Genomic DNA, 56,405 nt, shown 5'->3' with positions numbered 1-56,405 from the left:
CACTTATTCCCTACCTGTAAACCATCTAATCTCCTGTCGTCGTCTCCATGTATTTACCCTGGTGAGGGAGCTGGAGACGGTCAGATGCCAAGTCGCCGCCGTAGAAGCCGGCACCGTCGGCCCCGGAGGCCGCCGGAGTGGCGGACCGGCCACCGCCGCACCCTGTCCGCCCTCTCACCAGGCCCAGCGCGACCTCCGGCAACGGACTCTGGGACTAAGCTGATCAGATGCGAGCGGTTGCGTTTGACGTCTTCGCAGGTGAGCTTGACCTGCGCGAACTACCCGATCCCGGGCCGGCCCCGCACGGAGCGGTGATCAGGGTCGAGGCGACAGGGCTGTGCCGCTCCGACTGGCACGGCTGGCAGGGCCACGACCCGGACATCAAGGCCCTGCCCCACGTGCCGGGACACGAACTGGCCGGCGTGATCGAGGCGGTCGGCTCCGACGTGCGCGGCTGGCGTCCCGGCGCGCGGGTGACCGTGCCGTTCATCTGCGCCTGCGGCTCGTGCCCGTCCTGCGCCACCGGCGACCAGCAGGTGTGCGAGCGGCAGACGCAGCCGGGCTTCACCCACTGGGGCTCCTTCGCCGAGTACGTCGCCATCGACCACGCCGACGTCAACCTGATCGCGATCCCCGAGGACATGGCCTACGTCACGGCGGCCGGGCTCGGCTGCCGCTTCGCGACCGCGTTCCGCGCCGTGGCGCAGGTGGGCGAGGTACGCCCGGGCGAGTGGGTGGCGGTGCACGGCTGCGGCGGCGTGGGCCTGTCCGCCGTGATGATCGCGACGGCCGCCGGCGCCCGCGTGGTGGCCGTCGACATCAGCACCGACGCGCTGCACCTGGCCGAACAGGCCGGCGCCACGCACTTCGTCAACGGCCGGGCCGGCGACGTGGCGGCCCAGGTCAGGGAGCTGACCAGGGGCGGCGCGCACGTGTCCATCGACGCGCTGGGCAGCCCGGGCACGTGCGCTGCCTCCATCGAGAGCCTGCGCCGCAAGGGCAGGCACGTCCAGGTGGGGCTGCTGCCCGGCGGGCCGACGCCGGTGCCGATGGACCGCGTGATCGGCCACGAGCTGCGGCTGCTCGGCAGCCACGGCATGGCCGCGCACGCCTACCCGCAGATGCTGGAGATGATCAGAGGCGGGATCCTGCATCCCGACCAGCTCATCACCCGCAGGATCGGGCTCGCCGACGCCGGCAAGGCGCTGGCCTCGATCGGCTCGGTGCCGGGCGTCACGATGATCACTCCTCGATCGCCACTCTGACGTTCTGGGCATCCGGTAGCCAGGCACCCCGGGGAGCGGGCGTCCTCAGGGACGCATGGGGCGCCGGTTGGCCGGATGGACCGGGTCCTATGGTGGTCGGTATGGATTACATGCGACTTGGTGACACGGGTTTGAAGGTCTCGCGGGTGTGCCTGGGGATGATGAGCTACGGCGACCCGGCCCGCCAGGAGTGGGCGTTGCCGCAGGACCAGGCCGAGCCGATCATCCGCAGGGCGGCCGAGGCGGGCGTGACGTTCTTCGACACCGCCGACGTCTACAGCCTGGGCGAGAGCGAGGTCGTGACCGGCAACGTGCTGCGCGGGATCTTCCCGCGGCGTGAGGACTACGTGCTGGCGACCAAGGTGTATTTCCCGATGGGCGAGGGAGTCAACGACCAGGGCCTGTCGCGCAAGCACATCCTCGCCTCCATCGACGCCTCGCTCGACCGGCTCGGCACCGACTACGTGGACCTTTACCAGATCCACCGGTGGGACGACGAGACGCCCATCGAGGAGACCATGGAGGCGCTGCACGACGTGGTCAAGGCCGGAAAGGCCCGCTACATCGGCGCCTCCAGCATGTGGGCCTGGCAGTTCGCCAAGGCGCAGCAGGTGGCCGAGCGCAACGGGTGGACGAAGTTCGTCTCCATGCAGGACCACTACAACCTGCTCTACCGCGAGGAGGAGCGCGAGATGCTCCCGCTCTGCCTCGACCAGGGCGTGGGCGTGATCCCGTGGAGCCCGCTGGCCCGCGGCGTGCTGGCCAGGGCGGGCACGAACGCCACGACGACCAGGACGGGTTCGGACGCGCGCATCGACGCACTCTACGACCCGGAGAACGACAAGCTGATCCTCGACCGGGTGGCGCAGGTGGCGGCCGAGCGCGGCCTGCCCGCGGCCCAGGTCGCCCTGGCCTGGCTGCTGCACCAGCCCGCCGTCACCGCACCGATCGTCGGGGCCACGAAGGACCGCCATGTCGACGACGCGGTGGCCGCTGTGAGCGTGTCGTTGTCGGAGGAGGAGCTGGCGTTCCTGGCCGAGCCGTACCGGCCGCGCGAGGTGCGCTTCTGACCATCCCGGATTGTCGGGTCCGGCCCCTAGGGTATGGGGCATGCGGGCAAATGAGGAGGCGGCGGCGGCGCTGCAGGAATACGCGGAGCTGTTCGCGCTCTGCGGCGGCGACGCCTTCCGGGTGCGGAGCTACCAGAAGGCGGCCAAGGCGATCGCCGGGTTCCCCGAGGACATCTCGGTCGTCGACGTGCGTGGCGTGCCCGGCGTCGGCGAGGCGATCGCCAAGAAGATGGAGGAGTTCCTGCAGCGCGGGAGCTTCCGGCAGCTCGACGACCTGCGGGGTCGGGTCCCGGAGGGCGTGCGCAGGCTGACGCGGGTGCCGACGCTGGGCCCGAAGACGGCGATCATGCTGTACGAGGACTACGGCATCGACTCCACCGCCGCGCTGAGCGAGGCGATCACCGCCGGACGGCTCGACGGCGTCAAGGGCCTCGGCCCGAAGACGCTGGCCAACCTGCTCAAGGGCATCGAGCAGCTGGAGCAGTCGGGCCGCCGGGTGCACATCGGCGTCGCCATGTCCCTGGCCGAGCAGGTCATGGGGTCGCTGCGGGCGGAGCGGATCGCGTACGCCGGGTCGCTGCGGCGGATGAAGGACACGATCGGCGACATCGACATCCTCGCGGTCGCGCCCGAGTCCATCATGGCGGACTTCCGCGCTCAGCCCTACGTCGCCGAGGTCATCGCGGCGGGCGACAAGAAGACCTCGATCCGCACCACGTCCGGCATCCAGGTGGACCTGCGCGTGGTCCCCGCAGGGTCGTGGGGCGCGGCGATGCAGTATTTCACCGGCTCGAAGGAGCACAACGTCGCCATCAGGGAGATGGCGGTGAAGAAGGGCTGGAAGCTGTCCGAATACGGGCTGTTCGACGGCGAGCGGGTGATCGCCGCCGAGTCCGAGGAGGACATCTACGCCGCGCTCGGCATGCAGTTCGTGCCGCCGCCGATGCGGGAGGACGGCGGAGAGGTCAAGGCGGCGCTGCGGGGTGAGCTGCCCGTGCTCGTGGAGCTGGCTGATCTCAAGGGCGACCTGCACACCCACACCAACCTGACGGACGGCATCGCCTCGCTGGAGGACATGGTGGCGGCCGCGCACGCCCGCGGCTACGCCTACTACGCGGTCACCGACCACGCGCCCGATCTGGCGATGCAGCGGATGACGCTGGACAAGGCGCTGGAGCAGCGCGGGCAGGTGGCCGAGCTCCAACAGAAATATCCCGACATGCACCTCCTGCACGGCACCGAGCTCAACATCGCCCCCGACGGGTCGGTGGACTGGCCCGGGGAGATCCTGCGGGAGTTCGACGTGTGCGTGGCCTCGGTGCATTCCCACTTCGGGATGTCCAGGGACGAGATGACCCGGCGGTTCATCGCCGCCTGCGAAAACCCGTACGTCGACATCATCGGGCATCCGACGACGCGCAAGATCGGCAAGCGGGCGATGGTGGACGCGGACTGGGACGCGATCTTCCGGGCGGCGGCGCGCACGGGGACGGCGATGGAGATCGACTCGTTCCCCGACCGCTCCGACCTGCCGTCGGATCTCGTGCGGCTGGCCAAGCACCACGGGGTGAAGTTCTCGATCGACAGCGACTCACACGCCATCCCGCACCTGGCCAACCAGCGGTACGGGGTCGGGATCGCGCAGCGGGCGTGGTTGACGACGGACGACATCATCAACACCTGGCCATTGGACCGGCTCCTGGCCTTCCTGGGCCGCTAGGGCCGGCCGTCGCGCGCCCAGGGGCGCATTGTCGGCGGGCGCCAGCCGTCGGCGTCGCGTCCGCGAAGGAGCGACGCCGGCCGGGCGCGCGGAAGGCGCGGTCCGTAGGTGTCGGACCGCGCCTTCCGCGCCAAGGTAATAAGGGACCTCGCAGGAGTGCTTCCGGGACGGTCATGCGAGATTTATGCCGCACAAATTCGGACACAACACCCTAAATGGTGGTATTTAGACCACATCTTGACCCCTCTCAGACCTCCCGCTCCACGCTCGGATGCCGAAGTCTGGATCAGCTCAGGGTCAGTTGCCGCAGGTCGCGCAGGGCTTGGTGCGAGGGCGAGCCGGGTTCGGTGGTGTAGAGGACGAGGCGCAGGTCGTCGCGGTCGGGCACCGGCATGACCTGGCAGATCGCGTCGATCGTGCCGACGAGCGGGTGCGTGATCCGCTTGCGCTGCTCCCTGCGGATCTCGACCTCGTGCCTGGCCCACAGCTCGGCGAAATGGGGGCTGAGCCCGAGCATCTCGGCGACGAGGGCCTGGAGCTTCCGGTCGTCGGGGTAGCGGCCGAGCGCGGCGCGCAGGTCGGCGACCGAGGCGCGGGCGAAGCGGCCTTTTTCCTGGTCGTCGAGGTGCTCGGCGATCTCGCAGGACGTGAAGACCCAGCGGATGACGTTCCTGCGGTCGGGCGGCTGGGCGTCCAAGTCGCCCATGATGGCGGAGCCCAAGGGGTTCCAGGCGCGGATGTCGTACCTGGCGTCGAGGACGTAGGCGGGCACCTCCTCCAGGTAGGAGATCAGGTGCAGCACGCTGCCGGGCACGTCCTCCCTGATCCTGGGTGTCTCCAGGACCTGCCCGGCCAGGTCGTACAGGTATATGCGCTCGTCGTGACTCAGCATGAGCGCCCTGGACAACGCGCTGAGGACCTGCCTGGACGGGTGCGGGCCCCGGGCCTGCTCCAGCCGGATGTAGTAGTCGATCGACATGCCCGCGAGCTGGGCGACCTCCTGCCTGCGCAAGCCGGGGGTGCGGCGGCGGTCGCCGACCGGCAGTCCCACCTCGGCCGGGGTGACGCGGGCGCGCCTGCTGCGAAGGAAATCGGCAAGTTCGTCGCGGTTCATGCCTTCATCTTCGCCGATGACCGGCCTGTTGTGGGTGGTACCGCTGATCCCAGCTTCGCCAGGTCTCTCCCGCGCGCTCTCCGGCAGGAGGGATGGTGGAGGCATGACGAAGATCGCGCTCATTACGGGAGCCAACAAGGGAATCGGGTACGAGATCGCGCGGCTGCTGGCCGAGCAGGGCGTCACCGCCATCGTGGGGGCGCGTGACGAGGAGCGCGGGCGGGCCGCCGCGGAGCGGATCGGGCAGCCGTACGTACGGATCGACGTGACCGACGAGGACAGCGTGGCCGCCGCCGCGAAGTGGATCGAGCAGGAGTACGGCACGCTGGACATCCTGGTCAACAATGCCGGGATCACCGGCGGCCACCTCATGTCGGCACCCAGCGAGGCCACGGCTGAGGTGTTCAGGCGGGTCTACGAGACGAACGTGTTCGGCGTCGTCACCGTGACCAACGCGATGCTGCCGCTGCTGCGCAGGTCGGAGGCGGGTCGAATCGTGAACATGTCGAGCGAGCTCGGCTCGCTGGCCATGGCGGTGGATCCGGACAGTCCCTTCGCCGAGGTCAACGTGATCGACTACAACTCCTCCAAGACCGCGCTCAACATGATCACCATTTGCTACGCCAAGGAGCTGAAGGACACCCCGATCAAGGTGAACGCCGCCAACCCCGGCTACTGTGCCACCGACCTCAACGCGCATTCCGGGTTCCGGACGGCCGAGCAGGGCGCGGCGATCGCCGTGCGGCTGGCGACCCTGGACGAGGACGGTCCCACCGGCGCGTATCTGGAGGACGCAGGCGTGGTCCCGTGGTGAGGTGTCAAACCTGGCAATGAGGACATAGGGGGGTGATGGGACGAGATCTGGACAAGGAGCGGTTTACCGAGGCGGAGTACACCCGCTTCGGGGAACGCCTCCAAGAGCAGCTCGGCGTGCTGCGCGAACTGCTCGCAACCCCCGGCTTCGGCCAGGGCCCCACCACGATCGGGGCCGAGCTGGAGCTGTTCCTGGTCGACGAGCGCGGCCGGCCGCTGTCGCGCAACAGCCAGGTGCGGGAGGCTCTCGGCGACCCGCGCGTGGTGCTGGAGCTGGGCCGCTACAACATAGAGGTGAACCTGACGCCGACGCCGCTGGCGGGCCGGCCGTTCGAGGTGCTGAGCGCCGAGGTCCAGGAGACGATCACCAAGGTGGACGGGGCGGTCGAGGGCGGCGGCGCGCTGCCCATCGGCATCCTGCCGACCCTCGACGCCGATGACTTCACGGTGGGCGCGATGAGCGACCAGAACCGCTACCGGGCCATGAGCAGGGGCATCAGGCGGCTGCGGCTGGAACCGTTCCTGGTCAAGATCGACGACCTGGAGCTGTCCGTGGAGGACGTGATCCTCGAGAGCGCCAACACCTCCTGGCAGGTGCACATGCGCACGCCGCCGGAGCGGTTCGCCCGGCTGTTCAACGCCGCCCAGCTCGCCATCGGGCCGGTGCTGGCGGTGTGCGGGAACTCGCCGTTCTTCCTGGGCAGACGGCTGTGGGAGGAGACGCGGATCGCGCTGATGGAGGAGGCCGCCGACGACCGCGACGTGCAGCGGCGCGAGCGCAGGGACGGGCGGGTGACGTTCGGCTCCGACTGGGTGCGCGAAGGGGCCTACGAGCTGTTCGAGCGGTACGTGCGGGATTACGATCCGGTCGTGCCCGACCTGACGGATGACGCGGCGCCGCATGCGGTGCCGGAGCTGCGGCTGCATCAGGGCACGATCTGGCAGTGGAACCGGCCCGTGTACGACCCGGCCGACGGGGGCCATCTGCGGATCGAGATGCGCGCCCTGCCTGCCGGGCCCTCGTGCGCGGACATGGCGGCGAACACGGCTTTCCTGCTCGGGCTGACGTTGTCGCAGGCCGAGCGGGATCTGACCGGCTACCGGTTCGCGCAGGCGTACCAGAACTTCTACCACGCGGCCATGCACGGGCTGGATGCCAAGCTCTCCTGGCCGGGGACCGACGGCGAGTTCGAGGCCGCCGACCTGGTGCTCCGCCTGCTGCCGGAGGCGCGGCAAGGGCTGCTCGGCGCGGGGGTGACGCCCAGCGACGCCGATCGCGCGCTGGGCGTGATCGAGCAGCGCACCCGGCTGCGGCGCACGGGGGCGGTGTGGCAGCGGGAGGCGCTGGAGCGGTTCGGCGGCGACCGGGAACAGCTCGTGCGGAGCTATCGCGAGCTGGCCCTGTCGGGACTTCCGGTGCATTTGTGGCGTTAGGCGGCAACCATTGATCGCCTGCTTCCGTCAGACTAGGCAAACGGACGGGGAAGTGGGGGAGATATGGCCGGGATGGTGTCCACCGACAAGGCGCCTTACGCCATGAACCGGGCAACGGGTGACCTGGCCGAGGGGGCCGCCAAGCTCGCGCAGGAGATCGGCGGCACCGCCGTCGAAGCGCTGCTGGCGCAGGCCAACAGGACCGCCGTGCGCAAGGGGGCCGCGGGCGCGCTGGGCTCGATGAAGCCCAGGCCGGCCGAGTGGTACGCCTTCGACGCCAAGGACCAGGACACCGCCGACTGGTATCCCCAGGGCCTGACCTGCGGCGCGGAGTCCGGCGCCATCGGGGTGCCGGTCTTCGTGGCGACCTGGTACTTCAAGCCGAACACCGGCGAGCGGGGGATCAGGGTCTCCTTCCTGAGCCCGAGCACGCTGAAATACCAGCACGCGCTGCTGGTGGTGGCCAAGCCGGACGGCTCGTACGGGCCGATCAACATCCACGCGGGCGGCATCGCCTGCGACGGTGACCTGCTCTACGTGGCCGACACCAAGAGGGGATTGCGCGTCTTCGACCTCAACAACCTGCTCGACCTGCGTACGGCACAGAACGACCTGGGCGAGGCCACGCGGATCGGGCGGCATGCCGGCAAGTTCCACGCGTTCGGCTACCGCTATGTGATCCCGCAGACAGATTTCTGGCGGATCGCGAAGGACGGGCCGCACTTCTCGTTCGTGTCGATCGACCGCAGCGGCGGCACTCCGCAGCTGATCACAGGCGAATACCGGGAGAACGACCCCGGCGGGTGGGTGGCGCACTGGGACCTCGGCTTCTCCGGCGGCGAGCCCAACAACGCCTACGTGATGGGCCACCCCAAGATCCAGGGGGCCGTCTCGTGGAACGGCGCCTGGTATCTGAGCCAGGCCGCCAACGCCACCACCAACGGCAAGCTGCTGGTCTACCGCGACGGCAAGCTGGACACCCGGCCGTTCCCGATCGGGCCAGAGGACCTGACCGTGCAGGACGGCAAGGTGTGGAGCGTCACCGAGTTCAGGAACAAGCGGGTGATCTTCGGGGTCAGTCTCTGAGGTGCTGGAACAGGACCTCGCGGTAGCGGGCGTCGAAGTCGTCGTAGCGGGCCCGCAGCTCCGTGCCCGGCCAGTCGGCCGGCAGCAGCTCCTCCGGCAGCAGCGGGTCGGCCAGCAGGTGGCGCAGCACCGCGGCCGACACCAGGAAGCCCTCGGCCAGCCCGTCCGCCGGAGCTCGACGTTCCAGCGCCCGCTCCAGCCGGCGCGCCTCGGCAGCCCAGCCGTCGAGGTCCCATAGCAGGGGAGTGGGATCGCCGTGCGGGCGCCCGTCGATCAGCGTGCACTGCGCCGTGACGATCTCCGGCCACGCGCGCACCAGGTTGGCGGGCCGTAGCCAGGTGCCCTCGCGCAGCTCGGCCAGGCGCAGCGCGGCCATGGTGTGCCGGAACGCGGCCCGGTCGGCGGGCGCACGGCGCTCGGCCGTGACGACGGCGACCTCCCACGTGCCGTCCCACGGCTTGGTGTGCGGATCGCGGCTCTCGTCCTGCCTGGCCTGGCGCTCGATCAGCCGCTCAGACAGCGTGTAGAAGCGGTCCTGCTGGATCAGGTCGCCGGCCGCCACCATGCGCGACAACGCCACCCGCACCGTGCCCTCGGCGATGCCGAACAGCGCGCCGACGCGCACCAGCTGGCGGGCCGGCAGGCGCGGCGGGTGGCTGCCCAGCAGCACGCTCAGCACGGCTGATCTGGCACTCAGATTATTACGCTCTTCCATCGCGTGTCGAGTATATGTAACACTCCGAGTATGGGGCGATATCTCGTAGAACCTTTCGATGGCAGCGACCGTTACGCCACCGAGCGTTACCAGGGCGCCGCCGGGCGCAACTGGTGGACCTGTGATCCCACGCTGCACCTGCTCATGCGGCGGCACCTGGGCGACGGCTTCGCCTGGGCGCAGCCGCACCTGGACAGGCTCGGGGCGCTGATGGGCGGCCTGGTCGCCGAGTGCGCCGAGGAGACCGACCGCAACCCGCCGCGGCTGGAGAAGTACGACAAGTGGGGCAGGGACCTCAGCGAGGTCGTCATGCCGCGGTCATTCCAGGCCGCCCGGCAGGCGCTCATGGACGACAACTTCACCTCCCCGTCGTTCGCGGAAGAGGCCCGCGCTCATGGGGCTGACCCGGACGCGCTTGCCGCGGCGTGGACGTACCTGCTCAACCAGGCCGACATCGGGATGGGGTGCGCGCTCGGCACGGGCGGTGACCAGGTGGTCGAGCTTGCCGAGAAGCACGCGCCTCCGGACGTACGCGAGCGGGTGCGGGAGATCTTCGCCAACGGCCACTACTCCGGCGAGGCCGCTCAGATGTTCACCGAGCGGACCGGCGGCTCGGACCTGGCGGCGTTGGAGGCGACGGCCGTACCCGCTGGGGATTCGTGGCTCCTGTCGGGGTTCAAGTGGTTCGCCTCGAACGCCAACGGGTCCGCGTTCGTGGTGCTCGCGCGGCTCCCCGAAGGGGCGGTGGCGCCGTTCCTGGTGCTGTGGGAGCGGCGCGACGGCACCCGCAACGGGGTGCGGATCAGGCGGCTCAAGGACAAGCTCGGCACCAGGTCCGTCGCCTCCGGCGAGGTCGAGTTCGCTGACGCGGAGGCGTTCCTGCTGGCCGAGCCGGGATCCGGGTCCCAGCTCGGGACCATGATGAAGCTCACCAACGCCTCCAGGCTCGTCGTGGCCATGATGGGTCTCAGTGCGGCCCGGCGCGCGCTGGTGGAGTCGATCTGCTACGCCCGCGCCCGCGAGGCCTTCGGCCGCCCGCTCATCGAGCAGCCGCTGATGCGCCGCAAGCTGAGCGAGCTGATCGTCGAGGTCGAGGCCGCGCAGGCGCTCGTCTTCGACGGCCACCTCGGCCCGCGGCTGCGGCTCGCGCCCGCCCTGATCAAGCTGCGCGCGGCCCGGCTCGGCGTGACGGCCGCAAGCGACGCCATCGAGGTGCACGGCGGCAACGGCTACATCGAGCAGTGGCCGGTGGCCAGGCTCCTGCGCGACGCCCAGGTCAACCCGATCTGGGAGGGCGGCGACAACATCCTCTGCCTCGACGTACGCCGCGCGATGCTGCGCGAGCAGGCCCACGAGCCGTTCCTCGACCGCCTGGAGTCCGCCCTGAGCCAGGCGCCCCCCGGCGAATCGGCCACGGTGACCCTCGTCGGGGAGCGCATCGCCGACCTCCGCAAGGCGATCACCGCCTGGTCGGCCCTGGAACCGTCGCTCGCGGAGGCCCGGCTGTATCCCTTGGCCCAGTTCATGGCCGACGTCTACGCGGCGGCCGTGCTGCTGGAGCAGGCGGGCTGGGAGCACCGCGAGCTCGGCACCGACCGCAAAAGCCTGGTGGCACGCCTCTACGTGGACGCCCACCTCGTCGATCACGGCCCGCTGCGCGGCATCGACCGCTCGGCCGAGAGCCTGGACCGCTTCGACGATCTCCTCACCGGAGCCGTCAGCCTGTGATCTGGCGGGTGATGGAGGGATCGGCGATCGCGGTGTCGGCGGCCAGGAGGAACGCCTTGGACAGGATGATCGACAGCATGCCGCCATCCTCCTCGAACGGCAGGAAGACCTGGTCGCCGGTGCTGCGGGGGACGATGCACAGGTAGGCGTCGTTGGGTTCCATCAGGATGTTGCCCGAGCCCAGGTGGATCTTGTACGTCCGCAGGTCGCCGCGGACGAGCAGGAAGCGGTCGGTCAGCGTGCACCGGCCGGCGATGGCGAGGCGGGGCAGCAGCCGGGTCAGGGCGTCGCGGCGGACCTGGGCGGTCTCGGTGAGGTCGCCGAAGCCGTACGACTGCCAATACTCGCCGTGGCCCTCCGGGTCCAGGCCGGTGGAGGTGACGCCGACGGCCAGGTCGGCGTCGCGCAGCGTCTCCGACAACGTCAGCGCCGGCACCTCGGCCAGCGGCACCCGGCCCCCCGTGTCGTCGGTGACGTGGATGACGCCGCTGAGGCAGATGGAGGCGGTGCCGAAGCCGTCTCGTTCAGCGGATTCCGGGTCGAGGTGGAAATCCCAGTGCGCGGTCAGGCCGCCGGGGAGGTCCTTGGTGGCCTCGGACTGGCCGGAGCCGTACACCCAGCCCCAGTGACCCAGCGACAGGCCGGTCCAGCCGCGACCGGTCAGCAGCGCCTTGGCCTGGCCGTAGCGCAGCAGGTGGCCGGTGAAGCGGCGCGAGTGGTGGCGGGTCTCCTCCTCGGCCGGGGTGAGCAGGTAGACCTCGCGGAAGGCCTGCTTGAACGGCTGGCGCAGGCCGGTCTCGATCAGATGGTCGCGCCAGGCGCGTACCTCGTCCGCCGCGTGCCCGATCGGATGCCACAGGAGAACGGGCGTGTCCGGGCGGGGCTGGATGCGGCGGCCGGCCGGGTCGGTCAGCTCCCAAGCGCCGTCGACCTGGACCGGGATCCCGGCGGGACCCTGGAGGATCTCCCAGATCAGCATGCGGCCGAAGGAGCCGGTCACCGGGTGGTCGAGGTAGAACTCGCACACCTCGTGCCAGCGCCAGATCCGCTCGGTGGCCAGGGCGCGCTCGATGCGGAAGCGCTCGGCGGGCAGCGCCTTCTTCAGCTCTTTCGCGGTGGCCTTGAACTCGGCGAGCAGTTCCCGGTCGACGCTCCTGGGGATGGTCTTGCGGCCTTCGTAGGTGACGGCGCCGTCCAGGGACAGGCTCAAGCCCTGCTCGGTACGGGTGCCGTCGCGGCCGAGGCCGAACGCCGGGACGGTGCGGTCCAGCAACCGCTCGGGCGAGAGCCCGGTTCGCTCGGCGACCGCCTCCAGCGTGCGGTTCACCCCGGCCAAGATGGTCTTCTTGCGTACCTTCGCCTGCACGCGTGCCAGCTGGGCGACCACGTCCAGGCCGCCGCGCCGGGCCAGCACCCCGATCGCCGCGTTGGCCAGCATCTCGCTGCGGGCGTTGGCGCCCGACCCGCCGATGCCGGTGCCGCAGGTCACGGCGACGTCGCCGAGCAACGCGGTCACCCACGGCGCGTCGATCAGCTCGCACGTCCAGATCATGCCGCGAAGCGGCACGGCGGTCCGCTCGTGCAGGAAGACGACGCTCGTCCACGCCTCGTCGCGGTGCGGCGGCCGGAACGTCACCTCGCGATGGGCGGCCAGTTGCCGGAGGACGTCCCTGATCACCTCGACGGCCGGCTCGTTCAGCAGGCCGGCGGTCCGCTTGAGCCACGCGGGGCTGGGCTTGGAGGCGGTGGCGGCGGCACAGTGCCGCAGCAGCGGCAGCACTTCGGGCGAGGCGAGCCGGGCGGCGAAATCGGTGGCCAGCCGGATCGCGAAGGGGTCTTCCTCCCACATGACGTTGCGGACGGCCGCGCCGGGATCGCCGGTCTCTGGCTCGGTCAGCAGCTCCGTCACCGGCCCGCGCAGGATCTTCCACTCCGAGTAGCGATACTTGCTGAACATGTCAGGCACGTATTCCAGTGCGATACGCCGCTCGGGGTGGGAGAGCGAGGCGGTGGCGGCGAGCGGCACGAGGTAGAGATCAGTGTCGTCCTGGGGCCACGCCCTCGTCGCCCCGTGGACCATGCTCCACAGCCCGGAAACCGTGGTCCTGGACCAGGCCGGCACGTCGTCGACGACCTGCCGGAGCATCTCGCGGCGGCGCGGGTCGGCCGGGTCGGCACAGAACCGGTCGAGCACCCACACACCGAAGGTCTCGCCGTGCTCACCGGTCATCGGCTCTCCGGTCTCGAAGGTCCGGTCCAGCCGCGCGAACTCCTCCTCGTCGGCCTGGCTCAGGCGACCCCACGCGTCCACGTCAGCCTCCGACCAGGGGAACGAGCTTGACGAACGACACCACCGGATCGACGGTCAGATCGATCTCCTCGCCGAGGTCCTCGATCTGCCGGTCGCCGACCAGCAGCAGGAAGCCGTTGCGGGCGAACGCCGCCTCGGCGGCGTCGGCCTGCCTCTCCCAGTTCAGCCTGCGGGCCGTGCGCATCCGGTAGCCGTTCAGCTCGGCCTCGGCGTCGGTCGGCTTGACCAGGCCGCGGAAGTGCAGGGAGGGGGCGGCGTTGTGGCGGGCCACCTCCTCACGGACCCGGAGCCGTACGAGCTCGCGGGCCGAGATCCGCTCGGGAAGGTCCGGGAGGGAGAACTCCTCTAACGCCCGGCCCGTCGCCGTCTCATCGCGAAACACTACTGATGCCATCGAATGCCCTGTCCTGTGAAATGTCAGACGATGGCGCAAGCTATAGCAGCGCCGAACGACAAAACGTCGGCCGCGCCCGGCACACGTGATCAACGATGTCATCTGCTGGACGGTGATCCAGCCGGTACTGGGCAGCGGCATCTACTCGTGATGGCTCGGGCTGAGGCAGCGTGAGAGGCCGGGTTCGGGCTCGATGAGGGCGCCGCGGCCGGCCATGCGTTTGAGCTTGGCGCGCAGGCTCTAGGTGCCTGGGCTCCAGCCCAATCGTCTCGCGGGTGACATGCAGATGGGACAGCACCTGCTTGGCGGCCAGTGCAGCATCAGCGTGATCTGGCCGCAGTAGGCGTCACATTCCGCGGGGACGCCGGCCTTGGACCTCATGTCGCCTCCCGGCCTGAGAGCGCACCTCGAGCCGGCGACCGGTCGGGTGCCGGTCAGCCGCCGACGGCACAGGCGTCTCCGTTGAGGGAGAATCGGCTCGGCAGGGACGCGTCACCCGTGTGGCTGGCCAGGTAGCCCATAGTGACGCTATGGCCAGGGGCGATGGAGCCGTTGTGCGTGGCGTTGACCGCGGTGACGATGTCACCGCCCTGGGTGAGGTTGGTGTTCCAGTCCGAGATGATGGTCTGGCCCCGGGACAAGGGGAAGGTCAGTGTCCAGCCGTCGATGGGTGTGGTGCCAGTGTTGGTGATGGTGAGATCGACGGTCATGCCGCCGCCCCAGGTCCGCGTGGTGTGCTCGATCCGGCAGGTCGGCTCCTCCCGCTCGAACGACACGCGGTGCAGCCCGCCGGGAAGGTCGTTGACGACGTAGAACTCGCCCTCTGGGGTGCTGCCGAACGCGGTGACCTGCGTGGGCATTTCACCGATCTCGGCCTGGAAGTAGCCGCCCCCGCCGTCCTCGCGCAGCGCCCATACGGTGGAGGAGCAGTAGTCGGTGGCGATGTAGGTGCCCCCGACCAGGTCGGCGAACTCCTCACCGCGGTATACCTCTCCGCCGATGACCGCGCAGCCGCCGGTGTACGGTGAGTAGGTGAAGACCGGCTTGGTGTACTCGGCGTCGGACCGGCACCGGGTCTCGTCGAACACCTCCAGCCCCTCGTAGCAGGACCAGCCGAGATTCGCGCCTGCCTGCTGTCCGGCCTTGATGTGGTCAATCTCCTCCCACCTGCCCTGGCCGACGTCGCCGATCCACATCGAGCCGTCCGCGTGGTCGATGGAGAAGCGCCAGGGGTTGCGCCCGCCGTACATCCATATCTCCTCGCGGGCGCCCTCGACGCCGACGAACGGGTTGTCCTCGGGAACGCAGTAGGCCAGGTCGCCGCAGCTCCGGTTCACGTCGACGCGCAGGATCTTGCCCAGCAGGGTGTCCAGGCGCTGCCCGGCGTCGAAGGGGTCTCCGGAGCCGCCGCCATCGCCGATGCTCCAGTACAGGTAGCCGTCGGTGCCGAAGGCGAGTTGGCCGCCGTTGTGGTTGCTGTACTCGGCGTGCTCCTGGGAGAGCAGAGGCTCGAGGCTCGCGTCGTCCAGCCTGTATCGGGCGAGGGTCACCGCGCCGTTCGGCAGCGCGGTGTACGCCAGGTACAGGTCCTGGCTCTCGGCGAAGTCGGGCCTGAGGGCGATGCCGAGCAGTCCCCGCTCGTTGCCAGATTCGTCCACCGACGCCGTGATGTCGATGATCGGGGTCTGTTCGAGGCCGGTGTCCGGGTGGTAGACACGCACGGTGCCGCGCTTCTCGGTGATGAACAGCCTGTTCGTCCCGTCGTCGGGTGCGGCGATGGCGGTGGGGCGTCGCAACCCGAACGCGACCTGGGTGGCGGTCGCGTTGATCTCTTCCAGCGGCACTCCGGAGGCCTGCGGTCGCCGCGCGCCGCTGTCCGCGACGGACGAATACGCGGCCAGGACGGATGAGGATGTCACCGCGGCGGCCGGTGGGGTGAGTGCGGTCACGGGGGCGAGCAGTGGGAGGGACAAGGCGAGCAAGGCGGGGGCTGCCCAGCGTCTTCCTGGCATGTCGGGCTCCAGAGGCGCGGCTTCGTCGGGGTCCGGAGGACAGAGGTTCCCCGGGACCGGAGCGCGTCCGGGCTCGCAACACGCCTGGCCCGGTCGTATCCCGCCTCGAAGCGAGCAGAGTACGACGCCGACCAGACAGGTTCCGTGCTCGGACGTGCCCGACCGGACGGTATCGGCTCGCCCGCCGTCACAACCAGGCCCGCAACCGCGACTTCCGTCCTGGGAGGTGACGCCAGGCCGTTGTGGCCACTCTCTTCCTCTCTGACCAGGGGCGATACGAGAGCCCTTCGGCAAGGCCCGCCACCGGCATCATGAAACGTACATCGCCACGGACGGGCCGGCCGAGCACCCCCGTGTCCGACCGGAGGGCGCAAATGGGGGACCAGCGTGCCCAGCACCGTTCGGGGCGCGCGGCTGAGCAACTCCTGCGCAGTCCCTGGGAACGGTGGAGTGAGGGACCAGAAATACGCCGTCGATTGGCGTTGACGCCGCCATGCTTGGAGCTCCTGGCGCACGCGACCGACGGAAACGAGGGCCAGAGCTTCACTGCAGGGACTGACGATCGATCGAGAGATCAGCAGAGGTCGACGTCGATGTACTTGCGGGCCACCTTGTAGATCTTCTCGTCCGTGGTGACCAGGGTGCAGTTCAGCGCTTCGGCCAGGGCGACGTAGGTGGCGTCGTAACCGTTGAAGTTGGCGCGCAGGTCCCAGGCTCGATCGGCGGTCACGTCGTCGGCGTGACGGGTGAAAGGCAGGCCCGCCTTGACCAGTCGCGCTCCCTCGGCGCGGGCCTCGCTGATCTTCCCGCCGAGGAGCAGGCCGCGCATGGCGTTGCGGAACTCGTAGTCGAGCAGGTAAGGGATGTGGAGCCGGTTCTCGGCGACGCGCGCGAGCAGTTCGTCTGCAGGGGCGTCTCCGGCCAGGGCCTCGACGAGCGCCGAACTGTCGATGACGATCACGACTCGCGGATCTTCCGTATCTCCGTTACGACGTCGTCGTGACTCGCCCCGCCGCCGAGCGACCGGAGCGCCTCCAGCCGTTCTCTGATCGTGTCCGGGGCGGGAGTGGCGGCGACCTCGGTGAGGATGTCGGCCACATACGCCGACAGCGACATGCGCTTACGCGCGGCCCGCGCCTTCAGCTCGGCGACCACTTCCGCGTCCAGCCCTCTGACCTGCAAGGTGGCATCCATGATGCAAGCATAATGCTTTTCATACATGTGACATATGCACGACAACATCGGCCATGGCATCGCCTTGCGACGTGGACCACCGGCGTCCGGTGACCGAAGCCTTGCGGAGCCGCATGGCAGGCGGCGAGCCCCGCTCCACGTCCTCTCCGAGCGGATAGCCCCATCTTGAGCACATGGGTCGCTGAGATCACCTCAATGTTCGCGCGGCGCCGGGGTGTTGGTGAACACGGCGATGTCGCGGTCAAAACAGACGATGACGTGTCCGTCTACGCTGATTGCCACCTCTGTTACAGGTTTGGGGAAGTGCAAGTCGGGGCCGATTTGCCTGCGGGTGGTGAGCTTCCACACGCGTACCGTCTGATAGCTGGCGGTCACAGCGATGGGTTGACCGTCCACTGTGGCGGCGGCGACCGCTCCGGTGGCTTTGGTGGGAAGTTCGCCGAGGGCGTCGCCCGTGGCCAGGTCCCATATCTTCACGGGGTCAGAGCTGTTGCCGCCGGCGATGATCGCGGCCGGCCGATCGCCAATGGTGGTGACGGCGAGGTTCTGCGCGGATCCGCCGTGCCGATCGGCGGGGGAGGTGGTGGCCGACCGGTCGGTGGTGAGGTCGAGTACCCGGAGAGTGCCGTCTTGGGTGACGGTCAGGGCGACTGGTCGGCCGTTGAGGGTGGTGGCGCCGGCTGCGCCCATCCAGCGCCGCCGGCCGGCGCGGGAGGCATCGATCTCTTCGCCTGTGTTCAGGTTCCACATGCGGATCGTTTCGTCGTAGCTGCCGGTCACGGCCACTGACTGCCCATCGAACTCCACTACAGCAGCCATACAGACAGCGTCGGTATGACCGGTGAACGGCCCGCCTATCTGTGTCCCCGAGCTGAGATCCCATACTCGGACGGCCTTGTCGAAGCTGCCGGTGACCGCCGCCGGTTGGCCGCCAACAAGCGCGGTAGCAACCGCGGTAACCGTGTCGGTGTGACCGGTGAGCGGATCATTGACCTGCTCGCCGGTAGGCAAATCCCACACCCGGACGGTCTTGTCGTTGCTGCCGGTCACGGCAACAGAACGTCCGTCAAGCACCGTGGTGGCGACGGCAGAGACATAGCCGGTGTGGCGATTGGGGGACTCATCAACTCGCCGCCCTGACGACAGGTCCCACATCCGTACCGTGTAATCGTCGCCGGCGGAGACGGCCACCGGTCGCCCATCCACCACCGTCGTCGCAATCGCCCGAACGTGATCGGTGTGCCCGGTGAGCGGCTTGCCGATTTGCTGGCGTGACCTCAGATCCCAGATCCGTACGGTTCCGTCGATGCCGCCGGAAACAGCCACTGGCCGCCCGTCGAGAACCGTGGTCGCCACCGCCTTCACAAAGCCGGTGTCGCCACTGAACGGCTCGCCCATCTGCTGGCGTGACCTCAGATCCCACAAGCGTAAGGTTCCGTCGTCCTTACCGCTGGAAATCGCCACCGGCTGCCCGTCCAGGACCGTGGTCACAACCAACTCCACGTAGTACGTGTGGCCCCTCAGCGGTTTACCGATCCGCCGGCCCGACTTCAGATCCCACAAACGCAAGGTACGGTCGACGCCGCCGGAGATGGCCACCGGCCGTCCGTCCACCACCGTGGTCGCAACCCCTGTGACCCAACCGGTGTGACCTCTGAACGGCTCGCCGATCTGCTCGCCTGACCTCAGATCCCACATGCGTACAGTTTTGTCGTGGCCGCCGGAAACTCCCACCGGCCGCCCGTCCACCACCGTGGTCGCAACCGCTTTGACCCAATCGGTGTGACCTCTGAACGGCTCGCCGACTTGCTGACCGGACATCAGATCACACACTCGTACGATTCCGTTGTTGCCACCGGCGAAGACCGCCACCGGCCGCCCGTCCAGGACCGTGGTCGCAAGCGACTCCACGTAGTCGTAGTCGCCGCGACCGGTGAACGGCTGACCGATCTGCTGACCTGACGTCAGGTCCCACAGGCGTAGGGTCCGATCGCGACCGCCGGAGACCGTCACCGGCCGCCCGTCCACGACCGCGGTCGCGATCGCCCACACCCGATCGGTGTGGCCGGTTCGTGGCACCCCGACCGGCTCGCCGAACGCCAGGTCACTCGCCGGCCGACTGGTCCACGCCAAAGTCCACCGGGCATTCTTGGTGAACGGAATCCGGGCGGCGCCCGGTCGAGAAGAAGACATGGCGGGCATGCTAGCCGCCACACCTGACAAAGATCAGCGGAGGAAGCGCCATCGACCCCGGCATCTCCACTTCCATGAGATCGGGCGACGATGGCGACGATTCCGCGTCGAGACCATGCACGCAGACGCAGGTGAGCAGCCTGGAGAAGGTGACCTTCGTCGCCCCGGGTAGTGCTCGGTTGCCCAGCACGCCGCCTTTGGGCCCGCCCTCAGCTGGGCTAACTACCGGCCCTTACACCCGGCGGAGTGCGAGTGTCCCAGCGGACGCGTCAAGTATCAATGGTCTGCGCCACTTGCTAAAGCTTGTCCAAGTATCACCAAAATGCCAGGTAAGGGGCTTGCTGCGGCTGACCGGAGCTGTCGCCCATGGGGTGCGGAACGCGGCGCTGTGCGTATCGGCGCCCCACCGGCGATCGCTTCGGCCTGTCGCTGGCCCGAACCCCGGAGCGACGCGTACGCTCGGCACGTTCCCCGAGGAGAATCCGCACGTTCCCCCGAGGAGGGTCGCATGACCGTACGCGTGGAGCGCCAGGGTCCCGTGATGACCGTGGTGATCAGCAGGCCGGAGGTGCGCAACGCCGTCGATCGCAAGACCGCCGACGCGCTGTCGGACGCGTTCCGTGACTTCGAGGAATCCGACTCCGCCGTCGCGGTGCTGTGGGGTGAGGGCGGCACGTTCTGCGCCGGCGCCGACCTCAAGTCGCTCGACAACCATGTCGGCGAGGAGGGTGACGGGCCGATGGGGCCGACCAGGATGCGCCTGGCCAAGCCTGTCATCGCGGCCGTCGCCGGGCATGCCGTCGCGGGCGGGCTGGAGCTCGCGCTCTGGTGCGACCTGCGGGTGGCCGAGGAAGGGGCGGTGTTCGGGGTGTTCTGCCGCCGGTGGGGCGTGCCGCTGATCGACGGCGGCACCGTACGGCTGCCGCGCCTGATCGGGGCGTCCCGGGCCATGGACATGATCCTCACCGGGCGGCCGGTCGGCGGGCGGGAGGCGTACGAGATGGGGCTGGCCAACCGGCTCGTCCCCACGGGTACGGCGCGGCGGCACGCCGAGAAGCTGGCCAGGGAGATCGCCCGGTTCCCGCAGACCTGCCTGCGGGGCGACCGGTTGTCGCTCCTGGAGCAGGACGGGCTGGGGGAGGCGGAGGCGATGCGCAACGAGCTGCGCCACGGCCTGGTCTCGCTGCCGGACGCGGTCGGCGGGGCGGCCAGGTTCGCCGAGGGCGCCGGGCGCCACGGCGACTTCGGTTGATCACCCCGGCTGAAGAACATCGGCTGGAGCTCGTGGCGGCGGCTCGCCGATCGGCTCGGACTCGACGGCGACGGGCTGCTCGCCAGGATCGAGAAGCTTGCGGCGGCATTGCCCGACGCGCTGTCGGACGCGGCGGCCGATCCGGCCGTACGGTCCCTGGCGCGACCGCTGCCCGCCATACTTGTGGACGCCGTCGCACGGCGCGTGGCCACTCTGCTGCGCCTGCCGCGGGGCACCGGGGAATGTCGGGACGCCCGCGTATCGTGACCCTATGCCTGACATCGAGGTCGCCGGGCGCGAGGTCCGCGTCACCAATCCGGACAAGGTCATCTTCCCGAAGACCGGGCACACCAAGCTCGACCTGATCCGGTTCTACCAGGCCGTGGGCGAGGGGGCGCTGCGGGGCGTGCACGGGCGGCCGATGGTGCTCAAGCGGTTCGTGCACGGCATCGAGCAGGAGGCGTTCTTCCAGAAGCGGGCCCCGGCCAAACGGCCCGACTGGATCGAGGTGGCCGAGCTGAAATACCGGTCCGGGCTCAGCGCGGAAGAGGTGGTGTGCACCGACCTGGCGCAGCTGCTGTGGGTGGTCAACCTCGGCTGCGTCGATCTCAACCCGCATCCGGTGCGCTCCGACGACCTCTCCAGGCCGGACGAGCTGCGCATCGACCTCGACCCCGTGCCGGGCGTCGAGTGGGCCGACGTGCTGCAGACCGCGCAGGTGGCGCGGGAGGTGCTGGCCGATCACGGGCTGGTCGCGTGGCCGAAGACGTCCGGGTCGCGCGGCTTCCACGTGTATGCGCGGATCGAGCGGCGCTGGCCGTTCGCGAAGGTGCGCAAGGCGGCCGAGACGGTGGCGCGGGAGGTCGAGCGGCGGGCGCCCGACCTGGCCACCAGCCGGTGGTGGAAGGAGGAGCGGCACGGGGTGTTCGTGGACTTCAACCAGAACGCCTACGACCGCACGGTGGCCTCGGCCTATTCCGTCCGGGCCGTGCCCGACGCCCGCGTGTCGACGCCGCTGACGTGGGACGAGGTTCCGGGGTGCCGGCCGGAGCTCTTCACGATCGAAACCGTGCCCGGGAGGCTGGCCGAGGCCGGTGATCCCTGGGAGGACATGGACCTCCACGCGGGGTCCCTGGACGGGCTGCTGGAGCTGGCCGAGGAGCTCGGGCCCGCGCCCAAGCCGCCTAAGGGGAGCGGGCGCCGGCAGCAGACCATGCCGGTCATCGAGATCGCCAGGGCGGAGCACAAGGACGAGGCGATGGCGGGGTTCGAGCGCTGGAAGGCCCGCCATCCCGAGGTCGCGGCCCGGCTGGAGGCGGCGGATGTGCTGGTGGACGGCATGCGGGGGCGCAGCAGCGTGTGGTATCGGATCAGGGTCAACCTGCAGCACGTGCCCGAGGAGGAGCGGCCGGGGCAGGAGCCGCTGGAGGTCGACTACGACCCCTGGGGCGGCGGCGGTCCGGGCCCGCGCGGCTGAGCGCGCAGGTCACGCCGGTCACGCCGCGCCAACTGCCGCGGTCACGCGAGTCACGCCAGTCAGCCGCGGGTCGGGCGCTCGTAGCCCTCGTCCCCGCCGTAGACATGCAGGTCAGGGTCCTGTTCCGGCTGGTTGGCCGGGCTGGTGGGGGAGGCGGTGTGTTCGGAGGCGAAGTCGTCGGACGGGTCGGGCGCAGGCGGGTTGAGGTAGTCGTGCCAGGTGATCTCGCCCTTGGGCGTCGCGTCGGTGATCAGGTCTCCGGCGCGCTGGGCCGCGTACAACCTGCCGGGGAAGCGGACGGGCAGGCAGGCGCGGCGCAGGTGCCGGGCGCGCAGCCAGGTGCGGGCGAGCTCTTCGGTGTTGAGCACCTCCGGGCCGCCATAATCGATCTCCGTGCTCTGCGGGCCCGCGGCGAGCAGGGCGGCCGCGCGCGCGGCGACCTCGCCCGTGTGGACCGGCTGCCAGGGCACCGTCGGATCCACCGGCAGCACCGGGAGTGAGACGGCGTCGCGTAGCCGCTGGTCGAGCCATTGGTGGAACGGGGTGGCGCGGAGGATCGTCCAGCCCAGTCCGCTCTCGGCGACCAGGCGCTCGGCCTCCAGCTTGTACCTGAGATAGCCGGCGGGGACCCGGTCGGCGCCGACCACCGAGGTGAGCAGCAGGTGCCTGACCCCGGCGTCGCGGGCGGCGATGATCAGCAGGCGGGTGCCCGGGATGTCCACCGCGCCGCGGCCCTTGCGGCCGCTCGTGGCCAGGTGGGCGACCGCGTCGGCGCCGTGGACGGCCTCCGCGAGGCCGTTGCCCGAGATGAGGTCGCCCCAGGCCCACTCGACGTTCCCGCGGCTCTCCCGTTTGGCACGGCTGAGCGCCCGCACCTGGTGACCCGCTTTGACCAGCGCGGGCACCAGGGCGCTGCCCAGCATGCCGGTGGCTCCCGTGACCAGAATCCGCATGGGGGTCCCCTACCCTCGAATCCCCGCACTTGACAAGGAATTTCACGCCGGGGTCTGGGGGCGGCAGAGCGGGGTAGTGCCGCTCACATGTCTCGAATCGCATCGGAATCCTTGATCGAACGGCTCGCGGAGTGGGGCGTCGACACCGTCTTCGGCATGCCGGGCGACGGCATCAACGGCATCATGGAAGGGCTGCGGCGGCACCGCGACCGGATCCGCTTCGTCCTTGTGCACCACGAGGAGGCCGCGGCCTTCATGGCCACCGGCTACGCCAAGGCCACCGGCAAGATCGGGGTCTGCCTGGCCACGTCGGGGCCCGGCGGGATCCACCTGCTCAACGGGCTCTACGACGCCAAACTCGACCACGTCCCGGTGCTGGCGATCACCGGCATGCAGGAGACGTCCGTGCTCGGCACCGGCTACCAGCAGGAGGTCCACCTGGACAAGCTGTTCGCCGACGTCGCCGAGTACAACATGATGGTCTCCAACCCGGCGCAGCTGCCGTCGCTGGTGGATCTGGCCGTGAGGACCGCGTACGCGCGGCGCGGGGTCGCCCATCTCACCGTGCCCAACGACATCCAGGTGGCCGAGGCGGGAGCGGATCCGTACCGGCAGGTGGCGCCGGTGAGGCCGCCGCAGACCTCGCCCGTCTACCTGCAGCCGTCCGGCATTCCCCGGCAGGAGGACCTGGAGTGGGCGGCCGAGGTGCTCAACCACGCCGAGCGTCCGGCCATGCTGGTCGGGCAGGGCGCGCTGCACGCCCGCCAGGAGGTGCTGGCCGTGGCCGAGGCTCTCGGGGCGCCCGTGGTCAAGACGCTGCCCGGCAAGGCCGTGATCCCGGACGACTCGCCGTACACGACCGGCGGGATCGGGCTGCTCGGCACCCGGCCGAGCGAGGAGCTGATGGACGACGCCGACGTGCTCTTCATGGTCGGCACGAACTTCCCGTACTCGAAGTTCCTGCCGGAGCCCGGCAAGGCGCGGGTGGTGCAGTTCGAGGCGGAGCCGACCAGGGCGGGGGCGCGCGTCCCGACGGCCGTGCCGGTGGTGTGCGATGCGAAGGAGGGGCTGGCGGCGCTGCTGCCGCTGCTGTCCCGCCGGGATGGGAAAGCCCATCTGGAGAAATATCAGCAGATGATGGCCAAGTGGCGGACCGACATGCAGGCCCTGGAGAACCCCGAGCGGGACCCCATCGCACCCCAGTACGCCATCTCGATCCTGGACGAGCTCGCGACCGGCGACGCCATCCTGACCTGCGACAGCGGCACCATCGCGACCTGGGCGGCCAGGCACTGGACGATCCGCGGCGGGCGCGAGTTCTACCTGTCGGGGACGCTGGCCTCGATGGGGCCGGGGCTCCCGTACGCCATCGCCATGCAGCACGCCTTCCCGGACCGGCAGGTCATCGCGTACGTCGGCGACGGCGGTTTCGCGATGCTCATGGCCGAGTTCCTCACCGCTGCCCAGCACCGGCTGCCGGTCAAGGTGATCATCAACAACAACAACTCGCTCGGCCAGATCCTGTGGGAACAGATGGTGCTCGGCTATCCCGAGCACGGGGTGCGCTACCCCGAGCCCGAGGCCGACTTCTCCGCCTGGGCCCGGTCGTGTGGCGGGTTCGGGGCCAAGGTCAGCAAGTCGGACGACGTGGTCCAGGCGATCGGGCAGGCCCTCGCGTACGACGGTCCGGCGCTGGTGGACGTGGACGTGAATCCGGACGAGCCGCCCATGCCCGGCAAGGTCACCTACGAGCAGGCCAAGAGCTTCGCCCAGTCGTTCCTCAAGGGCCAGCCGCGCCGGGCGGCCATCGCGACCACGCTGTTCAAGGACCGGATCCAGCGGCTGGGGGACTGACGTAAGCCCTGGCGATCCCGTCGGCGGCGGCCCGCAGCGGCTCCAGCAGCCGGGGCAGCTCGCGGGCCCGCCGCGAGGACACCACGATGCCCAGGGCCGCCATGGCCCGCCCGTCCGCGAGGATCGGCGCCGCCGCCGAGCACGAGCCGAGCGTCATCTCCTCGTAGGTCAGCGCGTACCCCTGGGCCCGGACCACCGCCAGCTCCCTGGCCAGGCGTCCCGGCTCGGTGATCGTGTGCGGGGTGGGCCGTTCGAGCTTGCGGGCCAGGTAGGACTTGACGAACCAGTCCGGCTCGTACGCCAGCAGCGCCTTGCCCACGCCCGTCGGGTGCATCGGCAGCCGGCCGCCGGTCCTGGAGACGATCGGGACCGCGCGCCGGCCGTACACCTTGTCCACGTACAGCACCTCGAGACCGTCGCGGACGGCCAGGTGGACGTTCTCGCCGGTGCTGACGAACAGCTCCTGCAACCACGGATGCGCCACGCTCTGCAGCCGGCCCGGCGCGAGCTGGCCCAGCTCCCACAGCCGCAGCCCCACCCGCAGCCGCCCGTCGGGGGCGCGGCTCAGCGCCTGCCAGCCCTCCAGCTCGGCCACCAGCCGGTGCGCCGTGCTCAGCGGCACCCCGCTCCGCCTGGCCAGGTCGGTCAGGGTGAGCTGCGGATGGGTCGCGTCGAACGCGCCGAGGATGGCCAGCACCTTCGACGTCACGGAGCGGCCTGGCTCGCCGGACCCACCTGCCATGCCGGCAATCCTGCACCATCCTTCCACTCAGCGGAAGAGGTCTCTCGGCTAATACCTGGTCGAGGCAGGATGCTTCCCTCATGCGAACTCAGGTCGGGATCATCGGCGCGGGGCCCGCGGGCCTGCTGCTCTCTCACTTGCTCCACTTGCGCGGCATCTCCTCCGTGGTGCTGGAAAAGCGCAGCCGCGACTACGTGGAGCGGCGCGTCCGCGCCGGTGTGCTTGAGCAGGGGACGGTCGACACGCTGGTCGAGGCGGGGGTCGGCGAGCGGATGCGGCGCGAAGGGCTGCCGCACCACGGCATCGAGCTCCGGTACGGCGGCGCAGGCCACCGCATCCCGTTCGAGAAACTCGTCCCCGGCAGGTCCATCACCGTGTACGGGCAGCAGGAAGTGGTCAAGGACCTGATCGCGGCCCGGCTGGCGGCGGGCGGCGACGTGCGGTTCGAGGTCGAGGACGTGGCCGTGCACTCGCTGGAGTCGCAGCCGTACGTGACGTTCGGCGGCGAGCGGCTCGACTGCGACGTGATCGCCGGCTGCGACGGCTTCCACGGCGTGTCCAGGCCGGCCGTCCCCGAGGGCGTCCTGACCGTTTTCGAGCGCGAATATCCCTTCGCCTGGCTGGGCATCCTGGCCCGGGTCAAGCCGTCGTCGGAGGAGCTGATCTACGCCAGGACCGATCGCGGCTTCGCGCTGCACAGCATGCGCTCGCCCACCGTCAGCCGCTTCTACCTGCAGGTCCCGGCGGACACGCGGGTGGAGGAGTGGCCGGACGAGCGGATCTGGGCCGAGCTGCGGGCCCGCCTGGAGAGCGTGCCCGGCTTCACGCTGGCCACCGGCGAGATCATCGAGAAGGGCGTCACGCCGATGCGGTCGTTCGTCGTCGAGCCCATGCAGTACGGGCGGCTCTACCTGGCCGGGGACGCCGCCCACATCGTGCCGCCCACCGGCGCCAAGGGGCTCAACCTGGCCGTGGCCGACGTCCGCGTGCTGACCGAGGCGCTGGCCGCCTTCTTCGAGCACGGCTCGACGGAGCTGCTGGACGGCTACTCCGACGCGTGCCTGAAGCGGGTGTGGCGAGCGCAACACTTCTCGTGGTGGATGACGACGCTGCTGCACACCTTCGAGGACGACGACCCGTACGGACGGCGGCTCCAGCTGTCCTACCTCGACTACGTCACCTCGTCGGAGGCCGCCGCCACGACCTTGGCGGAGAATTACGTCGGGCTGCCTTACGGCAGCTGACCTTGGAAGATGCTTTAAGGTTGGCTGGTGTTCTTCGAGGATGGATGGGCGGCTTCGCCCCTGAGGTGGTTGATGGGCGAGCTGGGCGACGACCAGCTCGCCAGGATGGAACGCGACCCCGCCCTGGTGGCCGCGGTGGACCAGCACGCGGCGGTGCTGCGTGACGCGATCCCGCTGGATCGCGAAACCCTGGGCGACTACCTGCTGGGTTTTCTCGACGAGCTGCGCCACCGCGGCTGGGCCTTCAACGGCGAGCCGGACGCGGCGGCGCTGCGGCTGACGGCGGTGTGCTGGCTGGCCCGCGAACTCGGCTACCTGAGCGACGGCCTGCCCGCCTGACCCGCCATGTCTCCCCGCCGGGGGCCTGACCTCTGACGGGGCCTGACCTCTGATGGCGCCGGCCGCCCGGCAAAACGCACCGCCACCGGCGCGGGACGCCGGTGGCGGTGGTCGAACACGGTGATGCCGCTCGGCCCGGTCCGATCCTGCCGGAGCGGGACGTGCGATGCCGGGCTCACTCCGGGGGCATGTCCGAGCGAGGCGGCATGTCGCGAGGCGGCATGCCCGAGCGAGGCGGCGTCGGTGGCATGTCCGAGCGCGGCGGCTGGCCGCCCTGCGGCGTGGTACGGATGGGCGCCGTCTGGTCGCTCATCGACGCGGCGTCCTGACGCCCCCGCTGGTACGCCTCCGCGTGCGCCCTGGCCTGCGGGCCCTCCTCCTCGATGCGGCCCAGCCAGCGCTCCCAGCGCTGCTGCATCGGCCGTACGAGCCCGCCGCCGACCCCGATGGCCGCGATCGCGCCCGCGGTGGCGAGCACAGTGATCAGCACCGGAGTGGTGACGGTGGTGGCCACGCCGATCTGGTTGAGCGCGGCGATGATGCCCAGCGCCCAGATGAAGACCGCCGCGGCGGTCGCCACCCAGCGGCCGTACGACAGCCCACCCAGCGCGCCGCGCAGGATGTCGCTGACGCCCTTGGCAAGGGCCCCGGCCACCACGATGATCACGACGGCGACCGCGGCAGCGGGCAGCCATGCCACCACGCCGTTCAGCAGCGCCGAGATCGGGTTCGGCCCGAAGACGCTGAAGGCGATCTGCAGGGTGATCAGGATGATCGCGTAGAAGACGAGCTTGGCCAGCAGGCTGCTGGCGTCGTACTTGCTCCTGTCCAGCCAGCGGCGCACGCCGCTGCGCTCCACGGCCCGATCGAACCCGACCCGTTCGAGGATCTTGTCGACGATTTTCTCGAGCAGCTTGGCCACGATCCAGCCGATGATGAGTATCACCAGGAACGCGACCAGCCTTGGGACGAATGTCGCTATCATCCGCCAGGCATCCTGGATGCCTTGACCTAGGTTGATGTCCACGGTTCCCTCCTCCGAGGAGCCATGCAACGGCGGCTACCCCGACCACATAGGTGTATGCACGCATTGCCACCTAAACTTCGCACTCGGCGACATTTCGCGAACCCCGCTATGGTGGTCGGCGTGCATCGCAGCCGCGTCTACGCCGTCCTGATCGACACCCCCGTGGAGGAGGCCGCTCAAGCGGCGGCCTTCTGGGCGGCGGCGCTCGGGGCCACCGCCCGCCCCGTCCCGGACGAAAAGCAGTTCACCTCGCTCCACGAGGCCATCCCCGGGCTCGTCACGGCCGTCCAGGCGGTCGACGACGCGCCCCGCGTGCACCTCGACATCGAGACCGACGACGTCGAGGCCGAGACCGCGCGCCTGCTGGCCCTCGGCGCGACCCAGGTGTCGCAGTGGCTGGAGTGCCGGACCCTGCGCGCCCCCGGCGGGCACCTGGTGTGCGTGGTGCCCGTGGCGAGCGACCGGGCGGCGTTCGAGGCGACGGCCGGCACCTGGCCGTAGTTTCCCGCGGAAACCGGGGGGCCACGCCGGTGCTGCGCAGCCACCACTCAGCGGATCGCGGCCGTCTCCCTGACCCAGGGCAGCAGCAGGCGCTCGGCCAGCACCAAGGCGTAGAACAGCCCGACGCTCATGATCCCGAGCAGCCCGATGGCCGCGAACGCCAGCGCCGTGTCGGCACTCCCCCCCGCCTGCACGATCACGAACCCGAGCCCGGCGTCCCCGGCGCTGAACTCGCCGATCACCGCGCCGATCGACGCCAGCGGCATGGCGACCTTCAGCCCGACGAAGATCTGCGGCAGCGCGCCGGGGAACCGGATCTTGACGAACGTCTGCCACCGGGGCGTGTCCAGCGACTTGGCCAGCTCCACGAGCTCCGGCGGCGTCGAGGTCAGCCCGCCGGCCACCGACAGCACGATGGGGAAGAAGCACACCAGCAGCGCCATGACCACCTTGGGCTGCTGCCCGAAGCCCATCCACACGACCAGCAGCGGCGCCAGAGCCACTTTGGGGACCGCGTTGAAGGCCACCAGCAGCGGATAGAACATCAGCTCCGCCACCCGCCAGGCCGCGATCACCACGCCGATCACGACGCCGCAGCACACCGAGAGGGCGAAGCCCAGCGCGGTCTCGCCCAGCGTGATGGCGGCCTGCGCCAGCAGATAGCCGGGGATCCGCTGGAAGGCGGCGACCACGTCGGCCGGTGCCGGCAAGATGATCTCCGGGATCTCGAACGCCGACGCCGCCAGCGCCCACGCGCCGACCGCGACGGCCAGGCCCAGCGCCGACCATCCGGCCGCGCTCGCCGACCCCCGGCCCCGCGCCCCCATGTCCACGGCCGTCAGCCCCTCCGCCTCAGGCCGTCCATGGCCGTCAACCTCTCCGCCTCTTCGCCTGGAGGCCGTCGACGGCCGTCAGCCCTCTCGCCTCGGGCACTCCGCGGCCCGTCAGCTCTTCGGCGTCACGTCGAACGACACCACCGACTCCGGCGCCACGTCGTTGGTGAACGCCCCGGCCTCCCGCAGCACGGAGATCGCCCGCGCCACCCGCTCCCGGTCCATGGCTCCGATCGGCGTGCCGCTCCCGGACGCGCGGACGTACGGCGCCATCAGCGTCAACTCCGCGGCGGCCGCGTCCACGTTCTGGGTGGGATGGTGCTTCACCAGCAGCTCCGCCGCCTCGCGCGGATTGTCCGCCGCGTACGCCAGCCCCTTGAGCAGCGCGCCGGTGAACCGCTTGACCAGGTCCGGCTTCTGGGCCACGAGCGCGGACGTGGTCGACAGGCCCAAGCCGTACAGGTCGGTGATGACGTCGCCGAACGGCAGGACGGTGACCTCCTTGCCCTTGGCGGCGTTCTGCACGGTGGGCCGGCCCACCACGTATTGGCCGATGGCGTCGACCTGGCCCGAGGCGAGGTTGGCCCCCAGCTGCGCGGGCTCCAGGCTGACCATCTTGACCTTCGCCGGGTCCACTCCGGTGAGCTTGGCGTACGTCGGGAACATGGCGGTGATCACCGAGCCCGGCGCGTCCCCGAAGGTCTTGCCCTCGAGGTCTTCGGGCTTGCTGATGCCGCTGCCGGAGAGCGACATGATCGCGGCCAGCGTCTGCTGGTGGATCGCCGCCACGGTGGTGACGCCGGCCGTCTTGCCGCCGGCCGCGCTGATCAGCGTGTAGGTGAAGTCGATGGGCGCGAAGTGGGCCCGGCCGCCGGCGAGTGCGGCCAGGTTCTTGCCGCTGCCCTGGCCCGGCTGAACGGTGACCGAGATCCCGGCCTCGCGGAAGTAGCCCTTCTCGAGGGCGACGTAGACGTACGCTTCGCGGCCGAAGGCGCCGAACGCGGTCAGGTACGTGACCTGATCCGTCCCGGGCCGGGCCTGCGGCGGCTCCTGCTGCCCCGAACCGCAGGACATCGTCAGCAGGATGGCCGTGAGCGTGATGACGCGAGGAAGGATCCTCATGACCCCGATCATGACGGGTGAGGCAGATCGGTCAATATGTCGTCTGACGGAATCTGCTTCTAGCATCGAGGTCGGGCCCCGGCAGAGAGGTCGCCAGGTGATCAGGCTGCGTGGAGTGTCCCGGGTGTTCGGCGGGCGCCGGGGGATGGTGGAGGCGTTGCGCGACGTTGATCTCGACGTGGCCGACGGGGAGTTCGTGGCGGTCGTGGGGCGTTCGGGGTGCGGCAAGTCCACTCTGCTGCGGCTGATCGCGGGGCTGGCGGCGGCCTCGTCGGGGGAGGTGCGCGTCGGCGGGGAGCCGGTGACCAAGCCGCGCCGCGACGTCGCGATCATGTTCCAGCGCCCGGCCCTGCTGCCCTGGCGCAGCGTGCTCGACAACGTGCTGCTGCCGGTCGAGGTGTTCGGCTGGCCGCGGGCCGAATATCGCGTCCGGGCGCTGGAGCTGCTGGAGATGGTCGGCCTCGACGGGTTCCACCGGCGCCTGCCGCACGAGCTGTCGGGCGGGATGCAGCAGCGGGTGGCTCTGTGCCGGGCGCTCATCCAGCGGCCACGGGTGATGCTGATGGACGAGCCGTTCTCCGCGCTCGACGCGCTGACCCGCGAGGAGCTGTCGATCGAGCTGCAGCACATTCACATGGAGCACGCGGCCACGGTCGTGCTGGTCACCCACTCGATCGAGGAGGCGGTCCTGCTCGCCGACCGGGTCGTGGTGCTCACTCCGCGCCCGGGGCGGATCCTCACCGTCGTGGACGTCGGCATCCCGCGCCCGCGCACGCTGGGGCGGGGCGCGCACACGGCGGACGCGGCCCGCTGCTCAGCCGAGCTGCATGAGCTGCTCGGCGCCACGTCCGGCACCAGGGAGGCGGCTTCGCCCGGCGCATCTCGGACAACAAAAAGCCCCAACTCTCGGCAAATGCCGGGAACTGGGGGCTTTTGAAGGGGGTGGACGATACTGGGATTGAACCAGTGACCTCTTCCGTGTCAGGGAAGCGCTCTCCCGCTGAGCTAATCGTCCGTATTGAGTTGGAAACTCAGAGCGGAAGACGGGATTCGAACCCGCGACCCTCACCTTGGCAAGGTGATGCTCTACCACTGAGCCACTTCCGCATGGCGTTGTACTTACTTTAGCGGATCCCGCGGGGTCCGCCGGCCGCAGAGGTGGAGACGGGATTTGAACCCGTGTAGACGGCTTTGCAGGCCGCTGCCTCGCCTCTCGGCCACTCCACCAGGAGTTTTGCTCCGAGCGGAAGACGGGATTCGAACCCGCGACCCTCACCTTGGCAAGGTGATGCTCTACCACTGAGCCACTTCCGCGTGAACCCCAGGCGACGTGCCCCAGGCCACGGGAAAACCATATCGTCTCCGCGGAGTGTCCGTGCGCACTGAGCGCTCCGCGGGGCCGAAATCAGCGGATCAGGCGTACGTCCTTCGCCATGACGAACATCACCCGGTGGCCGAGCTGGATCTGGTAGTAGCGGGTCCGGCCCGTGGTGGTGACGTGTTCGGCGGGATCGAAGGCGTCCGCGGCGTAGTAGGAGCCCGTGATCGTGTCGCCCACCGTGTACGTCTGCCCGGGGCCGATCTTGTACTGGAGCGGGGTCAGCGGCTGATACGACGCCTGCTTGTAGGCGGATTTTTCGGGGTACGCGCGGCCGTACACGTTGGTGTTGGGCCTCAGGGGTGTGACCAGCGGGCCCTTGGCGGGGACGGCGGTGGGATCCGAGGGCGGGTTGTGGAACCAGGCTTTCTGCCCCAGATACCAGATGGCCGTCCAGTCGCCCCGCCGCTCCGCGACCGCGTACCGCTGGCCGGTCGAGGCGCGGGCGGCGTGGTCGTACACGCTGTACGAGCTCGGCCGGCTTCCGTGCTTGCCCACGTCCGTGACCAGCGGGGCGGTCATGCTCGGCGCCTTGTGCAGCCACACGCTGGCGGCGCCGTGCGGCGGGCACGCCCTGGCGGGCTTGGCGGTCACGCAGCCGGTGAAGCGGGGGCGGTTGGCGTTGTACGACGGGCGGATCATGACGGAGTCACCGTCCTCCGCCGCTGTGAGCGGTGTCTTCAGCAGCTCGAAATAGTGGGCCCAGTCCCAGTACGGGCCGGGGTCGTCGTGCATGCCGGCGACCGTCTTGGGTGTCGTGCCCGGTACGTTGTCGTGGCCCAGGATGTGGGCGCGGTTGAGCGGGATGTCGTACGTGCCGGCCAGATACCGCACGAGCTTGGCCGACGCGCGGTACATCGCCTCCGTGTACCAGGTGCCGCCCTTGGCCAGGTAACCCTCGTGCTCGATGCCGATCGAACGGGTGTTGACGTCCCAGTTGCCCGCATGCCAGGCGATGTTTTTCGTCGCCACATGCTGGGCGACATGCCCGTCGCGGGAGCGGATCGTGTAGTGCCAGCTCACGTACTGCGGATTGCGGATCATCGAGGGGACGCCCTGGTACGTGCCCTCCATGTCATGGATGACGATGTAGTCGACGGAGCGGGCCCGGAGCAGGCGGTCGTGGTTGCCGTAGTCCTTGTTCTTCTTGCCGAAGCGTTTGTAGGCGGCGGGCATCCATTCGCAGGCGAGGGAAGTGGGGCACTCCACGTGCCCGGCTGACGGCGCGGGCGGGCGGGCCTGCGCGATCTCCCCGGCCCCGGCATCCGCGGCCTGAGACAGTGCGCCGGTGTCGGTTTGCGGGCCGGTGTTCGTCTGTGGGCCGGTGTCGGTTTGCGGGCCGGTGTTCGTCTGTGGGCCGGTGCCGGATGGCGGCTCGGGGTTCGGCCGTGTGTTGGTTTCCGCCTGTTCGGCCGTGATGGCGTGCCCGGGCGTACCGGCGCCGTCGGCGGGCGCCCCCGTGTCCGCGTGCCCACCGGTGCCGGTCTGGGCAGCGGCGGCGGTCTGCTCGTCGGGAACCGCCTGCCCGGTGGCCGTCTGATCGGTCGCGGTCTTCGGGGCGGTGCCCGGAGCAGGCAGGTCCGGTACGGGGTCGAGCCGTACCAGATGGCCGTCGTCCGTACGGCGTTCCATCCCCTCGCGCATCACCGCGAACACCTCGTCGGCGAACTGCCGTGCGGCCACCCGATCGTTCGACCCCGAGAAGCGCGCGATCGCCTCGTACCAGCCGGCGGGGTGGGCGCGGGGGTGCTTCTGATAGGAGGCGAGGAGCGCGGCGCCGGCCCTGATGTTCGCAGCCGGATCCGCCCGCAGCCGGGCGGGCTCCACGCCGATCAGGCGCCCGGCCTCGGGCAGCGTCGTCCGCTGAGGCGCCGCCATCCGCAGCGCGGACGTCGGGGGAGGGGTGGCGTGGGTTCGGGTCATCGGGCGGGCAGTGTCGCCCCGGGCGTCCCCGAGGGCGTCGCCGGGTGCCTGCTTCTCGACGGGGACCGCGTCCACCAGGTGCATGGGCCCGTAGCCGCCCGCCGTGCTCGGCCGCCCCTCGTTAGCGTCCCAACGGGACCCCAGGTACGCGACCCCGAGCAACACGCTCACCGGCACCCCGAACTCCCGCGCGGCAGCGGCGAAATCGGCCTGCCGCCCCGAGGTGACCGCCGCGCCGGAATCGACGCGTTCGCCAGGGGCGAGGGGAGCGGCGGCCGATGCGAGATCGTCGCCCGGCGCGGTGAGCGCGCCGGCGGTCAGGATGGCGGCGAGCCAGATCTGCATGAACATCACCCCGAAGAAACGTCACGATGCGACTACAGGACGTAACCATTCCCCGGTGAGGGATGTGTCAGACGGGTCGGATGATACGGATGAGACCACGAGATCGGCCGCGAACTCGGCATCCCGGTCATCGGCCGCGAGCTGTCCGGGTCGGCAGGAGCGCGGCGGTACGGGGGTGGTCAAGGGTCAGCGTTAATTCCTGCCCGATATCGGGCAGGATGTTGGCATGTCTCGTTCCAGATGCGTAGTGTCCTCCTCTGTGTCTGCGGCACGGCATCCCTACGAAGATCTCATCGCTCACCTCACCAGGACGAGCCCGCTCGGTCCCGGCGAGGCGGCACGCGTGGTCGCCGACGTGCTGGCGTACTTCTCCGAGACCGTCGAGGAGTTCGTCCGCCGCCGCCATGGCGAGCTGAAGGCACGCGGCTACACCAACGACGAGATCTTCCCCCGGATCGCCGCGGAATTACGCGGTCGCCGGGTGGCCGCGCCAGAGCTGTCCCTGCGGCAGCTCCGCAGGATCGTCTACGGATAATCGGATAAGGAGACCTCGATGTGCGGAATCGTGGCCTACGTCGGCCCCAAGGACGCCGCCCCCATCCTGCTGGAGGGCTTGCAGCGGCTTGAATACCGGGGCTACGACTCGGCCGGGGTAGTGGTGTCCAACAAGGGGCTCAAGCTCCGCAAGGTCAAGGGCCGGGTGGCGGATCTGGCCAAGGTCGTGCCGGCCAGGTTCAAGGGCGGTCTCGGCATTGGGCACACCCGGTGGGCCACGCACGGCGTGCCGAGCGATGAGAACGCCCATCCGCACCTGTCGGCCGACCAGCGCATCGCGGTCGTGCACAACGGCATCATCGAGAACGCCGGCGAGCTGCGCGCCAAGCTGGAGGCCGACGGCGTCGAGTTCGCCTCCGAGACCGACACCGAGGTGCTCGCCCACATGATCGCCCACGCGGTCGACGAGAACGACACGCTCGAGGAGGCGGTGAGGAAGACGCTCAAGAGCATCGTCGGCACGTACGGCATCGCGGTCATCGACGCCGAGCGGCCCGGCGAGGTGGTCGTGGCGCGCAACGGCAGCCCGATCGTGGTCGGCATCGGCGAGAAGGAGATGTTCGCCGCGTCCGACGTGGCCGCCCTGGTCCGCTACACCCGCCAGGTCGTGCACCTGGAGGACGGCGAGCTGGCCGTGCTCAAGGCCGACGGCTTCCACACCTTCGCCAGCGACGCGCGCGAGACGGCCAAGGAGCCGCTGACCGTCGACTGGGACGCCGGACACTACGACACCGGCGGCTACGAGCACTACCTGCTCAAGGAGATCTCCGAGCAGCCCGAGACGATCACCCGCACCATGAGCGGCCGCCTCGACGAGCGTTTCCACGTCGCGCACCTCGGCGGGCTCAACATGGACGCCCGTGAGACCCGCTCGTTCCGCCGGGTGAAGATCATCGGGTGCGGGTCCGCGTACTACTCGGGGCAGATCGGGGCGCAGCTCATCGAGGAGCTGGCGCGCATCCCGTCCGACGCCGAGCCGGCCAGCGAGTTCCGCTACCGCAACCCGGTGGTCGACCCCCACACGCTCTACGTCGCGATCAGCCAGTCGGGGGAGACGTACGACACGCTCGCCGCGGTTCAGGAGCTCAAGCGCAAGGGCGGCCGGGTCATCGGCATCGTCAACGCCGTGGGCAGCGCCATCGCCCGCGAGGTCGACGGCGGCATCTACCTGCACGCGGGTCCGGAGGTCTCGGTCGCCTCGACGAAGGCGTTCACCTCGACCTCGGTGGCGTTCGCGCTGCTCGCGCTGCATCTGGGACGGGTACGCGACCTGTCTCCGGCCGACGGGCGGCGCATCGTGGAGGGCCTGCGCCGGTTGCCCGGGCAGATCGAGGAAATCCTCACCCAGAGCGACAAGATCGCCGAGTTGGCGCAGAAGTACGCCACGCACGCGAGCATGATGTTCGTCGGCCGCGTCCGCGGCTACCCCGTGGCCCGGGAGGGCGCGCAGAAGCTCAAGGAGATCTCGTACGTCCACGCGGAGGCGTACCCGGCCAGCGAGCTCAAGCACGGCCCGCTCGCGCTGATCGGCCCCGAGATCCCGACGGTCGCGATCGTCCCCGACGACGAACTGCTCGACAAGAACCTCACCACGCTCGGCGAGATCCGCGCCCGCGGCGGCCAGGTCCTCATGGTGGGCCACCGCGAGCCGGAGGCCAAGCTGGCCGACGACGCGATCGTGATCCCCAAGAACGAGATCGAGCTCGACCCGATCCTGCTGACGATCCCGCTTCAGCTGCTGGCCTACCACGCGGCGGTCGCGCTCGACCGCGACGTGGACAAGCCACGCAATCTCGCCAAGAGCGTCACGGTGGAGTAATAGACGCCAATTCAGCCTCAAACCTCGTTATCCGGCTGCGGACCACATAAATTCGAACTGTGCGGCAATTCGACCATCAGCGGCCCAATCCCGCACGCATGTACGACTACATGCTCGGCGGGAAGGACAACTTCGCGGTCGATCGCCAGGCCATCGACCAGCTCGCGGAGCTGATCCCGGAGGCGGTCCCGCTGGCCCGCGCCAACCGGGCCTTCCTGCAGCGCGCCGTGCGCTACGTCGCCGCCGCCGGAGTGCGCCAGTTCATCGACCTCGGCAGCGGGCTGCCCACCCAGGGCAGCGCGCACGAGGTCGCCCCCCACGCCAGGGTGGTCTACGTCGATCACGATCCGGTCGTCGCCGCACACGCCAGGGCCCTGCTCGCACGGTCGGACAGGGCCGTCGTCGTCGAAGCCGACCTGCTCGACACCGACGAGGTGCTGGCCGGGGCCGGGGCCTTCCTCGACCTGGACCAGCCGGTCGGGGTGCTACTGGTGTCGATTCTGCACTTCCTGCCCGACTCCGCCGAACCGCAGCAGGCGGTGGCCGTGTTGCGCGAGCGGGTGGCGCCGGGCAGCCATCTGGTGATCAGCCACGCCACCACGATGGAGCGGGTCCGCCGCGGTCCGACGGCCGGCGGCGGCGCCGACCGCACCCCCGCCGAGATCCGCGCGTTCTTCGGCGACTTCGCACTGGATCCGCCGGGGCTCGTGCAGGCCGTGGACTGGCGTCCCGACCGGCCCAAGCTGGTGGGCGACTGGACGCTGCCGTCGTCGCTCATGGCGGGAGTGGCGCGAAAGAGATAACTATGTGTATCTCTCCGTAATGTGTCAATAACTTCGGGTAATGGGATTCCCGGAGGGAGAGGCACATGCGCCGTCGGCGGTTCTTCGCATGGGGGCTGGGTGTGGCCGCATGCGCGGCCGGCTGCGGAACGGAGCACGGCGGCGCGGGGGGACTGCGTACCTCGTTTTCGATCAGCTCCGGCGGCCGCCGCTGGGACCGGGTCGGGCAGGCGTTCGTCAGCGCGGCCCGCGCGGCCGGGTACGAGACGGGCGCCGGGACGAAGATCACCCTGACCGGCCTGCCCGCGCTGGCCGGCGCCGTGCTCAACAACGGCCCCCCGCTCCTCGACTCCGCCATCCCGCTGTCCAGGCTCGCCGGAGACGTCGAGGTCGTGGTCGTGCCCGCGGACTCGCACTTCAAGGACTTCGACGAGTTCGGCGCCCACCTGCTCACCCAGCCGGGACAGACGCTGCTGGCCGGCGGCCCGCAGGGCGAGCCCGACCACCTGCTGTTCGGCCTGATCGCCAAGGGGCTCGGCGCCGACACCAGACAGGTCGACTACACCGGCTACCCCAGCAGCCGGGAGGCCGTCACGGCGCTGCTGTCCGGCAAGGCCGCAGCCGCCGCCGGGCTGCTGGCCGACTGGCGCGCGAGCATCTCCACGGGCCGGGTGCGGCCGCTCGCGGTGTCCTCGGCCGCCCGGGTGCCCAACCTGGACGTGCCGACGCTGCTGGAGTCCGGGGTACGCGTCGACTTCGCCGACTGGAGCGCCGCCTTCGGGCCCCGAGACATGCCGCACGACAGCCGCGAGGCGGCCATCCGCATGTGCGAGGAGGTGACCGGCTCGCCGCGCTGGCGGGCGGCCTGCCGCGCGGCCGGCTGGATCTCGATCCCGCTCGGCGGCGACGACTTCGCCCTGTGGCTCGGCTCCGAGGTCGCGCGCACCCGCGCGCTGCTGCGGGACCTCGGACTCCTCGACTCCACCAAAGCCACAACATGCTGGGGTAGTTGCGGGAACGGCCACTAGATGTAGGATCCTGGTCGTCGCTGGTTCGCCTCTCCGGAGGCGAGGCAAGAGGGAACCCGGTGCGAATCCGGGGCTGCCCCGCAGCGGTGAGCGGGAACGACCGCCGTCATGTGCACTGGAGCGATCTGGGAAGCGACGGCCAGTAGGAGCGTTTGAACGCGCGCCCGCGAGCCCGAAGACCTGCCGGCGACATGTCGGGTCACCGCCCGGCATGAAGTGTCCATGGCCTCGAGGGAGGGTCAGGGAGCCACGCGGCCGGTCACCCCTGCCGCGGTGCTCTCGCGCGCCCTCACGGGGGATGAGCTCGCGAGGAGAGAGCACGTGACGCAGGTCATTGAGATCGACCGCCGGCTGGCCATCGATGAGGCCGCCGCCCGGGTGATCACCGACCCGGCCAACTCCCGGGTCGCAGCCCGGCTGCTGGCCGAGGAGATCGCCGACGAGACCGCCGGGCACGGGGTGCGGTCGTTCTCGGAGTCCATCGCCGCCACCCACGCGGCCGGGCTGATCCAGGACGGGCTCGCGGAGTTCGTCGCCGCGCACGCCGCCGAGCTGGACGCGCTGGCCGCCGAGGAGGCGGACGGCAGGTTCGAGTATTTCGGGCTGCGCACCGTCTACGACCGCTACCTGCTGCGCCACCCCGAGACGCGGGCGGTGCTGGAGCGGCCGCAGCACTTCTTCCTGCGCGTGGCGTGCGGCCTGTCCGAGTCGGTCGAGGAGGCCGCCGAGCTGTACGCGCTGATGTCCACGCTGTCCTACCTGCCCAGCTCGCCCACGCTGTTCAACTCGGGCGCGCGCCGGCCGCAGCTGTCGTCGTGCTTCCTGCTCGACTCGCCGCGCGACGAGCTGGAGGCGATCTACGACCGGTACGGGCAGGTGGCCCGGTTGTCCAAGTACGCCGGCGGCATCGGCGTCTCCTGGACCCGGGTGCGCTCGCGCGGCTCCCTGATCCGGGGGACGAACGGGCACTCCAACGGCATCGTCCCGTGGCTGCGTACGCTCGACTCCTCGGTCGCGGCGGTCAACCAGGGCGGCCGGCGCAAGGGCGCGGCCTGCGTCTACCTGGAGACCTGGCACGCCGACATCGAGGAGTTCCTGGAGCTGCGCGACAACACCGGCGAGGACGCCCGCCGCACCCACAACCTCAACCTGGCCAACTGGGTGCCCGACGAGTTCATGCGCCGGGTGGAGGCGGACGAGGTCTGGTCGCTGTTCGACCCGAAGGAGGTGCCCGACCTCACGGACCTGTACGGGGAGGCGTTCACGGCCGCGTACCGGGCGTACGAGGCCGCCGGGCGATATGTCCGGCAAATGCCCGCGCGGACCCTGTACGGCCGCATGATGCGCACCCTCGCCCAGACCGGCAACGGCTGGATGACGTTCAAGGACGCCGCCAACCGCACCTCCAACCAGACCGCCCGCCCCGAGAACGTCATCCACCTGTCGAATCTGTGCACCGAGATCCTCGAGGTCACCAGCGACGCCGAGACGGCGGTGTGCAACCTCGGCTCGGTCAACCTGGCCGCCCACCTCGCCGGCGGTGACGTCGACTGGGAGCGGCTGCGCGGCACCGTCCGCACGGCCGTGCGCTTCCTGGACCGCACCATCGACCTCGGCTTCTACCCGACGCCCGAGGCCGAGGCGGCCAACAAGCGGTGGCGGCCGATCGGGCTCGGCGTGATGGGCCTGGCCGACGTGTTCTTCACGCTGCGGCTGCCGTTCGACTCGCCGCAGGCGCTGGAGCTGTCCACGCGGATCGCCGAGGAGATCGCGCTGGCCGCGTACGACACCTCGGCCGACCTGGCCGCCGAGCGCGGCCGGCACCCGTCGTACGCCGATACTCGCGCCGCCGGGGGAGTGCTGCACCCCGACCACTACGGCGCGGCCGGCACCGCGCGCTGGGACGCGCTGCGGGAGAAGATCGCGGCCACCGGCCTGCGTAACTCCCTCATGATCGCCATCGCGCCGACCGCCACGATCGCCTCCATCGCCGGCTGCTACGAGTGCATCGAGCCGCAGGTGTCCAACGTGTTCAAGCGCGAGACCCTGTCCGGAGAGTTCCTGCAGGTCAACCGCTACCTGGTGGCCGATCTGCAGGCGCGCGGGCTGTGGACGCAGCGGATGCGCGACGACATCAAGCGGGCCGACGGCTCGGTCCAGGCGATCCCCGGCATCCCCGACGACCTGAAGACGCTCTACCGGACGGCCTGGGAGCTGCCGCAGAAGGCGCTGATCGACCTGGCCGCGGCGCGCCAGCCGTACATCGACCAGTCGCAGTCCCTCAACCTCTTCATGGCCAGCCCGACCATCGGCAAGCTTTCGTCGATGTACGCCTACGCCTGGAAGCAGGGCCTGAAGACCACCTACTACCTGCGCTCCCGCCCCGCCACCCGGATCGCCCAGACCACGGTGGCCGCGGCCGAGGAGGAGGCCGTGGCCTGCTCGCTGGAGAACCCCGAGGTCTGCGAAGCCTGCCAGTGACCGGTTCACCGAAGAACGCGGCCCACGATGCGCTCGTAACGGCGCGCACCCCGTGAGCCTTCACGACCGGCCATGACGGACGCCCGCCCCGTGCGGTGCGTGCGGGTTCGTTGGCCGGCCGTAACGAAGAAGTTTGGTTTTGAGGAGGAAGCGTGCTGCTCGACCCCGGAATGGACCTCACACTCCGCCCGATGCGTTACCCGGACTTCTACGAGCGCTACCGCGCCGCGATCCGGAACACGTGGACGGTCGAAGAGGTGGACCTGCACACCGACCTGGCCGACCTGGCCAAGATGACGCCGCAGGAGCGGCACCTGATCAACCGGCTGGTCGCGTTCTTCGCCACCGGCGACTCCATCGTGGCCAACAACCTGGTGCTCAACCTCTACCAGCACGTCAACGCCCCGGAAGCGCGCCTCTACCTCAGCAGGCAGCTGTTCGAGGAGGCCGTGCACGTGCAGTTCTACCTGACGCTGCTGGACACGTACCTGCCGGATCCCGACGAGCGGGTCAAGGCCTTCGCCGCGATCGAGCACATCCCGTCCATCAGGGACAAGGCCGAGTTCTGCTTCAAGTGGATCGACTCGATCAACGGGCTGCAGCGGCTGGAGACCGCGGACCAGCGCCGCCAGTTCCTGCTCAACCTGATTTGCTTCGCCGCCTGCATCGAGGGCCTGTTCTTCTACGGCGCGTTCGCCTATGTGTACTGGTTCCGCTCTCGCGGCCTGCTCGGTGGCCTGGCCACTGGGACGAACTGGGTGTTCAGGGACGAGTCCATGCACATGGAGTTCGCCTTCAGCGTGGTGGACACGGTCCGGGCCGAGGAGCCGTCGCTGTTCGATGACGAGCTGAGCAAGCAGGTCACCGCCATGCTGGAGGAGGCCGTGGCCGCCGAGCTGGCCTTCGCCGAGGACCTGTGCGGCGACGGCATGCGGGGGATGGGTGTCGCGCCCATGCGCCAATACCTGGAGTACGTCGCCGACCAGCGCCTGAGCAGGCTCGGCCTGCCCCGGCGGTACGGCTCGGCGAACCCGTTCGCGTTCATGGAGTTGCAGGATGTCCAGGAGCTGGCCAATTTCTTCGAAAGGCGGGTCTCTGCTTACCAAGTGGCAGTTGAGGGCAATGTGACCTTTGACGAAACTTTCTAGACATTGGGGGCATAGGCGTGCAGTCTCCAGCGGACTGGCCGATTCTCGCCATCTCGGTGGTCGGCTCGATCCTCCTGGTTGAACTGGTCCGGCGGATGCTGAACCGGGTGGGGCGCAAGTTCGCGCTGGCCCGGCATCTAGTGGAGCACTGCACGTGGGCCGCGTTCGCGGTGGCCGCCGTGGTGGCGTTCAACCTGGTGTTCGGCCCGGGCATGTTCGGCGGCTCGCCGAGCGAGCGGGCCGTCGCGGGCACGATCGAGCGGGTGCTCGGGCTGGTCACGATCGCCGCGGTCACCTGGCTGATCGTGCAGGCCACGTACGCGCTGACGGACGTCGTACTCGACCGGCTGGTCCGGGTCGAAGGGGAGCGAAACCGGCGGGCGCGGCGGATCATGACGCAGATCGCGCTGGTCCGCCGCATCGCCGCCGCCGTCATCATCGTGATCGCGGTCGGCGCGATGCTCTTCTCCTTCCCCCAAGTACGCGCGCTCGGCGCCGGCCTGCTCGCCTCGGCCGGCATCGCGGGCGCCATCGTCGGCATCGCCGCCCAGCCCACCATCGGCAACGTGGTGGCCGGGCTCCAGCTGGCCTTCAGCGACGCGCTGCGCCTCGACGACGTGGTCGTGGTCGAGGACGAATGGGGCAGGATCGAGGAGGTCACCCTCACCTACGTCGTGGTGCGCCTGTGGGACGAACGGCGGCTGGTCCTGCCGGTCAGCTATTTCACCCAGACCCCGTTCGAGAACTGGACCAGGCACGGCAGCCGGGTGCTCGCCGTGGTGTTCCTGCGCGTGGACTGGTCGGTGCCCGTGGCGAAACTACGCGAGGCGCTGTACGAGTCCCTGCAGGGCAACCCGCTCTGGGACCAGAAGGACTGGACGCTGCAGGTCACCGACGTGCTGCCCAACGGGCTGGTCGAGTTGCGCGCCCTGATGAGCGCCGCCGACTCGCCGTCCGCGTGGGACCTCAAGTGCGACGTACGCGAGTTCCTCGTCGACTACGTCAGGGACAACTTCCCGGACGCCCTGCCTCGCTTCCGCGTCGAGACTCCGGAGACCCGCGTCGGCGTGAGCTGGCCGGAGTTCCCGGGCGCCTGAGCCGCCACGCGGTCAGGCCCGCCAGCACGAGGAAGCCGCCCCCGACCAGCCACAGGTCCGGCAGCCGGACGCCGGCCGCCACCTCCTCCAGCCCCGCCTCGGGCACCGGCAGCCCGGCCGTGCCGTCGGAGACCAGGAACAGCACCCCCAGTCCCGCGAACACCACTCCGGACAGCAGCGACGAGGTGTGCACCCGCAGTGGCCCGATCCTGAACCCCCGTCCCCGCAACCACCCGCGCCGCCCGAGGTCGTAGCGCTGCCACAGGCCCGCGAGCAGCAGCAGCGGCGCCGCCATGCCCGCAGCGTAGACGGCCAGCAGCAGGGCTCCACGCAGGCCGTCCCCCGAAACGGCGGCGACCGTCAGCACCGCGCCCAGCACCGGTCCCGCGCAGAACCCCGCCAGCCCCGACACCGCGCCCAGGACCAGCACGGCCGCCGCCGAGTCCCCGCTGACGTGCGCCCTGAGCCGCACCACCGGCCGCAAGCCCCATCCGGCCCCGGCCGCCTGCAGCACCCCCAGCCCGATCAGCGTCCACCCCGCGACCGCGACCAGCAGCTCCTGCCGGCCGTAGAAGAGCCTGCTGACCTGCGCGGACCCCATGCCCAGCGGCACCAGCACCGCGCACAGGCCCGCGTAGAACAGCAGCGTCCTGCCCACCAGCTCCTTCCGCCCGGGAAAGGCGTAGGCGAAGAACGCCGGGAGCAACAGCGCCCCGCACGGGCTGACCAGTGAGAACAACCCGCCGAGGAAGGCCGCCGCATAGGTGACGTCCGTCACGAGGGGGACGGGGGGCGTCATTGCCCGCGCCGGGCCTTCTCGATGGCCCGCTCGAACGTCGCCGCCGACTGCGCGCCGAACAGCAGCTCCCCATTGATCAGGAACGCGGGCGTACCGGGCAGGCCGAGCTGCAACGCGAAGTTCTGGTCGGCGGCGACGGCCTCCCGTACCGCCCTGTCACGCCGATCGGCGTCGAACCTGGCCACATCCAGCCCCGCCCGCCGCGCCGCCTCCCGCAGCCCGTCCTCGTCGAGCCGCGCCTTCCCCGAGAAGAGCACGTCATGGAACTCCCAGAACCTGCCCTGCCGGGAAGCGGCCCGCGCGGCGACGGCGGCGGCCTCGGACTCCCGTCCCCGAATCGGATAGTCCCGCCAGAACACCCGGACGACCCCCGAGTCCACATATTTCCGCCACAGCGCGGGCCCGATGCTCCGCGCGAACCGCGTGCAGTTCGGGCACTTGAAATCACCGAACTCCACGACGATGACCGGCGCCTGCGCCGACCCCTTCGCCAGCCGCATGTCGACCGGCGGCGGCGTAGGCCCCTCCCACACCGGCGGCCCGGACGACGCGACCCCGGTGGGGGTGCTGCTCGCCGCCGCCGGCCGCGGACTGACCGCGCCCTTGTCCTCACCGTCATCCCGCACCGCGCCGTCATCCCGCACCGCGGCGAGGCCGAGCGCACCCAGCACCACCGCGCCCGCCAGCGCCCCCGCCACGACCCGCCACCGTTCCTTCCACACCCGCCCATTGTCCCCCAGAACAAATAAATACGTGGCACGCGCGCCGATCACCGGTTTACCGTAGACATCGTCCAGCAGGAACAAATACGGAGAAGGGAGCCGGCAGGTGCGCGAACTGAGCATCCTCCGACCGCTCGCGACCCTCCCCGAGCTGCCGCGAAGGCTTTCCGGATAATCCTTTACAGGATTGCCAGGAAAGCCGTCTCGAACATATCCGAGGCGGCTTGTTTCATATTTACGACCGAGTGTGGGGCAGTTTGGTCAGCCCGCCTGCCTTGGGAGCAGGAGCACCGCAGGTTCGAATCCTGCCACTCGGACGACGGCCCTGAAAGGAAAGGGCCGCGGGCACGGCCTGGCCGACGGGAATGGCGCCCCCCGGCCGGACCAAGCCCTCACCCCGGGCCGGCCCACGCCAGCCAAGCCCGGGGTCCAATCGCTCCAGCCCAACACTCAAGACCGCAGGGGGCACAAAACGGGTATCGACCGACACATCGCACGCCTGGGACTCGACATCTCGCACTACAAGGGGCAGGGATGGTCCAAGGGCGCAGCGGAGCGTCCCGAGGAATTCCAGGGAGACATTTGGATCAAGGCGAGGCTGAAGCGCACCCGGTGCGAGGAGTGCGCGCTGACTGCCGCATGTTGACGGAGAGGTGGGGGCGAAAGAACGGCCGACGTAGGCCGGTACAGGCGCTTGTGGCGGAACTTCGGTAGACGCGCCGGACCCAGGATCCGGTGCTCCGTAAGGAGCGTGGGGGTTCGACTCCCCCCGAGCGCACGCACGAAGGAGGCGGAGGTCCAGGGTTCGAATCCCTGGGGCGGCACACAGCCATAGGGGAACTTTCGCGTTGCCGCGCTGGAACGACACGGCGACGTGCGGGCCTTCTGGATCGGCCGCCCTTTCGCCTGAACACCATGTGGACGCTGTCGTACGTGTGGCGCGGGCAGGAGCACCTCACCGTGGAGGCGGACCGTTTCGTCCTATGCGGCGGCGCCTGCGGCAGCCCGGAGGTGTGCCCGCCTGCGCGCGCGACGCGTTCCTCCACCCCATGCCTGTCCACTTCGCCGGCCACGCGAACTACCTCCGTACCGACCCGGCCTCCAGCCACTTCCTCCTGTCCTGACGCCGGAGGGCAGAAGGTGAGCGGCCCGGTCACCGCCGTTCGATCGGCACCAGGCCACCGGCCGGCCGTCCCGCGCTCGGGGGCGAAGGTGCCCCACGCTCAGCCCTTCGGATGAGGACATTCCTCCAGCCGGGTTACTGGGGCAGGGCGCTTATTCGAGACCTGTGGTATTCCTCACCGGCGCTATGTCCTCCCTCCGGGCGACACGCAGGACGGCGGCCATGAAGATCAGGCCCACGGCGATGCCCAAGGCGTGCTGAATGACTGCGACCATCGTGTATTCAGCGGTCACGAAACCTCCGGGCTGCAGGATCACCATCGGCAGCTTCCAACCGCTCCACGCGAACAGCGAGCCTGAAGCCCCGAAGGCCAGCGTCATCGGGATCCACCGCCGAAGCCGGGCAGGCCGGCAGCGCGTGAGCGCCCAGATGCTCCAGGCTCCGAGCAGGACCCACAGTCCCGAACTCGCGTTCAGCAGTCGCCCGTTGAGATCCCAGCGGTCGCGATGAGCCGGGTCGAGGCCCAGCGTCCCGCCCAGCGCCCAGTAGGACCAGGCCAGTCCCAGCCCGGAAGCCACCGCCATCGCCATCGTGGCCAGGGTCCATGAGCGGGCAGGGCCGTCCCCGACGCGGCCGAGGAAGGCCCTCGGCCATCTCTCCCTCAGATAGATCGGCAAGGCCACGGCCAGCCCCACGGCCATCCCGGCGAAGCCGATGGTGAGGAAGACCGTCTCCCCTCGCGGAGCCGAGGCGGAGTCCTCGCCGCCACCCAGATCGATCCCGAGTGCGCCGAGGACACCTTTGATCACCGAGTAGGGAAGCATCGGGACCAGGAAGCCCGCACCCACCCAGGAAAAGAAGATCACCGGCACGGCCGGCAGCCGGCGGCCCCATCGCTGGGCCAGCGCCAGCCCCAGCGCGATCCCGGTCATCGCCATCACCACGGTAACGACGTTCAGCAGCACCCAGTCGGCGGTGCCGTAGTCGTCCGGACCTTGCCCGAGCAGCGCCGCGGCGACCCAGATGAGCTTGACCGCCAGGTAGAGCGACATGCTGAGTGCCGCGGCGTAACCCGCGAGCCTGCGCACCACGCTCCATCGCGCGCGCACACCCATCTCGGCGGGAAACTCACCCGAACCTTGTGTCACCTGAACCCGACCCCCCAAGCGTGCCGATCTCGACGCGCTCGAGTCTTGCGGGGCGTCGACCGGGCGGGATCCCCCCACGGTGTGGAACGCCGGCGCTTCCTTCCCCCGTACGGGGGAAGGATCACCCTCGGGGCGCCTGACTTCCGAGCCCTGGTCATGTCGCGGTTCTGCTCCCATGATCCGGTGCTCGACCGATCCGGTTCGTTCGTTCGGCCGTCCCGTCTGTGGACTCCCACCTGGTCTGCTGGGCCGCCTGGAGTTCGAACGAGACAACCTCTGCTGGGCTCAGTGGTCAACTGGCCGTCCTTGCGACCAGCGCGGCCAGGCCGTCGCGGCAGGAGGGGTAGCGGGCGTCCAGCCCAGCTCGTCGGTGGCGCGCCGGTTGGACAGGCGGATGTGGGTGGCGACCATCAGGGCGCGCAGGTACGGCAGGGCGGTGAGGAGGTGGCTGGGCACCCGCCGGGGAGGAGGTGCCCCCGCGGCTTGTGCGACGGCGCGGAAGTAGGCCTCGAAGGTGACCGGCTGGTCATCCACGATGTTGTACGGCTGGCCGGGGCGCCCCCGGTGCAGTGCGGCGACAGTGGCCGAGGCGGCGTCGTGGATGTGGATGAGCGAGACGGTACCGCTGGGGCGCGGGGCGGGCAGCCGCCGTCGCCGGGCGAGGTGGATCAGCCGCCGGGTGGCGGGCTCCGGACCGTAGAACATGCCATAACGCAGGGCGACGCCGTCGATGCCCGGGGTGCCGAGGACCTGGTCCTCGTTGCTGCGCAGGGAGATCATGTGCCGGTCGAAGCCTCGGTGGCCGGTGCGGACGGCGAAGGGGTGGTCCTCGTCCAGCAACTGCTCGCCGTGGTCGCAATAGCCGTACCCGAGGAAGAACGACTGGGTGAGGAAGCGACGGGCACCGAGCTCGGCCGCGGCGCGCAGCAGGTGGGCCGTGCCGCGCTCGCGCAGTGCGTCGGTGGCGTACAGATGTCGGTGCAGGAACGGCACACCGGTGATGGCGGTCGCCTGGTGGATCACCGCGTCGGCCCGCCGGCCCCCCAGGGCGGCCAGCAACTCCTCGATGTTCATGATGTCGGCTCGCACCGGCTGCGCGCCCAGCGCGGCCAGCTGGGCAGCGCCGGCGGCGGACCTGGTCAGGCCGAGCATGTGATGTCCCTCGGCCAGCAGCATGGGGATCACGGCGGAGCCGAGTGCGCCGGTCGCGCCGGCCAGCAGGACCCTCATGACCCCGCCTCCGCCCGGCCGCGCAGCTGCCGGATCCGTACGATCCATGCCGCCAGCGCCACTGCGGAGACCGCCAGCAACGTCCACGGGTCGGAGGCGTTGCCGCCCAGCGGCAGGTCGAGAGCGTGGTTGACGGCGTGGAAGGTGTTGGTGAACACAAAACCGGCCAAGACCACGGCCAGTACGTCGCGCCAGCGCAGAGCGCACAGCATCATCAACCCGATCCCGATCTGGAACACGCCCGCGTCGTGCAGGAAGTGCACGTGATTGGGCCAGTTGGCGAAGCGGGCGAAGCTTGCTGGATCCAGCCGGGCCCAGCATCCGGTGCTCAGCATGGTCAACGCCGCCAGCACCGGCAGCGACCTCAAGATCGACGGTCACACCTGGAACGCCGTAGACCCGGCTCGCGCCAATGCGGCAGCACCGCAGCGGCTGGGTCGTAGGCGGGGCGGTCAGGATGGGAAGGTCGCGTCGAGGGCGGCGCGGAGGTCGGCGATGAGATCGTCTGCGTCCTCCAGGCCGACGGACAGCCGTAGGTGCCCGTATTTCCTGAAGGGTTCGGGGTAGTGCTCGATGCCGCCCCGTCCGGTGGTGCCGACGTGCACGATCAGGGATTCGTCGTGGCCGAGGGACACGGCGGAGGTGATGACGCGCAGGCCGTCGACGAATCGGTTCTGGGCGTCCGGGTCACCGTTCACGGCGAAGGCCATCATGGCGCCGTATCCGGCGCCGGTGAATTGGCGGCGGGCGAGCTGGTGCTGCGGGTGCGAGGTGAGGCCCGGGTAGGCGACGAACGCGACCCGCGGGTCGGCCTCGAGGAACGCGGCGATCTTCTCGGCCGAGGCGAAGTGCTGCCGCAGCCGCAGCGGCAGGGTGACGGATCCGCGCACGATCAGCCAGGCGTTGAACGGCGAGATCACTCCGCCGACCTCGACCATGGCGTCACTGCGGATCGGCCCTACGAGATCGCCGGCCCCGATGACGACACCGCCCATCGCGTCGCCGTGGCCGTTGATGTATTTCGTCAGCGAATGCACGACGAGATCGGCGCCATCCTGCAGGGGGCGGTAGAACGGCGGAGGGGTGAAGGTGGAATCGACCGACAGCAAGGCATCGGCAGCATGCGCGATGTCGGCGAGCGCTGCGATGTCCGCGACCTTCGTCGTCGGATTGGCGATGGTCTCCGCGTGCACGAGCTTCGTGTTCGGGCGCACGGCGCGGCGGACTGCGTCGAGGTCGCCGACGTCGACGAACGTCGCCTCGATGCCGTACTTCTCCGGAAGCAGTTTGCTGAAGAGCCGCCAGACGGCCTCGTACGTCACGTCCGAGACCACCACATGGTCACCCGACTTCAGATGGGTGAAGAACACACCGTGCAGGGCGGCCACGCCCGTGGCGAATACGACTGCGTCCTCGCCGCCCTCCAGTGCTGCGAGCTTTGTCTGGAGACCGACTTGGTTGGCGCCGGAGTTGCGGGTGTAGACCAGTCCTTCGGCCGAGGACCAGTCCATTGTGGACGGGTCGTCCGGCAGCAGGTACGAGTTGGCCATCACCAGCGGTGTCCGCACTGCGCCGGTTCCCTTGTCGACGGTATTGCCGGCGTGCACGGACTGTGTGGCGAACGCGAGAGTGGACGGGTCGTGCTTATCGGGTCGAGGGGTGCGCGAAGTGTGGGGTGCTGTGCTCATGATCAGTGGTTCCTCGAGGACAAAGAAAGTGATGGGCAGGAGCCCGGCGCGCCACCGGGGCCGGGCGGATGGGGTTCCCAACGGTGTCGGGTTCGCCGAGCGGGGTGAAGGACTCGGTGCCGTCCGCGTGGCGGGCGCCGAGGCAGTCGGCGCACCCGTAGGCGAGTGAGCTGCCCAGGGGCAGCAGAGCAATCACAGGACATCCCTTGCTAGTCGTTGGAACGACCAGACAGTACATTAGAACGACCGGCGAGTGCTAATCAAACGACCGCACGGTACATTCAACTGGTCCAGTTGTGAGGATGGTGATCAGATGGCTGAGACAGCCGCAGCCCTGCGGACAGTCGCGCACAACGTCCGGGCGGCCCGCAACCGCGCGGGCCTGTCCCTGGACGAACTCAGCCGGCGCGCCCAGATCAGCAAGGGTGCCCTTGTGGCCCTGGAGAAAGCCCAGGGCAACCCCAACCTGGCCACCCTGGTCCGACTGGCCGACACTCTCGGCATTCCCGTGTCCGCCCTGATGCAAGGACCGCCCGAAGGCCGCGTCCGCGTCGTGACCGCCGACGCCGTCGCACCACTGTGGACCGGAGAACGAGGCAGCCAGGCCCGGCTCATGCTGACAACCTCAGGCCCGGCCCCTGTCGAGGTCTGGCGCTGGCAACTGGAACCGGACGAGGAATACCCCAGCCACCCCCACCACGCCGGAGTCGTGGAAACCGTCAACGTCACCTCCGGCCGGATGATCCTGGTCGTCGACGGCACCGAGTACGCCATCGAAGCCGGGCAGACCGCCACGTTCAACGGCGACGCCCCTCACACCTACCGCGGCTCGGGCGCCGAAACCTGCAACCTGATCATGACCGTCCACCTGCCGCCCGGCCCCGCTTCCGCAACCTGACCCAGTCCCCGTCGGGGACAGGTCCGCTCCATCCGGCCCGAGGGTGTCGACGCCGTCCTAGGCCTGATCACCGCTCCCGGCGGCGACATCGACGTCCTGGCCGCCCGCGGGATCCGCGGCTGCGGGCGGATTCGTGGCCTTCCCGGGTCCGGTCGCGAATGTACCCGCGTTCCATGCCGGACAGGGCGGTCAGCACGGTGAACACGATCCCGGAGGGGGTCGTGCGAGCTTTGCGGCTCCCCGGTGAGGAACTCCAGGCCGATGCCTGCGACCTTCAGTTGCTCGCTCCGTCCTCTGGAGGACATGGTGCGGTCAGAGCAGCTTGTCCAGGGTGATCGGCAGGTCGTAGACGCGCTTGCCGGTGGCGTGGTAGACGGCGTTGGCGAGCGCGGCGGCCACGCCGGTGACGCCGATCTCGCCGAGGCCGAGCAGCCCGAGCGGCATGGTCGGGTCGGGCTCGTCCAGGTAGTGGATGTCGATCGGCGGGATGTCGGCGTGCACGGGGACGTGGTACTCGGCCAGGCTCGGGTTCATGATCCGCCCGGTGCGCGGATCCACCAGGGTCTCCTCCGAGAGCGCCATGCCGATGCCCATGACGATGCCGCCCCGGAGCTGGCTGGCCGCCGTCTTGGCGTTGATCACCCTGCCGACGTCGAACACGCCGAGCCAGCGCGACACCCGCACCTCGCCGGTGTCGGGGTCGACCCGCACCTCGCAGAACTGCGCCCCGCATCCCGCCTTCACCCAGCGCCGGTGGTCGCGCAGGAACCTCGCGATGAACTTCGCCTGCCCGGTCAACGTGCCGAGCCGCGTCTCGGATCCGACCGCCGCCTCGATGTGGTCCTTTCCCGCCCGGGTGAGGATCTCCGCGTAGGACCCGCTTCCGCCTAGTGCGCGCACCTTGCGCTTCAGCTTGTCGCAGGCGGCCAGCAGGCTCGCGGCGACGCTCACGGTCTGCGCGGAGGCGCCCGCGCCGGGCCCGGTGGGCAGCGTGGAGTCGCCGTACTCCACCCGCACCGCATCGAACGGCACGCCGAGCGCGTCGGCCGCGATCTGTGCCTGGGCGGTTGCCGCGCCCATGCCCATCTCCTGCAGGCCGCACCGCACCAGCACGCTTCCGTCCGCCGACAGCCTCACCGTGACGTTGGCGATGAACCGCATCGTCCCGTGATGGGCGGTGGCGACGCCCATGCCGACCAGCCACCGGCCGTCCCGCATGGAGCCCGGCTCGGGAGTGCGGTCCGCCCAGCCGAACCGCTGCGCGCCGTAGGCGTACGCCTCGCGTAGCAGCCGGTGGGAGAAGCGCTTGCCGTCGATCGGGTTCGTCTCCGGCTCGTTGCGCATCCGCAGCGCGATCGGGTCCATGCCCAGCTTGTACGCGAGCTCGTCCATCGCCGCCTCCAGGGCGAACGTGCCGGGCGCCTCACCGGGGGCGCGCATGAAGGTGTTGGGGAGCAGGTCGAGCTCGACGAGGCTGTGCCGGAGGAGGATGTTCGGTGCGGCGTACAGGTGCCCGGACGGCGAGGTGACCGCTTCGGGCAGGCCGCCGACCCGCCCGGTGCTGGTCACGCCGGTGTGGATGAGCGAGGTAAGCCCGCCGTCCGCCGTCGCGCCGAGCGCCACTCGCTGGATGGACGGCGAGCGCCCGCCGACCGTGCGGTAGACGCCCTCGCGGGTGAGCATCATCCGCACCGGCCGCCCGGTCGCGCGGGCCGCCAGCACGGTGAGCAGCGTGCCGGCCCACACCGGGCCCTTGCCGCCGAACGCGCCGCCGACGAACGGCGAGATCACCCGCACGGACGCCTCGGGTACGCCGAACCTGGCCGCGAGATGGGCGCGGAGCCAGGCGATGCCCTGCGTCCCTTCGTGCACGGTCAGCCGGTCGCCGTCCCACACGGCGGTGGTGGCATGCGGCTCGATCGCGTTGTGGTTGAGCGGGGGAGTGGTGAACCGCAGGTCCACCGACACGGGGGTGGCCCTGAGCGCGGCCTGTGCGTCGCCCTTCTTGGCGCTTCCGGGCTGGAGCGGGTTGCCTTTCAGCGGGACGGCGTGCTTCTCCTCGGCGGGGAAGTCGACGGTGGCCGGGAACTGCCGGTAGGTGACCCTGACCAGTCCCGCTGCCTCGAGCGCCGCCTCCAGGGTCTCGGCGACGACGACCGCGACGGGCTGGCCGTTCCAGTGCACCTCGTCGGTGTTGAGGTAGTTGACCGTGGTCCCGGTGACGATCATGCCGCCGTTCGTCAGGGTCGCCCGGGGCGGCGGCTTCATGCGGGGCGCGTTCTCGTGCGTGAGGACGGTCAGCACGCCCGGCACGGCGGCGGCCTCGGCCACGTCGAATCCGGTGACGCGGCCGCGCGCGATCGTCGCGTGTACCAGCGCGGCGTAGGCGAGGCGCGGGTACGGGTACTCGGCCGCGAAGCGCGCCTGCCCGCTCGTCTTGGCCCGGCCGTCCACCCTGTCGATCGGCTTGCCCACCACCGGCCCCGCCGCGGTCTGTGGCCTCGGCGGGCTCTCCATCTGGGTCATGAGCTGGTTCTGGTTCGCGGCGTCGCGCGGCCCCGTCATGCCGCGCCTCCTTCCGTGAGCACCTGGCGCAGGGTCGCGACGATCGTGCGCCGGGCGAGCTCGATCTTGAATGCGTTTCCCGGGAGCCTTTCGGCGGGCGCGAGCTCGATCTCGGCGGCGCGCCGGAAGGACTCCTCGGTGGCGGGCGTGCCGAGCAGGGCCTGCTCGGCCTTCGAGGCCCGCCACGGCTTGGCGGCGACCCCGCCGAGGGCGAGCCGCGCGCCGGTGACCGCGCCGTGCCGGACCTCCAGCGCGGCGGCGACCGAGACCAGGGCGAACGCGTATGAGGCGCGGTCGCGCACCTTGCGGTAGCGCGAGTGCGCGGCGATCGGCAGGGCGGGCAGCTCGATGGCGGTGATCAGCTCGTCGGCGGCCAGCTCGGTCTCGATGTGCGGGGTGTCGCCGGGCAGCCGGTGGAAGCCGGCCAGCGGGACACGGCGGACGCCGCGTACGCTTTCCGCCTCGACCACGGCGTCCAGCGCGGCGAGCGCGACGCACATGTCGGACGGATGAGTGGCGACGCAGGCCGGGCTCGCGCCGAGGATCGCGCCGCCCCGGTGGAACCCGTCGCGCGCGGCGCAGCCGGCCCCCGGCTCGCGCTTGTTGCAGGCGGCCGCGCCGTCGTAGAAGTACAGGCAGCGGGTGCGCTGCAGCAGGTTGCCCCCGACCGTCGCCATGTTCCTGAGCTGCGCCGACGCGCCCGACAGGATCGCCTGGGCCAGCATCGGGTACCGGGTGCGGATCAGCCGGTGCGCGGCGAGGCGGCTGTTGCGGACCAGCGCGCCGATGCGCACGCCCCCGCCGGGCAACTCCTCGATCTCCTCCAGTGGCAGTCCGGTGACGTCGACGACGGTGGCGGGCCGCTCGATCCCCTCGCGCATGAGGTCGACCAGGTTGGTGCCGCCGCCGAGGAACTTCGCGTCCGGCTCGGACGCGACCGCCTGGACGGCGGTGGCCACGTCGGGCGGGCGCACGTACGCGAACGACCTCATCGCGCCGCCTCCGCCGGAACCCGGGCCGCGGCGTCCGCCCCGGCGACCTCCTGGATCGCGGCGACGATGCCGTTGTAGGCGCCGCAGCGGCACAGGTTGCCGCTCATCCGCTCCCTGATCTCGGTGTCGGTCAACTCCACGCCGTCGGCGGCGAGGTGGTCGGTCACGGCGCTCGGCACGCCGTCCCCGTGCTCGGCCAGCATGCCGATCGCCGAGCAGATCTGGCCGGAGGTGCAATAGCCGCACTGGAACCCGTCGTGGGCGACGAACGCCGCCTGGAGCGGGCTCGCGACTCCCTCGATCGTGGTGATCTCGCGGCCCTCGTACTGGATAGCGAGCGCCAGGCAGGCGTTGATGCGCACGCCGTCGGCCAGGACGGTGCAGGCTCCGCACGCGCCCTGGTCGCAGCCCTTCTTCGTGCCCGTCAGTCCGAGGTGCTCGCGCAGCGCGTCGAGCAGGCTGACCTGCGGTTCCAGGTCGAGTTCGCGGGTGGTCCCGTTCACCCGTAGCAGTACAGCGGGCATGGTTCCTCCGTAGATGGGGGTACCCGGCGACGTTAACAGACCACTGTCCGCTTAACAAGCGGACAGTGGTCTGTTACGAGTGCCGTTATGCTGTCTGGGAAAATGAGAGAGCCGGAGTTTCTACGGGCCAGGCGGCCGGAGCACAAGCAACAGCGACGCGAGGCGATCCTCGCCGCCGCGCGGGAGCTCGCCCTGCAGTCGGGCGTGCGCATGGTCAGCCTGCGCGCCGTGGCGGCGGCCGCGGGGCTGGCGAAGTCCAATGTGGTGCGTTATTTCGGCACGCGCGAGGAGATCTATCTCGAACTCGCCGCCGAAGAATGGCAGGGCTGGCGAGACGCGGCCACGGAGCGGCTGCGCGCCGCCGGCGGGCCGGGGGACGTGGTCGACGCCCTCGCCGAGACGCTGGAGGCGCGGCCGCTCATGTGCGACCTGCTCGGCTACGTCTCGGCCAGCCTGGAGCACAACGTGTCCCTCGAGGCGGCCCGCGCGTTCAAGATGGCGCTCCTCGACGTGGGCGCCGACCTCGGGGCCCAGGTCGCGCGGTCCACCGGGCTGACGGACGGCGAGGGCGTGGAGCTGGTCGGGGTGGCCACCGGGCTGGCCGCGTTCCTCTACCCGATGGCCCATCCGTCCCCGGTGCTGGCCGAGCTCTACGCGCAGGAGCCGTGGATCGCCGCCACGCGTCCGCCGTTCCTCCCGACGCTGAAGCGCGCCCTCACCGCGTTCCTCGCGGGCCTGCCGACGCTGCGCTGACGCCAAGGCGCGACCGACGGGGCCGACTGGCCGCGCTCTCATACAACAGCCGATACAGAGTGCGTTCGCGCAGGACAGAGTGGGCGAGTAGTGCTTCGACGTCAGCGCGGGCCAGCGCCCGGGTCCGGTCCGGGGTACGGGCTCGCCGGCGGATGCGGCGCAGCGGATCGCCACTCAACCAGCTCTGGTCGCGCCACCAGGCGCACGCGGAGCCGAGCGCGTCCAGGCGGGCGTTGGCGGTGGCGGCTGCTGCACCTCCCCAGCGGCCGGCGAACCAGGCCGCGACGCGGTCGGCGTCGGCCTCTCCCTCCAACTCGGCCAGGGCGGAGTGCTCGCCGAACTCGGCTACCAGCACTCGGATCGCGATCGCGTAGGCGCGGGCGGTGTTCGGGTTGGCGATGGCGGCCAGGAACGCCTCGGCAATCGAGCCGCCTCGAGGGGGCACCTGGCATGAGGGCGTCGGCTGTCTCCAGCAGCTTGCCAGGTACGTGCTCACTCACCGGCATTCTCTCGCTCCGGTCGATCCTGGCTGAGTCGAGTATCGCTTCAGGCCCAAGCGGTAACAGTGTCACCGGCCAATCATCAGAAGAGGCTGTGCTTCTCCGGCAGATCAACGACGCCGGCCAACGCCAGCCCCGCGAGCACGATCAGGTAACGGTGAGAACACTGAGCAGAAGCCAGGCGATCGGATGGCCGAGGTTGAGGGTCCACGAGGAGGAGCCAAGACGGGCGTGCACGAGCAGCGCCGGGTCGAGGCGGTTGACGTAGACGGTGCCGGCCAGGAACTTCTACATGATCGAGACCGTGCTGATGCTCATCCCGGGAATCAAAGTGCTCTATCCCTATCTCCCAGGCGGCGCCACTGCCGCACTGACCGGCTTCACCTATCTGGCGGACGCCATCGCCAGCCAGACCGGTACCTCTGCGGCCCAACTGCTGTCCGCGCCGGCAGGTGCTGCCGTCCTGGTCTGCTACGCCCTGATCGCGGTTGCCGTCGCCGTGGCATCCCCGCTG

Annotated in this window: 49 protein-coding genes, 6 tRNA genes and 1 riboswitch (1 of these 56 cut by a window edge); of the genes, 27 read left to right on the top strand and 28 right to left on the bottom strand. The window is 70.1% G+C overall.

Annotated features, from left to right (window positions below; translation table 11 throughout):
• The first annotated feature begins 227 nt into the window (after positions 1-227).
• The 3 genes from ACTMTI_RS29745 to polX all read left to right on the top strand — a co-directional run bounded on the left by ACTMTI_RS29745 (position 228) and on the right by polX (position 4,055).
• Entirely contained in the window at positions 228-1,265 is a 1,038-nt protein-coding gene (locus ACTMTI_RS29745) for a zinc-dependent alcohol dehydrogenase family protein (RefSeq protein WP_441123857.1), read from the top strand.
• Between the two features lie 101 nt (positions 1,266-1,366).
• Positions 1,367-2,335 carry an aldo/keto reductase gene (locus tag ACTMTI_RS29740; RefSeq protein WP_441123856.1) on the top strand — a complete coding sequence of 323 codons (969 nt, stop codon included), beginning with the start codon at positions 1,367-1,369 and terminating at the stop codon, positions 2,333-2,335.
• Positions 2,336-2,375: 40 nt separating this feature from the next.
• Positions 2,376-4,055: a DNA polymerase/3'-5' exonuclease PolX gene (gene polX / locus ACTMTI_RS29735; RefSeq protein ID WP_441123855.1), complete on the top strand. Its 1,680-nt coding sequence runs from the start codon at positions 2,376-2,378 to the stop codon at positions 4,053-4,055.
• A gap of 286 nt (positions 4,056-4,341) precedes the next feature.
• On the opposite strand, the gene ACTMTI_RS29730 is transcribed toward polX, so the two are convergent.
• Positions 4,342-5,169, bottom strand: coding sequence for a helix-turn-helix transcriptional regulator (locus ACTMTI_RS29730; protein ID WP_441123854.1), 828 nt, complete (start codon positions 5,167-5,169; stop codon positions 4,342-4,344).
• A gap of 103 nt (positions 5,170-5,272) precedes the next feature.
• Between ACTMTI_RS29730 and ACTMTI_RS29725 the strand changes: the two genes are divergently transcribed.
• The 3 genes from ACTMTI_RS29725 to ACTMTI_RS29715 all read left to right on the top strand — a co-directional run bounded on the left by ACTMTI_RS29725 (position 5,273) and on the right by ACTMTI_RS29715 (position 8,502).
• Positions 5,273-5,983 (top strand): SDR family oxidoreductase, encoded by a 711-nt coding sequence (locus tag ACTMTI_RS29725; protein ID WP_441123853.1) that lies wholly within the window; start codon positions 5,273-5,275, stop codon positions 5,981-5,983.
• Between the two features lie 35 nt (positions 5,984-6,018).
• Positions 6,019-7,416, top strand: a complete 1,398-nt coding sequence (locus tag ACTMTI_RS29720) for a glutamate--cysteine ligase (RefSeq protein ID WP_441124029.1) — start codon at positions 6,019-6,021, stop codon at positions 7,414-7,416.
• Between the two features lie 102 nt (positions 7,417-7,518).
• Complete coding sequence (locus ACTMTI_RS29715) at positions 7,519-8,502, top strand: hypothetical protein (RefSeq protein ID WP_441123852.1); 984 nt, start codon at positions 7,519-7,521, stop codon at positions 8,500-8,502.
• Here the strand turns inward: ACTMTI_RS29715 and ACTMTI_RS29710 are convergent.
• Positions 8,492-9,217, bottom strand: a complete 726-nt coding sequence (locus ACTMTI_RS29710) for a PaaX family transcriptional regulator C-terminal domain-containing protein (protein ID WP_441123851.1) — start codon at positions 9,215-9,217, stop codon at positions 8,492-8,494. The genes ACTMTI_RS29715 and ACTMTI_RS29710 overlap by 11 nt on opposite strands.
• A 30-nt stretch (positions 9,218-9,247) precedes the next feature.
• Between ACTMTI_RS29710 and ACTMTI_RS29705 the strand changes: the two genes are divergently transcribed.
• Positions 9,248-10,945 carry an acyl-CoA dehydrogenase family protein gene (locus ACTMTI_RS29705; protein ID WP_441123850.1) on the top strand — a complete coding sequence of 566 codons (1,698 nt, stop codon included), beginning with the start codon at positions 9,248-9,250 and terminating at the stop codon, positions 10,943-10,945.
• On the opposite strand, the gene ACTMTI_RS29700 is transcribed toward ACTMTI_RS29705, so the two are convergent.
• The 6 genes from ACTMTI_RS29700 to ACTMTI_RS29675 form a co-directional block, all read right to left on the bottom strand.
• Positions 10,935-13,256 carry a DUF4132 domain-containing protein gene (locus ACTMTI_RS29700; protein WP_441123849.1) on the bottom strand — a complete coding sequence of 774 codons (2,322 nt, stop codon included), beginning with the start codon at positions 13,254-13,256 and terminating at the stop codon, positions 10,935-10,937. The two genes, ACTMTI_RS29705 and ACTMTI_RS29700, sit on opposite strands and share 11 nt — an antisense overlap.
• 1 nt (position 13,257) lies before the next feature.
• Entirely contained in the window at positions 13,258-13,650 is a 393-nt protein-coding gene (locus ACTMTI_RS29695) for a hypothetical protein (RefSeq protein ID WP_441123848.1), read from the bottom strand.
• A gap of 434 nt (positions 13,651-14,084) precedes the next feature.
• Positions 14,085-15,662: a PQQ-dependent sugar dehydrogenase gene (locus tag ACTMTI_RS29690; RefSeq protein ID WP_441123847.1), complete on the bottom strand. Its 1,578-nt coding sequence runs from the start codon at positions 15,660-15,662 to the stop codon at positions 14,085-14,087.
• A gap of 574 nt (positions 15,663-16,236) precedes the next feature.
• On the bottom strand, positions 16,237-16,623 hold the full coding sequence (locus ACTMTI_RS29685) for a type II toxin-antitoxin system VapC family toxin (RefSeq protein ID WP_441123846.1): 387 nt from the start codon (positions 16,621-16,623) through the stop codon (positions 16,237-16,239).
• On the bottom strand, positions 16,620-16,856 hold the full coding sequence (locus ACTMTI_RS29680) for a FitA-like ribbon-helix-helix domain-containing protein (protein WP_138715007.1): 237 nt from the start codon (positions 16,854-16,856) through the stop codon (positions 16,620-16,622). The genes ACTMTI_RS29685 and ACTMTI_RS29680 overlap by 4 nt, the downstream gene beginning before the upstream one ends.
• A gap of 192 nt (positions 16,857-17,048) precedes the next feature.
• Entirely contained in the window at positions 17,049-19,049 is a 2,001-nt protein-coding gene (locus ACTMTI_RS29675; RefSeq protein ID WP_441123845.1) for a WD40 repeat domain-containing protein, read from the bottom strand.
• A 508-nt stretch (positions 19,050-19,557) separates the two neighbouring features.
• On the opposite strand from ACTMTI_RS29675, the gene ACTMTI_RS29670 reads away from it, so the two are divergent.
• Together ACTMTI_RS29670 and ligD are read left to right on the top strand one after the other, a co-directional pair.
• On the top strand, positions 19,558-20,301 hold the full coding sequence (locus tag ACTMTI_RS29670; protein ID WP_441123844.1) for a crotonase/enoyl-CoA hydratase family protein: 744 nt from the start codon (positions 19,558-19,560) through the stop codon (positions 20,299-20,301).
• A 271-nt stretch (positions 20,302-20,572) separates the two neighbouring features.
• On the top strand, positions 20,573-21,778 hold the full coding sequence (gene ligD / locus ACTMTI_RS29665) for a non-homologous end-joining DNA ligase (RefSeq protein ID WP_441123843.1): 1,206 nt from the start codon (positions 20,573-20,575) through the stop codon (positions 21,776-21,778).
• A 59-nt stretch (positions 21,779-21,837) separates the two neighbouring features.
• Here ligD and ACTMTI_RS29660 read toward each other — a convergent pair whose 3' ends face one another.
• Positions 21,838-22,731: an SDR family oxidoreductase gene (locus ACTMTI_RS29660; protein WP_441123842.1), complete on the bottom strand. Its 894-nt coding sequence runs from the start codon at positions 22,729-22,731 to the stop codon at positions 21,838-21,840.
• 111 nt (positions 22,732-22,842) lie between these two features.
• Between ACTMTI_RS29660 and ACTMTI_RS29655 the strand changes: the two genes are divergently transcribed.
• Positions 22,843-24,585, top strand: a complete 1,743-nt coding sequence (locus tag ACTMTI_RS29655) for a thiamine pyrophosphate-dependent enzyme (protein ID WP_441123841.1) — start codon at positions 22,843-22,845, stop codon at positions 24,583-24,585.
• Here the strand turns inward: ACTMTI_RS29655 and ACTMTI_RS29650 are convergent.
• A complete protein-coding gene (locus ACTMTI_RS29650; RefSeq protein WP_441123840.1) occupies positions 24,554-25,327 on the bottom strand; it encodes an IclR family transcriptional regulator in 774 nt (257 codons plus the stop codon). The two genes, ACTMTI_RS29655 and ACTMTI_RS29650, sit on opposite strands and share 32 nt — an antisense overlap.
• A gap of 80 nt (positions 25,328-25,407) precedes the next feature.
• Here ACTMTI_RS29650 and pobA point away from each other — a divergent pair, with 80 nt between their 5' ends.
• Together pobA and ACTMTI_RS29640 are read left to right on the top strand one after the other, a co-directional pair.
• Complete coding sequence (gene pobA / locus ACTMTI_RS29645) at positions 25,408-26,571, top strand: 4-hydroxybenzoate 3-monooxygenase (RefSeq protein WP_441123839.1); 1,164 nt, start codon at positions 25,408-25,410, stop codon at positions 26,569-26,571.
• Positions 26,572-26,643: 72 nt separating this feature from the next.
• The gene (locus tag ACTMTI_RS29640; RefSeq protein ID WP_441123838.1) at positions 26,644-26,910 is read left to right on the top strand and encodes a DUF6401 family natural product biosynthesis protein; all 267 of its coding nucleotides are present in this window, start codon (positions 26,644-26,646) and stop codon (positions 26,908-26,910) included.
• 175 nt (positions 26,911-27,085) lie between these two features.
• Here ACTMTI_RS29640 and ACTMTI_RS29635 read toward each other — a convergent pair whose 3' ends face one another.
• Positions 27,086-27,931: a mechanosensitive ion channel family protein gene (locus tag ACTMTI_RS29635; protein WP_441124027.1), complete on the bottom strand. Its 846-nt coding sequence runs from the start codon at positions 27,929-27,931 to the stop codon at positions 27,086-27,088.
• Positions 27,932-28,057: 126 nt separating this feature from the next.
• Between ACTMTI_RS29635 and ACTMTI_RS29630 the strand changes: the two genes are divergently transcribed.
• The gene (locus tag ACTMTI_RS29630) at positions 28,058-28,438 is read left to right on the top strand and encodes a VOC family protein (RefSeq protein ID WP_441123837.1); all 381 of its coding nucleotides are present in this window, start codon (positions 28,058-28,060) and stop codon (positions 28,436-28,438) included.
• Positions 28,439-28,485: 47 nt separating this feature from the next.
• Here the strand turns inward: ACTMTI_RS29630 and ACTMTI_RS29625 are convergent, their stop codons facing one another.
• Both ACTMTI_RS29625 and ACTMTI_RS29620 read right to left on the bottom strand, forming a co-directional pair.
• Positions 28,486-29,265, bottom strand: coding sequence for an ABC transporter permease (locus tag ACTMTI_RS29625; RefSeq protein ID WP_441124026.1), 780 nt, complete (start codon positions 29,263-29,265; stop codon positions 28,486-28,488).
• Positions 29,266-29,382: 117 nt separating this feature from the next.
• Positions 29,383-30,393, bottom strand: a complete 1,011-nt coding sequence (locus ACTMTI_RS29620) for an ABC transporter substrate-binding protein (RefSeq protein ID WP_441123836.1) — start codon at positions 30,391-30,393, stop codon at positions 29,383-29,385.
• A 97-nt stretch (positions 30,394-30,490) separates the two neighbouring features.
• Between ACTMTI_RS29620 and ACTMTI_RS29615 the strand changes: the two genes are divergently transcribed.
• Complete coding sequence (locus ACTMTI_RS29615) at positions 30,491-31,330, top strand: ABC transporter ATP-binding protein (RefSeq protein WP_441123835.1); 840 nt, start codon at positions 30,491-30,493, stop codon at positions 31,328-31,330.
• Between the two features lie 6 nt (positions 31,331-31,336).
• Here the strand turns inward: ACTMTI_RS29615 and ACTMTI_RS29610 are convergent.
• The 5 genes from ACTMTI_RS29610 to ACTMTI_RS29590 form a co-directional block, all read right to left on the bottom strand.
• A tRNA-Val gene (locus ACTMTI_RS29610) sits at positions 31,337-31,408 on the bottom strand.
• A 20-nt stretch (positions 31,409-31,428) separates the two neighbouring features.
• Positions 31,429-31,500 (bottom strand) — tRNA-Gly (locus ACTMTI_RS29605).
• Between the two features lie 49 nt (positions 31,501-31,549).
• Positions 31,550-31,620, bottom strand: a tRNA-Cys gene (locus tag ACTMTI_RS29600).
• Between the two features lie 15 nt (positions 31,621-31,635).
• Positions 31,636-31,707 (bottom strand) — tRNA-Gly (locus tag ACTMTI_RS29595).
• Positions 31,708-31,798: 91 nt separating this feature from the next.
• Positions 31,799-34,039 carry an N-acetylmuramoyl-L-alanine amidase gene (locus tag ACTMTI_RS29590; protein WP_441123834.1) on the bottom strand — a complete coding sequence of 747 codons (2,241 nt, stop codon included), beginning with the start codon at positions 34,037-34,039 and terminating at the stop codon, positions 31,799-31,801.
• A gap of 259 nt (positions 34,040-34,298) precedes the next feature.
• On the opposite strand from ACTMTI_RS29590, the gene ACTMTI_RS29585 reads away from it, so the two are divergent.
• The 7 genes from ACTMTI_RS29585 (at position 34,299) to ACTMTI_RS29555 (ending at position 42,949) form a co-directional block, all read left to right on the top strand.
• Positions 34,299-34,574 (top strand): hypothetical protein, encoded by a 276-nt coding sequence (locus ACTMTI_RS29585; protein WP_441123833.1) that lies wholly within the window; start codon positions 34,299-34,301, stop codon positions 34,572-34,574.
• 18 nt (positions 34,575-34,592) lie between these two features.
• The gene (gene glmS / locus ACTMTI_RS29580) at positions 34,593-36,413 is read left to right on the top strand and encodes a glutamine--fructose-6-phosphate transaminase (isomerizing) (RefSeq protein ID WP_441123832.1); all 1,821 of its coding nucleotides are present in this window, start codon (positions 34,593-34,595) and stop codon (positions 36,411-36,413) included.
• Between the two features lie 59 nt (positions 36,414-36,472).
• Positions 36,473-37,216 (top strand): SAM-dependent methyltransferase, encoded by a 744-nt coding sequence (locus ACTMTI_RS29575; protein WP_441123831.1) that lies wholly within the window; start codon positions 36,473-36,475, stop codon positions 37,214-37,216.
• 65 nt (positions 37,217-37,281) lie between these two features.
• Positions 37,282-38,223: a Bug family tripartite tricarboxylate transporter substrate binding protein gene (locus ACTMTI_RS29570; protein WP_441123830.1), complete on the top strand. Its 942-nt coding sequence runs from the start codon at positions 37,282-37,284 to the stop codon at positions 38,221-38,223.
• A gap of 4 nt (positions 38,224-38,227) precedes the next feature.
• A riboswitch (cobalamin riboswitch) is annotated at positions 38,228-38,425 on the top strand.
• Positions 38,426-38,544: 119 nt separating this feature from the next.
• Positions 38,545-40,704, top strand: a complete 2,160-nt coding sequence (locus tag ACTMTI_RS29565) for a ribonucleoside-diphosphate reductase subunit alpha (RefSeq protein WP_441123829.1) — start codon at positions 38,545-38,547, stop codon at positions 40,702-40,704.
• 152 nt (positions 40,705-40,856) lie between these two features.
• Positions 40,857-41,852 (top strand): ribonucleotide-diphosphate reductase subunit beta, encoded by a 996-nt coding sequence (locus ACTMTI_RS29560; protein ID WP_441123828.1) that lies wholly within the window; start codon positions 40,857-40,859, stop codon positions 41,850-41,852.
• Positions 41,853-41,869: 17 nt separating this feature from the next.
• Positions 41,870-42,949, top strand: a complete 1,080-nt coding sequence (locus tag ACTMTI_RS29555; RefSeq protein ID WP_441123827.1) for a mechanosensitive ion channel family protein — start codon at positions 41,870-41,872, stop codon at positions 42,947-42,949.
• Here ACTMTI_RS29555 and ACTMTI_RS29550 read toward each other — a convergent pair.
• Positions 42,855-43,748 carry a cytochrome c biogenesis CcdA family protein gene (locus tag ACTMTI_RS29550; protein ID WP_441123826.1) on the bottom strand — a complete coding sequence of 298 codons (894 nt, stop codon included), beginning with the start codon at positions 43,746-43,748 and terminating at the stop codon, positions 42,855-42,857. The genes ACTMTI_RS29555 and ACTMTI_RS29550 overlap by 95 nt on opposite strands.
• Entirely contained in the window at positions 43,745-44,470 is a 726-nt protein-coding gene (locus tag ACTMTI_RS29545) for a DsbA family protein (protein ID WP_441123825.1), read from the bottom strand. The genes ACTMTI_RS29550 and ACTMTI_RS29545 overlap by 4 nt, the downstream gene beginning before the upstream one ends.
• 241 nt (positions 44,471-44,711) lie before the next feature.
• Here ACTMTI_RS29545 and ACTMTI_RS29540 point away from each other — a divergent pair.
• The 3 genes from ACTMTI_RS29540 (at position 44,712) to ACTMTI_RS29530 (ending at position 45,594) form a co-directional block, all read left to right on the top strand.
• Positions 44,712-44,787, top strand: a tRNA-Pro gene (locus tag ACTMTI_RS29540).
• A 373-nt stretch (positions 44,788-45,160) separates the two neighbouring features.
• A tRNA-Leu gene (locus tag ACTMTI_RS29535) sits at positions 45,161-45,248 on the top strand.
• Positions 45,249-45,453: 205 nt separating this feature from the next.
• Complete coding sequence (locus ACTMTI_RS29530) at positions 45,454-45,594, top strand: hypothetical protein (protein WP_441123824.1); 141 nt, start codon at positions 45,454-45,456, stop codon at positions 45,592-45,594.
• 151 nt (positions 45,595-45,745) lie between these two features.
• Here ACTMTI_RS29530 and ACTMTI_RS29525 read toward each other — a convergent pair whose 3' ends face one another.
• From ACTMTI_RS29525 to ACTMTI_RS29510, 4 genes are all read right to left on the bottom strand, one after another.
• A complete protein-coding gene (locus ACTMTI_RS29525; RefSeq protein WP_441123823.1) occupies positions 45,746-46,681 on the bottom strand; it encodes a hypothetical protein in 936 nt (311 codons plus the stop codon).
• A 345-nt stretch (positions 46,682-47,026) separates the two neighbouring features.
• On the bottom strand, positions 47,027-47,971 hold the full coding sequence (locus tag ACTMTI_RS29520) for an NAD-dependent epimerase/dehydratase family protein (protein WP_441123822.1): 945 nt from the start codon (positions 47,969-47,971) through the stop codon (positions 47,027-47,029).
• Entirely contained in the window at positions 47,968-48,339 is a 372-nt protein-coding gene (locus tag ACTMTI_RS29515) for a hypothetical protein (protein WP_441123821.1), read from the bottom strand. The genes ACTMTI_RS29520 and ACTMTI_RS29515 overlap by 4 nt, the downstream gene beginning before the upstream one ends.
• Positions 48,340-48,423: 84 nt before the next feature.
• Positions 48,424-49,659, bottom strand: coding sequence for a trans-sulfuration enzyme family protein (locus ACTMTI_RS29510; protein ID WP_441123820.1), 1,236 nt, complete (start codon positions 49,657-49,659; stop codon positions 48,424-48,426).
• 313 nt (positions 49,660-49,972) lie between these two features.
• On the opposite strand from ACTMTI_RS29510, the gene ACTMTI_RS29505 reads away from it, so the two are divergent.
• Positions 49,973-50,557, top strand: a complete 585-nt coding sequence (locus tag ACTMTI_RS29505; RefSeq protein ID WP_441123819.1) for a helix-turn-helix domain-containing protein — start codon at positions 49,973-49,975, stop codon at positions 50,555-50,557.
• 312 nt (positions 50,558-50,869) lie between these two features.
• Here the strand turns inward: ACTMTI_RS29505 and ACTMTI_RS29500 are convergent, their stop codons facing one another.
• The 3 genes from ACTMTI_RS29500 to ACTMTI_RS29490 are packed head-to-tail and all read right to left on the bottom strand — an operon-like array spanning position 50,870 to position 54,638.
• Positions 50,870-53,122, bottom strand: a complete 2,253-nt coding sequence (locus ACTMTI_RS29500) for a xanthine dehydrogenase family protein molybdopterin-binding subunit (protein WP_441123818.1) — start codon at positions 53,120-53,122, stop codon at positions 50,870-50,872.
• Positions 53,119-54,114: an FAD binding domain-containing protein gene (locus ACTMTI_RS29495; RefSeq protein ID WP_441123817.1), complete on the bottom strand. Its 996-nt coding sequence runs from the start codon at positions 54,112-54,114 to the stop codon at positions 53,119-53,121. The genes ACTMTI_RS29500 and ACTMTI_RS29495 overlap by 4 nt, the downstream gene beginning before the upstream one ends.
• The gene (locus ACTMTI_RS29490) at positions 54,111-54,638 is read right to left on the bottom strand and encodes a 2Fe-2S iron-sulfur cluster-binding protein (RefSeq protein WP_441123816.1); all 528 of its coding nucleotides are present in this window, start codon (positions 54,636-54,638) and stop codon (positions 54,111-54,113) included. The genes ACTMTI_RS29495 and ACTMTI_RS29490 overlap by 4 nt, the downstream gene beginning before the upstream one ends.
• A gap of 102 nt (positions 54,639-54,740) precedes the next feature.
• Here ACTMTI_RS29490 and ACTMTI_RS29485 point away from each other — a divergent pair, with 102 nt between their 5' ends.
• Complete coding sequence (locus ACTMTI_RS29485) at positions 54,741-55,391, top strand: TetR family transcriptional regulator (protein ID WP_441123815.1); 651 nt, start codon at positions 54,741-54,743, stop codon at positions 55,389-55,391.
• On the opposite strand, the gene ACTMTI_RS29480 is transcribed toward ACTMTI_RS29485, so the two are convergent.
• A complete protein-coding gene (locus ACTMTI_RS29480; RefSeq protein WP_441123814.1) occupies positions 55,354-55,836 on the bottom strand; it encodes a hypothetical protein in 483 nt (160 codons plus the stop codon). The two genes, ACTMTI_RS29485 and ACTMTI_RS29480, sit on opposite strands and share 38 nt — an antisense overlap.
• A 347-nt stretch (positions 55,837-56,183) precedes the next feature.
• On the opposite strand from ACTMTI_RS29480, the gene ACTMTI_RS29475 reads away from it, so the two are divergent.
• Positions 56,184-56,405, top strand: the 5' portion of a protein-coding gene (locus ACTMTI_RS29475) for a hypothetical protein (protein WP_441123813.1). The gene runs 18 nt beyond the window's last position; the window shows 222 of its 240 coding nt (coding positions 1-222); the start codon lies at positions 56,184-56,186; its stop codon lies off the right edge, out of view.

Source organism: Nonomuraea sp. H19 (assembly GCF_052068215.1).
Taxonomy (GTDB): Bacteria; Actinomycetota; Actinomycetes; order Streptosporangiales; family Streptosporangiaceae; genus Nonomuraea.
The sequence above is the reverse complement of the archived record's forward strand: the minus strand, read 5'-3'. Positions and strand labels throughout refer to the sequence as shown.

Bases quoted from the DNA above. Each gene is read 5' to 3' on its own strand.
- ACTMTI_RS29550 (WP_441123826.1), bottom strand. From the start codon at position 43,748: ATGACGCCCCCCGTCCCCCTCGTGACGGACGTCACCTATGCGGCGGCC.
- ACTMTI_RS29675 (WP_441123845.1), bottom strand. From the start codon at position 19,049: ATGTCTTCTTCTCGACCGGGCGCCGCCCGGATTCCGTTCACCAAGAAT.
- pobA (WP_441123839.1), top strand. From the start codon at position 25,408: ATGCGAACTCAGGTCGGGATCATCGGCGCGGGGCCCGCGGGCCTGCTG.
- ACTMTI_RS29505 (WP_441123819.1), top strand. From the start codon at position 49,973: ATGGCTGAGACAGCCGCAGCCCTGCGGACAGTCGCGCACAACGTCCGG.
- ACTMTI_RS29745 (WP_441123857.1), top strand. From the start codon at position 228: ATGCGAGCGGTTGCGTTTGACGTCTTCGCAGGTGAGCTTGACCTGCGC.
- ACTMTI_RS29625 (WP_441124026.1), bottom strand. From the start codon at position 29,265: ATGGGGGCGCGGGGCCGGGGGTCGGCGAGCGCGGCCGGATGGTCGGCG.
- ACTMTI_RS29690 (WP_441123847.1), bottom strand. From the start codon at position 15,662: ATGCCAGGAAGACGCTGGGCAGCCCCCGCCTTGCTCGCCTTGTCCCTC.
- ACTMTI_RS29510 (WP_441123820.1), bottom strand. From the start codon at position 49,659: ATGAGCACAGCACCCCACACTTCGCGCACCCCTCGACCCGATAAGCAC.
- ACTMTI_RS29680 (WP_138715007.1), bottom strand. From the start codon at position 16,856: ATGGATGCCACCTTGCAGGTCAGAGGGCTGGACGCGGAAGTGGTCGCC.
- ACTMTI_RS29710 (WP_441123851.1), bottom strand. From the start codon at position 9,217: ATGGAAGAGCGTAATAATCTGAGTGCCAGATCAGCCGTGCTGAGCGTG.
- ACTMTI_RS29720 (WP_441124029.1), top strand. From the start codon at position 6,019: ATGGGACGAGATCTGGACAAGGAGCGGTTTACCGAGGCGGAGTACACC.
- ACTMTI_RS29695 (WP_441123848.1), bottom strand. From the start codon at position 13,650: ATGGCATCAGTAGTGTTTCGCGATGAGACGGCGACGGGCCGGGCGTTA.
- ACTMTI_RS29660 (WP_441123842.1), bottom strand. From the start codon at position 22,731: ATGCGGATTCTGGTCACGGGAGCCACCGGCATGCTGGGCAGCGCCCTG.
- ACTMTI_RS29715 (WP_441123852.1), top strand. From the start codon at position 7,519: ATGAACCGGGCAACGGGTGACCTGGCCGAGGGGGCCGCCAAGCTCGCG.
- ACTMTI_RS29640 (WP_441123838.1), top strand. From the start codon at position 26,644: ATGGGCGAGCTGGGCGACGACCAGCTCGCCAGGATGGAACGCGACCCC.
- ACTMTI_RS29650 (WP_441123840.1), bottom strand. From the start codon at position 25,327: ATGGCAGGTGGGTCCGGCGAGCCAGGCCGCTCCGTGACGTCGAAGGTG.
- ACTMTI_RS29670 (WP_441123844.1), top strand. From the start codon at position 19,558: ATGACCGTACGCGTGGAGCGCCAGGGTCCCGTGATGACCGTGGTGATC.
- ACTMTI_RS29530 (WP_441123824.1), top strand. From the start codon at position 45,454: ATGCGGCGGCGCCTGCGGCAGCCCGGAGGTGTGCCCGCCTGCGCGCGC.
- ACTMTI_RS29570 (WP_441123830.1), top strand. From the start codon at position 37,282: ATGCGCCGTCGGCGGTTCTTCGCATGGGGGCTGGGTGTGGCCGCATGC.
- polX (WP_441123855.1), top strand. From the start codon at position 2,376: ATGCGGGCAAATGAGGAGGCGGCGGCGGCGCTGCAGGAATACGCGGAG.
- ACTMTI_RS29730 (WP_441123854.1), bottom strand. From the start codon at position 5,169: ATGAACCGCGACGAACTTGCCGATTTCCTTCGCAGCAGGCGCGCCCGC.
- ACTMTI_RS29520 (WP_441123822.1), bottom strand. From the start codon at position 47,971: ATGAGGGTCCTGCTGGCCGGCGCGACCGGCGCACTCGGCTCCGCCGTG.
- ACTMTI_RS29490 (WP_441123816.1), bottom strand. From the start codon at position 54,638: ATGCCCGCTGTACTGCTACGGGTGAACGGGACCACCCGCGAACTCGAC.
- ACTMTI_RS29495 (WP_441123817.1), bottom strand. From the start codon at position 54,114: ATGAGGTCGTTCGCGTACGTGCGCCCGCCCGACGTGGCCACCGCCGTC.
- ACTMTI_RS29705 (WP_441123850.1), top strand. From the start codon at position 9,248: ATGGGGCGATATCTCGTAGAACCTTTCGATGGCAGCGACCGTTACGCC.
- ACTMTI_RS29500 (WP_441123818.1), bottom strand. From the start codon at position 53,122: ATGACGGGGCCGCGCGACGCCGCGAACCAGAACCAGCTCATGACCCAG.
- ACTMTI_RS29485 (WP_441123815.1), top strand. From the start codon at position 54,741: ATGAGAGAGCCGGAGTTTCTACGGGCCAGGCGGCCGGAGCACAAGCAA.
- glmS (WP_441123832.1), top strand. From the start codon at position 34,593: ATGTGCGGAATCGTGGCCTACGTCGGCCCCAAGGACGCCGCCCCCATC.
- ACTMTI_RS29740 (WP_441123856.1), top strand. From the start codon at position 1,367: ATGGATTACATGCGACTTGGTGACACGGGTTTGAAGGTCTCGCGGGTG.
- ligD (WP_441123843.1), top strand. From the start codon at position 20,573: ATGCCTGACATCGAGGTCGCCGGGCGCGAGGTCCGCGTCACCAATCCG.
- ACTMTI_RS29590 (WP_441123834.1), bottom strand. From the start codon at position 34,039: ATGCAGATCTGGCTCGCCGCCATCCTGACCGCCGGCGCGCTCACCGCG.
- ACTMTI_RS29725 (WP_441123853.1), top strand. From the start codon at position 5,273: ATGACGAAGATCGCGCTCATTACGGGAGCCAACAAGGGAATCGGGTAC.
- ACTMTI_RS29620 (WP_441123836.1), bottom strand. From the start codon at position 30,393: ATGAGGATCCTTCCTCGCGTCATCACGCTCACGGCCATCCTGCTGACG.